The organism is Bradyrhizobium sp. UFLA05-125 (genome assembly GCF_059803515.1).
The window spans coordinates 1-57,671 of sequence record NZ_JBANBJ010000016.1 but is presented as its reverse complement, the minus strand read 5'-3'; the positions used below and the strand labels follow the sequence as shown (position 1 = coordinate 57,671).

The following is a 57,671-nucleotide window of genomic DNA, read 5'->3' as shown; positions in this document are numbered from 1 at the left end:
TGCGTATCAACGCGCCCGTCTCGTTCGGTTTGCTTCATTTGGCGCCGGCCATTACTGACTTCCTTCAACGCTTTCCCGACATTTCCGTGGAGATGCTGGTGAACGACCGCGTGGTCGATCTGCTCGAGGGCGAGTTCGATGTGGGCGTGCGCATCGGACGGCTGCGCGACTCCAGTCTGATTGCGCGACGCATCGCGCCGGTCCGGCTCGCGGTTTGCGCCGCGCCCGACTATCTCGTGCGGCGTGGCGCGCCGAAGACACCCGACGACCTAGCAAGGCACGATTGTCTTGAGTACACCTATTTCGAAAGCCGCGGCGAATGGCGTCTGCTCGCTCCGAACGGTAAGGAAATCGTTGTTCCGGTGTCGGGCCGCTACCTCGCGAACAACGCCGATGTGTTGCGCACGACTGCGATTGCCGGCGGCGGTGTCATCCTGCTTCCAACATTCATTATCGGTGAGGACTTGCGCGCCGGCCGGTTGGTGCGCTTGTTGCCTGACTTTCCGCCGCCGGAGCAGGGACTGCATGCGCTCTATCCGCCCGGCCGGCATCTCTCGGTTAAGGTGCGGAGCTTTGTGGATTTTCTGGTCGATCGCTTCGGCGGCGAGCCGCCATGGGATCACGCTTGAAATTTGCCTCCGGGCCTAGCTCCACAAATATTAAGTGAATGTCAGCTTTTGATGCTGTGGACGGCTCCTCCAGGGGCACGAGAGTGCCAAGGAGTGGGCGCCGTTTGAGGCTCCCACGATTCGGAGGAGCAGCCTATGCAGTCAATTTCGACAATCGGCCTGGCTCGAGCGGGGGCAAGGACAAGCTTGGCAGTATCAGCAAGCAAGGCGGTTGCTATTTGCGCAGCCTGTTTGCAGCTGGCGCACTCCTATCCTCTGGCCGAAACTGCATAAAGAATAATCAAGAATGGTGCTGGTTCCTTTGGTCGCCGGGGATATATGGTCGCGCCATGTCGGAGGTGACCAAATTCCGCTGTCCCACTTGCGATGCGGAGTACCTAGTTGTCCGCGTCGAGGCGCTCCCCACCCATGACGATCCACTGGTTTGTCTTGGCTGCGGTGGCCTCTACAAAACCGAGATGGCAAGTTTGTGCTCAAGTATTTCCGCAAGTCAGGCTCAAATTCCATAAATGGCCGCAAGCCGAGACTGCGCTAAGGCCGTCTCAGTTGGCGGCCTCTTTCATTTCAAATGTCGCCTGTTGGCCCATCGCGTCATTTGCTGCTTCTGCACAAATGCGGGCGCTATCGGGACCGAAGCGGACATCGATTGGTAGCGAGCACTGCCCGGCTCAAAACGCGAATGACCCTGAGCGGACCTCGCGCCATTGCGTCATGTGACGCATCTGACGGCAAGCCGTGCTTGGATAAGCTACTTTAATCCGATCACCATCGAATCCGCACCGACAAGCGGTTCGACCCGCGTTCTTGAAAAGCCGGCCTCGCGCATCCAAGCCTGACAGTCTTCTCCTGTATAGTCGAACCCACCGGCAGTCTCGATCAGCATATTCAGGCTCATCATGAGACCGAAAGCGTTTTCGCGGCGATCGTCATCGATGATGGCATCGTAAACAATGATCACGCCGCCCTTCGGTAGAGCATCAAATGCCTTGCCGAGAAGCACCTTTTTCTGGGCAAGGTCCCAATCATGGAGGATGTGCCCCATGACGATGACATCAACTTTCGGCAAAGGGTCCTCGAAGAAACTTCCACCCTGAAACCGCACTCGGTCCTTCACTCCGCGGCGAGCAATAAATTCCTCGAAGACCGGTTTGACCGGGGGAAGGTCGAAGCCGATTCCGGTGAGGTGGGGGTGGGCATGGGCGAGAGTGGCAGGTACCATGCCCTGAGCTGAACCAAGATCCATGAAGGTCTTGTAGTCTCTCCAAGGGAAGTTGGCGGCGATGGCCTGGGCCGAACCCGCGCTCACTCCACTCATCGCGTTCAGAAACCCCCTCAACTTTTCCGGATCGGCATAAAGCGCCGCAAAGATGTCCTGTCCTCCGCCCTTGCTCTCGTTCTGCAATTCGCCGGTGTGCAGGGCCTCCGTGAGCGATCCCCAGAAGCCATAGAGCCGCGCATTCGCCATCTCCAGAACACCGCCAATATAGGATGGCTTGGCTCGATCGAGAAACAGGTCGGTGTCTGAGGCGTTGCTGTAGATACCGTTCTCGCGCTTCAGCAGCTTGAGTGCCACCAGCGCATCGAGGAAGTCGCGGGCAGATCGCTGATGCAACGCAAGCTTTTTTTGAAGCGTCGGCAGGTCGGCGGGGGCATTGGCCAACGTGCTGAACACGCCCAGTTCGACGGCGCTCAAGAGCGTCTTGGATGCCCAAAAGCCCATGCCGACCTGCATGATATGTTCCGGTGTTGCTGTGCTCATGACCTGACCCTCGAATTGGTTGTCACTTGGAACGGCAGGATAGTTGCGAAGTCTCGTGACGGCGTCATTTCAATAACGGCCAAACAATTGCGGTCGTAACATCCGGCTCGCTAGATGCTATCGGCGCAGATTGATGGTCTTCAGGTCGGCTCCTGGCCCGAATGCGAAGAGGCGCAAGAGATGGCACAGGTCTGCTGTGAGGGTAGACCTGTCGCAAGGCCGCCTCGACCGCCGCTTGTGACCCGTTACAGACTCGGTTAGCTTGCGAAAATTGTTACGGATCATGAGCCGCCACTCGGGGTCTCCGCCGGCACCGCCGGAGCGCTCACCGGCGGGCCGCGGCAGGGCGTTCCACCAGCTCGGGTTCACGTTCAAAGTGAAGGAGTTCATGACCGAAAGTCACCCAGGGATGCCGTGTCGTCTCCCACACGGATACCGGGGGCCAGGGCATCGACGGATCTGCGAATGCGCCAAGGGCAATGCCGATAAGGTCCGGGAAATGTTCCGAGTACCAGAACACCGTGGAACCGCACTCGGGGCAGAAATGCTGTTCGATCTTTCGCCCCGAGTTGCTGCCGCGCACGTAGACCTTGCTCGGCCCCTCGGCGCGCACCTGCTCTCTCGGGAAATAGGTGCCGACGCCAAAGGCCGAGCCAGTACGGCGTTGGCACTCCGCGCAATGACACACTCCCAGAAGCGCCGGCTCGCCGGTCACCTCCGTGCGCAGCGACCCGCAGCTGCAGTGTGCGATCCTTGTCATAGCTAATCTCCCAGAGAGAGGTTCGCGTTGGCGCCAATCTGCGGCCGCCAAACTACGGTTCAATTGCAGCTCACGGGAGATGAGTTTCAAACGTAACTGAACAGGTTTGGCAAACTGGGCGAGACTGGCGTTTAGGTGATAGGGTGTCGAAGGCCCAAGGCACTTCCGCTCATGGCCCTTCGCGTCATTTCGCGGCGACGCAGTATTTTGGTCGCTTTCGGCGCGAAGCGGACACTGACGGCCGTGCGGCCTTAACGAGCACCGACGCGATTGACCCAACGCGGACATTAGTTGGACGGTTGACTGCCCCGTAGGGCTCGACGTGCTTTTCTTGGCGCGACGGAAGCTGCCGCGCCAAGTCATTTTTATAGCGAAGCTGCAAAGCGGAGGCTGATGAAGATCAGATAGGCGGACAGCGCGATCTCCATCTGGCGCTTCTGCATGTGATGGGCGAGGTTGACGCCATAGTGCACCGTGATCAGGCTGAGCGGCGTCAACAACGCAAAGCCGATCATCGAGACATAGCCGAGCGAAAGCGGCGGCAAATCCGGATGATTCCAGCCAGCTATGACATAACCGAGCGCGCCGGGGATCGAGACGAACAGTCCCACGCCCGAAGCGGTTGCGATCGCCGCATGGATGGGAAAGCGGTGGAGGCTAAGCGCGACGTTGGCGACCAACCCGCCGCCGATGCCCATCAGCGAAGCGGAGGTGCCGATCAGAACGCCATAGCAGCTCATCCTACCCGTACCAGGCAAACCGTTACCGAGCCGCCATTTGTCCTTGCCAGCGAGCAGCCTGACGGCCAGTAACAGGCAGACAATGATGAAGACAGCCTTGAACAGCATGGGCTTTGCCACCGACGCGGCAAAAATGCCGCCGAGGACGCCGACCGCAATTGGGAGCGCCCACGCCTTCAGCACGCTGATGTCCACTGCGCCCTTGCGGTAGTGGCCGATGAAAGAGGAGATTGACGTCGGTACGATGACCGCGAGCGAGGTCCCCACGCATAAGGGCATCAGAACATCGTCGGGCACGCCATAAAGCTTGAAGACCTCGTAGAGGACGGGAACGATAACGGTGCCGCCGCCGACGCCAAACAGTCCCGCCAGTATTCCCGTGCAAGCGCCCGCTGCCGCGAGCGCGGCTGCGAGCCATGCGGTTTGACTAAGCGCAAGCGCACCCATCTGCAATCTCCTCGGTCATGAAAATACTTTGGAGGGAAGAACCGAACCCCACGATGTCGCTTGCTGATAGGCATGCGCGAGTTGGAGACAGGCGAAATCGCGATTGCCGGGTGCCATGATTTGCAGCCCCATCGGCAGGCCTTGTGCCGAAAATCCAGCCGGCACGTTGACGACCGGGCAGCCGGCCAGCGTTGCGTAGATCGTCACCTCCATCCAGCGATGGTAGGTGTCCATGTGGCGTCCGCCGATCTCGTTTGGCCAGTTCACGCCTGCGTCGAACGGGAAGCATTGTGCCGTCGGCAGCGCTAGGAAGTCGCAGGTTTTGAACAGCCGCTCCAACGCCCGGCACCAATCGGCACGCCGTCCCGAGGCTTCCAGCACATCGATCGCCGACAGGCGCATGGCCCGCTCGACCTCCCAGCACGCCTCTTGCTTCATCAGCGCGCGCTTGGCCGAATCGGCGTAGCGGCCGGCTAGCGGGCCGCCGGTCAACCAGGCACGCAGGGTGATCCAGTCCTCCCACAATTGCTCGAGCGGATAGTCGATGCGAACTGGCTCGACTTCGCAGCCGATGTTCGCAAATGCGCTCAATGCCTTCTCGCAGAGATCGATCACGCCCGTCTCGAAGGGCAGATGGCCACCGAGATCGCCGAGCCAGCCGATACGAGTGCCGCGCATGTCCCCAGTCAGCCGTTCGCGGAAGCAGGTCGAGGTCTGCCCTTCGGCCGGTTGCGACCACGCCGTTTCGTTCGTTTGCACGGCAAACAACATGGCGAGGTCTTCGACCGAGCGCGCCATCGCTCCGACGGTGGCGAGCGAGGGCAGATGCGGATCGCGTCCTTCGGGCGGCATCCGCCCCGGTGTCGGCCGCAGCGAAAACTGGTTGTTGTAGGCGGCCGGATTGCGGATCGAGCCGGCGCTGTCGCTGCCATCGGCGACCGGTAGCATACGCGTAGCAAGCGCAACCGCTGCGCCGCCGCTGCTGCCCCCTGAGGTGCGCTTGCGGTCATACGCATTCAGTGTGGTGCCGAAAACCGGATTATAGGTCTGCGATCCCAGCCCGAACTCGGCCGTGTTCGTCTTGCCGAGAAGAATTGCTCCGGACTGCTTCATCCGCTGCACGAACACGGCGTCGCGTGTCGGAATCGAATCCTTGTGCAGCGGCGAGCCGAGCGTCGTGCGCAATCCCTTGGTCGGCGCCAGATCCTTGATCGCCTGCGGAATGCCATGCAGCCAACCCTGGCGCTGGCGGCGCGCCGACAGCGTGTCCTTCTCGCATGCTTCGGCCAGAAGTTCCGGACGGCCGCGCAGTGACACGATCGCGTTGTAGAAGGGGTTCGTCCGCTCGATGTGATCGAGATAGATTGTCGCAACCTCCACGCAGGAGATTTCGCGCGCTGCAATCAAATCCGACAGCGCACAGGCGCCGAGATCGAGAATGTCGGCGCTCGGGTTCGGCGCAAGAGTGGCGCCGACGAATTCGGGGTTCACCGCCGCGGTCGAACGGACGTTGTGGTGATCGTGGAACATGTCATGCCCCCAGATACTGGCGGGCATTGCTGGTGGGCTGGCCGTCATCGAGGGCGGCTCCGCCGAACAGCCGGCGCCAGGCGTTCCGAAGAATTGCGCTCAAAAAGACGCTGCGCGAGATCTGCGCGGCCATCCAGACATCGCTGAAATGTGTGCCGGATTTTGTGGAGTTATCTGCCTGCATGGCATGAACACCTTATGATGAGTGAATCAAGAGTCCTTCTGTTGAGTCCTTCTGTTGCCGAAAGCGGAGGCGACCAAGCGGATTGCGCGTGTCGGGTTGTGCGCTGGACTCGTGCTGGCCGCGAACGATTTGCCGCGCCCCACGAGCGCGAAAAAACCGGGCACAGCTTGGAGATACCAGCGAGAAATGTCGTGAAACGTTGCTTAAAAAGTTGCAAAATGTTGCCGAGTTGAGGCGTGGTACGACATGGATAGCGTCTACAAGCTCGGCCCGTTTCGCCTTGATATTTCGTCAGAAATCCTCTTCCGGGGTGCCGAACCCGTACCGGTCGGGCGGCGAGCTGTTGGCGTGCTGCGGGCCTTGGTCGAGCATCCGGGGATTCCGGTCTCGAAGAATGCCCTGATGCAGGCCGCGTGGCCAGGTTTGGCAGTTGAGGAGGGCAACCTCACCGTTCAAATCGCGGCCCTACGCCGCGCCCTTGGCGAGGAGCCGGGTGGAGGCCGCTGGATCGAGACACTACCTCGCCACGGCTACCGGTTTGTCGGTCCAATTTCCAAACCGGACGAGCCGCTCGTTTCACCGACGATAGGGCGAAGACCGCCACTTGCCGACAAGCCATCGATTGCCGTTTTACCCTTTCAGAATCTGAGCGGTGATGCAGATCAGGATTATTTTGCGGACGGAATGGTTGAGGAGATCATCACCGCGCTTGGCCGGATCAAACGGCTCTTTGTCATCGCTCGCAATTCGAGCTTTACCTACAAAGGTCGGGCCGTCGATGTGAAGCAGATCGGGCGCGAGCTGGGCGTCAGATATGTTCTGGAAGGGTCGGTTCGCAAATCGGGCGGTCGGGTACGTATTACCGGACAGCTTATCGACGCTATTAGTGGCACTCATCTGTGGGCCGATCATTTCGACGGCTCTCTTGAATCCGTTTTCGAGCTTCAGGACAGAGTTGCCATCAGTGTTGCCGGCGTCATTGAACCCGCGCTGGAGGCCGCTGAAATACGTCGCTCCGCCCGTCAGCCAACCACTGATCTCACCGCCTATGACCTCTATCTCCGGGCGAAAGCGAGCGCCATGGCCTGGGACAAGGAACAGGTGTTGCAGGCCCTCGATCTGTATGAGCAAGCGGTCGCACGCGATCCCGAATATGCGTCGGCACTGTCAGAAGCCGCCTATTGCCGGACCGTTCTCGACGTGAATGGTTGGACGAATGATCTCTCGCGAAATCGTAAAGAGAGCCTCAATCTCGCTGGCCGTGCTCTCCGGGCCAGCGGCGATGATGCCTTTGTCCTTGGTAACGTCTCCCATGTCCTTGGTTATTTCGAGTGCGACATCGACCCAGCTTTGTCCCTAATGGATCGAGCGTTGGAGTTAGATCCGAGTTTTGCTTTAGGCTGGTTGCGAAGCGGGTGGCTCCGCCTCTGGGCCGGTCAAGCTGATGTCGCTGTCGAGCACTTCGAAAGGTCCTTGTGCCTGAATCCCTTGCGCCGGGCACCAGCCACGTTCGGGATTGCCGTCGCTCACTTTTTCTGCCGGCGATTGGAGATGGCCGCCAGCATGCTGCAACTCTCTCTAAAGGAGTATCCGAGCTGGCCCCCGTGCCACCGCTTCCTTGCGGCGTGCTACGCCCAGTTGGGGCGGCTCGAAGACGCGCGCAATGTTGTCAATAAACTCAAGGAAATCACGCCGGTTCTTATTCCAAACGTCGCGCATTGGAGGATACCCGAGCAGCAAGAGTTCTACCTCATGGGATTACGTCGAGCGATCAGCGAAACCGAATAACTCTCTAGCAATCGTCATTTTCGTTATGAGCCTGGCGCGCAAATGTTGGACACTTCCGCTTCTGGCCCTTCAGAAACCTGCCAACAGCCCGGTCGCAACGTCTGCTGCTCGGAGTAGACCGGAAGTGGCGGCTTGATCGCTAAAACGGCACTCATGACCCCGAGCCGACTTCGGCTGATCGAAATCGGCGATACAGCGGGCTCTTGCAGCGTCTTCAGCTGGTTTGTGAACCCCGCAGCTCAATTTGGAACTCCATCGAAAGGAAGGCCCCCATTAGGTTGAGCGCGGCCAATTCACGGGCTCGCGAACAGAACGCTGGCAGTTCGTATGGCGCATCGGAGGGTTTATCCTTCCGTAAGTATATTGTTCTAAAGTCGGTCGTTAGTTGCGTGGAGTATGCATATGACTAATTTCGAAGAGCTGCGCGAGCTCGCAAACCAAACCCGCAGCTTCATCCAGCTGTCCCATGATAAGGCGCGTGCGCTGAGAGTGGTTATTGCCAAACACGACGTGGTCTTGGTTATTTTCCCGTCGGACGACAAAGGAATAGGTTTTCACGTCATTAAAGGTGGAGAACTTCTTCGCCAAATCGCGAATACGAAATGGACGGGCAATTACACCCATACGGCTATCGCCGTTCATAATCGAGAACAGGCGATTGTCCTTCAGCACGCGATGGCCGCCTAATTGAGATGGCTCGATCGCCATTTCAGAGGCTACGTCCGATCCCGCTATCGCTGGGTACTTGTTGAGGCGACCGCCAATCTCAAGAATAATCGGCGAGTTGCCCCGCTGCGCCGGATACTCCCAAAGCGCCCGATAGAGAAAGAATAGGTCTGCCTTCTCTCCAAGATGTCCGGATGTGGCCCTTCGCGTCATTTCGCGGCGACGCAGTATTTTGGTCGCTTTCGGCGCGAAGCGGACACTGACGGCCGTGCGGCCTTATCGAGCAGCGACGCGATTGACCCAAGGCGGTCATAGTACGTTTTGCCATTGGTGGGGTGAAATGGCCAGCCTAGTGAAAGCCGCAACGCCGTGTTAGCTTCCGACTGTCGCCATGGAACTCGACTGAATGATGCCGCATGACCAAAGGGGACACCCCTGCGCCAGATGCTCTCTCCCGCTCGGAGCTGCAGGAGCGGGTAACTGAACTCCAGGAGCAGATAACTGAACTCGCCGCACAGCGGGCAGCTATCTCGGAGGTGCTGCGCGCCATTGCCTCCTCACCAAACGACTTGCAGCCCATCTTCGACGCGGTCCTCGACAACGCCAAACGCCTCTGCCGGGCAGATGCGGGCAACGTCCGCCTGGCAGAGGAAGCAGGCCTTCGTCTCGTTGCTCGCTTACCGAGCCCCGCCGCGTATTCATCGCCAAAACTCATGGGACCCGGCAGCTTTTACGATCCCCTCATCACAAGCAAGTCGCCGGTCCACATCCCCAACTTGGCCGCACATGAACTCTATCGTGCAGGAGAGGCTCTCTGGGTGGCTTTGGTTGAAGGGGGCTTTCGGACGGCCCTCATCGTGCCAATGCTGAGAAACGACGAGCTAATCGGAACGATTGCTCTGGGACGGCGGCGCCCAGAGCCCTTTTCGGAGAAAGAGATCGAACTGGTCACAGATTTCGCTGCGCAGGCGACCATTGCCTTGGAGATTACCCGTCGCGAGCGCCAGTATCGTGAGGTGCAGACCGAACTGGCGCACGCAAACCGTGTCGCTGTCATCGGGCAACTCACTGCCTCGATTGCCCACGAACTCAGACAGCCGCTCACTACCGTCAAGGGCAACGGAGACGCCGGTCTGCGGTGGCTTGCGATGCAGCCGCCTGATCTTGAGGAGGCGAAGCTTTCTCTACGACGGGTCATTAACGATGCTCGCCGAGGCAGCGATATCATCACCGGCTTGATGGATCTTACTAAGAAGCAGCCTCCGAGGAAGGAGCCGGTGGATATCAATGAGGCCATCCAGGAGGTGACCGCATTGACCCACGGCGAGGCCTTGAAACACGGGGTGTCGCTGCGAGCGCAACTGGCACCTGAGTTGCGGCATGTCGAAGCGGACCGTATTCAAATTCAACAAGTCGTGTTGAACCTGACCATGAATGCCATTCAGGCAATGAGTGCCGTGGATGGTGGACCACGCGAGTTGCTGATCAGTACCGAGGGCATCGTGGGCGAGGGCGTCCGCGTTGGCGTCCAGGATACCGGTCCGGGGCTGAGCCCAGAGAACCTTCCACGTCTCTTTGACCCATTTTACACGACGAAGGCTGGCGGCGTCGGTATGGGGTTAGCAATCTGCCGCTCAATTATCGAAGCGCATGGCGGACGGCTGTGGGCGACTGCGTGCGAGCCAAGGGGGGCTCTCTTCCAGTTTGAGGTTCCTGCCGGTCAAGGCGCAGTCTCGTGATCAGGTGATGTCGCCTATTGGCCCTTCGGGTCATTTCGCGGCGACGCAGTATTTTGGTCGCTTTCGGCGCGAAGCGGACACTGACGGCCGTGCGGCCTTAACGAGCACCGACGCGTCGACCCACAACAGACGTGCGCCTCGGTCCGGATCTCGCGTAGGCCCCCGACGTTCGCTAATATCCGCGACGATTTCGAAAGTTACGGGTGCTGTGATGTATCGCTCTGTGCTGTTCGCCGGTCTATTTGTCTGGGCAACCGTCGTGTCGCAAGCCGTCATCGCGGCCGAGGTCAAGGTGCTTAGCGCGAACGTTTTCACCGGGGTGCTCGACAGCGTGTTCAGCAATTTTGAACGCTCATCCGGACACAAAGTCCTGTTCGAATACGTGACGGCGGGGAAAGTCAGAGATCGCGCGCAAGCCGACGAGTTTGACGATGTCGCTATGGCAACTCGCACGATCACAAACGACGTGCAACACCCTCGCTTTTTCCTTTAGAATCCCCGCCCATGCGTGCGCATATTGTCATCATCGGTGCCGGCATTTCCGGCCTGACCGCTGCCATCACCATTGGGGAAGGCGTCGACAAGCTCATCGCGGCTGGCGCGACCATCGCGCGGCCCGAGATGACGCTCCTTGACGCCGCGGACTGGATCGGCGGGCGCGCGCGCACTGATGAGCTGTCTACCGGTGTGTCAGTGGATGCCGGAGCGCACTGGTTCCATGGCGGCGCCAGGAACCCATTCTACAAATGGGCCTGCGATCGGCATTACGATCTGGGGCCGGTCGGCATCGATACCGCCGCGCGGCGCTTCAATGTCGCGGTGGAAGGCGCAGTGGCGCCCGAGCAGCGCGAATGGGCGATGAACCGGCTTTACGAGATGTATGCGATCTGGAAGGCGCAGCATCGGGATGAAGACGTGTCGCTCCGGCAATTGGCCGACATGTCGAAATCGCGCGTGATCGTCACGGTGGCCGAGGAACGGGCAAACAACTGGATGGCGGTCGATAGCGCGGCCAAGGTCTCAAGCGATGAATTCTGGGGCGACGATGCGGGTTCCGGCGGCATGCAATTGCAGGACGGGATCGAAAAGCTCATCGCCGCCATGACCAACGAAGCCCGGTATTACAAGGCCGATATCCAGCTCCGCCGCCTCGTGCAAACGGTCAGAAAGGCCGGAAAGCACTTTGTGGTCGTGACCGACAAGGACACGGTCGAAGCCGACTATGTGCTCAGCACGCTCTCGGTTGGCGCGCTGAAATCGCACGGCGTCAGATTCGACAAGAGCGCGCGCTCGCAGCTGGATCCGGTCCTGGCGGGTATGACGGCGGCGAAAATGACCAAGATTTTCGTGCCGCTGCGACCAGAATTCTTTGCCGAACGCAAAATCGCACCGGACACGTTCGTCACCATTTACGAACAGCGTCACGCCTGGCTCCTGCACCTGCGCACCGACGGCAAGCCGCTCGTCACCATCTTTGCTTCAGGCGCGATGTCGGATCTGGTGGAGAAAGCGCACTACACCGACATCGAAAACCAGATGCTCGATCTGCTCGATCGCGTCGGCGAACCCAATTTGAGCGGTGCACGCAACAACCTGGAAGGCCGCTTCCATATGACCGACTGGACGACCAATCCGAATTTCCTGGCCGCCTATTCGGCCATGCTGCCCGGCGTCAAACGCCGCAATCCACTGGTGATCGGCAACCTGGTGTTCGCCGGCGAGGCGTTTGTGCAGGACCTGAAGAAAAGCCCCAGTCAAATGACTGGCGCCTGGGAGTCGGGACGCATCGCGGGGAAGAAGATTTTGACAAAGCTGGCGCTGCAAGCTCGCAGGGCGGGCGAAGTGGGATCGGGGCCGCAGTCGAGTTGAGTGTGCTCGCTCGGCTCCACGCTGGCCGTGGTGCCCTTCCCCAGACCCTCACTGAGCCCGTGATGGTACGCCAGGATCATGGTCGCATCGCGGCGGCCCCAGCGATTGTTCCAGGCGGTCGCCATCGGCGCTCGATCTCGGCGTCGGTCAGGTGTTCCCTCGACCTTAATTCAGCGTTCGGCCGACGCCGTGGCATCTTAACTGTTCGCTTTACGATGGCTAGCGGGGGGCTTGGCGGGCAATTTCATCATGACTTTCAGTGGCGCGGTCTAATGACTGTTCGCAACTTTTCACGAACAGTTTTAACATGTTCCATGCGATAAATTGCGGCCCGCACGATGAGCGTCCACCACCATGACGATCGCATGGCCGCTGTCGATAATGCGTGCCTGGGGACGATGCCGTGATAGGCCGACGGTATGCTCGGGGCAAAGCCGGTCGATGTCTGTGCGCCTGGTACGCGACCAGCGAGTAGCGTCTTGGCCCGCGGTCTCTAGCGTTCATCGCGCCGTTCTGCCGGCGAAGTCGTGCACAGGTCAGCACGTTCACCGAGATTTGCCGGGGGTGTTAGAGCGCGTTTGATGTCGGCTAATGGCCGATTCCGTTGAAAAAGACGGGCCGTAACTCATTGCAATGGCGCCGTCGCGATCTCACGGCTTCACGAACTTGAGGACGAATTCGTCCTTCGGCTGCGGCGGAGCCGGGGTATTCTTGTCTCTGGGATCGTTCGGGTTGCGCAGGAAATTGCCTTCGTCAACCAGCTTAAAGCCTGCCGCTTCGACTTCCTTCCGAAGAAACGACTCTTCGACGCGATGCAAGGTACCGGATTCGGAGATGCCAGTACCTGGTCGCCCCGAATGATCGGCAATAATGTAGAAACCTCCCGACTTGAGCGCGCCAAAGACCGCTTTGTTCATCGTCGCGCGATCGACACCGAGGTGTCCGAGGTCGTGATAGTTGAACATCATGGTCACAAGATCGATGCCGCCCGCGAGCTCGGAGGGAATGGGATCTTCGAACGGTCGAGAGAGCGCCACGATCGGGGCGGCCTGAACGCCATTGCTTCGGAGACTGCTTTCGCGTTCGGCGAGGGCAACCGCTGACGGTCGTGGCGCGCCTGCGGGCGCTGCTGACGCTGCGCTCGGGGTTGTGGCTGAGTTACTGTTGCCCTCGGGCGTAACCGGGGTTGGGGATGCTGCTCGGTTGGGATCGCGCGGCCGGCTCTGACCATAAACCTTGCCCGAGGGCCCGATCGCACGGGCTAACAATTCCGTGGTGTAGCCGCCGGCCGCGCTGAGATCGACCGCGACGACACCCGGACGAATGCCGATGAAGCCCAGCATCTGCTCAGGCTTGCGGCGCTCATCGTTGGTACGATCTGCCGCAGTGCGATCGGAGCTCCTCACGATCTGTGCAATTTGCTCAGACGAAAGCGGCGGCAAACTCTGCTCCGCTGTTGCTGGTTGGGCCTTGAGAAACAGGGCGACACTGACGCCGACCGCGACCAGAAGGCCTTTCGTTACGCTTTTCATGATCTTGCCCGTTGTGATCTGATCTCCCATTCGGGGACGGTCGACGCGACGGCCTTAGATGGTCTCTCTTCTGCGGCAAACGAGGGCGCAATCTACCACAATCCGGGGGGTCGGAGCATCATCGCAGAAATGCTCTCGAATGAACGGTTCACCCAAATGCCTCGACGGCAGCCTCATCGATCAGGCGTTTCGAAGGATTGCTCTCCAGCTGATCTATTGCCGCCAATTTGCGACTTCTGCCCATTTTGAACAGCTTTTCGTACAGAGGTTTGCGGCGTTATGGCCGGATTTCCGGATAAAGCGGCCTAACGCGCGCGCGGGCAGTACCCGGCATCGAAGGATAAAAGCCCGACATTCGCGACGGGCTCATGAAGCGACAATCAAGACGCATTTAAAGCCCATGGCGATTCCCGGACATGCTGTCTGTCGCAGTTCACACGAGCAGTTCTCGCCTTCGAAGGGCGAAGGGCCTCAATCGACGAACTCGGCACCGAATTCGCAGCCGTGCGCCAAGCGTAGGGAAGGCGCAGGGTGTGGCTACCGGCAAGTGAGCCGGTGCGCTTCTACGGCGTGTCGGCGTGTAATCTAGAACGGCGGTTGCTCGTTCCCTATCATCGGCGGCTGTCGTGAACAAGACTCCGCGCCTTAACGAGCGCCCCCGACCCTTATCGGTCTCTCAAGGGACGCGGAGTGTCATCCTGGTTCGTTCGGGCGCCACCGTCGCGAGCTGAAGTTGGAGGACCTCTCGGGAAGAGTTCGGTGCCAACGTCGCGGGGGCTTAACCGGGGGTCGTCGGTATGTGCCGTGGATTTCTTGAGTCAAATCAATCGAGGTAGGCGGCTAAAGCGACCGCCTTCCGCCTCGACCCCAAAACGAACCACCGTCGGCGCCGGTCTCGATGCGTTAACGCGCGAAGATACCTTGTTTGCGCACGTATTTCGCCGGCATCAAGCGAAGGTCGTGGCCTAGCATTTGGAGCTTGCGACTGAGGTGATGCGCGCCAACGCAAGCCTCCATACCGATCAAGCACGGCGGCAAGTTGGCGAGCCGTGTTTCCACCTGGCTGCGTGACCACTTCTGACGCAGCACGATGGCACCGTGGTGATCATGACCCACGAGGTGGAACGAGTTCTTGCCGATATCGATGCCGATCACGGCGATTCGCTGTGTTGAGGTTCTGAGACATGGCGTGCTCCTTGACTTGAGCGCCCCTTGCCAGCTTCTCGCACTGGCGGGGCTGGAGCACGGCCGGACCATCCCACTAGCCGACATTCTCGTGCTACTTGCTGTCTTCCTCGTCGCGAACATGAACTTGAGACACAACCAGATTAGGCTGTGGACCCTCCGACGTTTCCCGATATTGAAACAAAACTTCGGCAGCGAAATTTGTGGCCCGGTCTCTGCGGATGCCTCTGACAATGTGGCGGCTTGCGAAGCTTGCCGCAAATATATCCGCCTCTGTCATCCCGAGATCTGCCATGAGACGGGTAGCAGAAAAAGCCTCGGTGGGAGATTTTTCTTTTTGTGCCTTGAGATAGCTTTCAAGCCGAGTGCGTCTAGATCGCTTATGCACCCAGTAGACACTCGAGGCAGCCGCGGCGATTACCGCTGTCAAAATTGAGGCGATGCTTGCGCCTATACGAAGCCATTCTTCCATTTCCGCCTCCCGCTGCGTCTTTGCACGGTGGTCGTGGCTGCCTCTCTTGGCGAGGGCTTAAGCATCTAATTCTGCCAGTACCGGCGGTCGGACGGAAGGTTCCTTGGAAGGTCGCCGCTTGGCCCCTCGCGTCGTTAGTCCGACGGCATGTCCGAAGCTGGGGTAAGACCGGAAGCGGCGGCCGGTGGGCCAAACCGACGCTCATGACCCCGAGCGGACATTCCGACCAGACGATGGATTGCTGCTGACTACAACGGTCTTATCCCCGCACCAGCACGATATCAAAGTTCAAAATGCGCCTCGGCGGTTGCTCCAGCGTGGCCTCGGCTGCGACCAGCAGTTCCGGGTGCAGCGCAGCCGCCAGCAATCTGTCGCGCTCGTTGAGCGGTTCGCCCGGGAAATACATCTGGGTCACTAGCCGTTCGAACCGTCCCTGCACCTCGAAGTGGATGTGCGGCGGACGCGTCCAATCCGGGCCCGCCGGATAGGCGCCGGGTTTGATCGTTCGGATCGCGTAGCTGCCGTCATCATTCGATCTGAGGCCGGTACAGCCGGCAAAGTTCGGATCGAGCGGTGCTACATTGCGATCGTTGGTATGCCGATATCGGCCAAAGCTATTGGCCTGCCAGATCGTGAGCCTTGCCCCGCGGACCGGTTGACCATCGAGATTGAGGATGCGCCCCGTGACCTCGATGACCTCACCTAGCGCGCGCCCGTTGCCGCCTTCGACCATGGTCAGGTCTGCGCTGGCAACGGCCCAGCTTCGCATTGGAAAGAATGGGCCGAGGTTTTGATCCGGCGTTCGATGCCGGTTCTCGCTAGCATGCATCCACTTAATCCTCCGCCAAAAAGCCGGAGGTTTGGACGATTGGCCACCATCGGTCGAAATCTGATCTGATCAATTGCGCGAACTGTTCCGGTGAATCGGCCGCTGGCACAAGGGCGAGCTTGGCCACGCCGGTGGCGAAGCGATCGCTGCTCACGGCCGCACGGATTGCCGTGTTGAGGTGCTTGACAGCTTCGGCCGGCGTCTTCGCCGAAACAACGACGCCGAACCACTCCTCGACTTCCAGGGCAGGAAATCCGGCTTCGCGGACGGTCGTCACCTCCGGAAGCTGCCTGCTCCGTTCGGCGCTGGTGATGGCCAGTGCGCGGACGCTTCCGGACCGCACGTAAGGCAGCGCGGTGCCGACCGGGTAGATCGTTGCCGCGATCCGGCCGCCGATAAGATCTTGTATGCCGTTTGGCCCCCCATAGGGCACATGTGCGAACTCAAATCGGCCTTCCTTGGCCAGGATCGAGCCGGTGAAATGCAGCATCGATCCTGCTGCGGCCGTGCCGTAAGTCGCCTGCTTCGGATTCGCAATGCACCATTTCACGAAATCGGCGAGCGTCGTGACATTGAGTGGCACCATTGGGCCGACCGTGATCAGGAACGGAAATGAGCAAACCCGCGTGACCGGGGCGAAATCGCGGAAAGCGTCGTAGCCGAGCGACTTGTAGACATGCGGGAACACGACCAGGTTCGATGCGGGCGTCAGCGCCATCGCCGATCCATCGGCCACACCGTTCTTCAGCGCGCCGAGCACCAGCCGGCCGCCCGCACCGGGCCGGTTCTCAACGACGAAGGAGGAATGGCCCTTCATCTCCTCGGCCAGCATTCGCGCAACGACATCGATGGCGCCGCCCGGACCAAAGCCGACCATCAGGTGCGTGGTGGCCTGTCCCAATTGCGCCCGTGCGCTGTTCGGCATGATCGACCCGAGTCCGCCTGCGCAGGCCAGCGACAGCAATTTCCGTTTGGTGATCATGTGAGCCTCCGATGTCTCGTGCACACCCGCTTCTGTTCGAAACGCCCTCACTCTGGTCGGAACGTCCATTATCTGGTAGATCGAAAATCGTGGCATCCCCCTAACCTCTGGGTTAAGGCTCATGGATGGATCAGAGCGCCTTGGCCGCCGTATCAATCTGCGCGATCTGCGCGTCCTGATGGCGGTTGCCGATACCGGCAGCATGGCCAAGGCGGCGGTCAGGCTAAGGATCTCTCATCCCGCCGTTTCGAAGACGATCTCCGAGCTGGAGGGCGCTCTCGGCGCGCGCTTGCTCGATCGTTCGCCGCAGGGCGCCGAACTGACACCCTCGGGCGAAGTGCTCCTCCGCTGCGGGATCAACATCTTCGACGAACTGCGGCAGGGTTATCGTTCGCTCGAAAATCTCTCCGATCCGAACTCGGGAGAGGTCAGGCTGGGCTGCACGGACATCATCCTTCATAGTCTGGCCTCCACCGTCCTGCGGAAATTTTCAGCGAAATATCCTGGCGTTCAGGTGGATGTGAAGCTCGTCAATCCGGGTGAACATCAGCTCCGCGAATTAAGGGAGCGGAGATTCGATCTCCTGATCACGCGCGCGACAGGCCAGTCGACCACCGAAGATCTGCATTCCGAGGTGCTGTTCGACGAGCCCTTTGTCTTCGTCGTCGGCGCAGAAAGCGAGTTTGCACGCAGGCGCCGAGTGGCGCTGGGCGACATCATCGACCGCAAATGGATCTTGCCGGCGCCCGACAGCGCGCCTGGCGCGCTTATCGACGGCGTCTTTAGGGCGGCCGGCTTTCAGCCGCCCAAGGCCGTCGTCAAGACGCTGTCGATCGAGCTGACGACGTCGTTGGTGGCGAGCGGCGAATTTGTCGGCATTCTTCCGATATCCGTCGCGAGGCTTAAAGCCGGTCGGGCCTCCTTGCGGGTCCTGCCCATCAAATCGGTGGGCCCGCGGATCTCCGCCGCGATCGTCTTTGTGAAAAACCGCACGCTCAATCCATCCGTCGTGTCTTTCATCGATTGCGTGCGGTACGTCGCCAAGGCTTCCCACCTCGAGTGAAAATACAATTGACCAAATCATCATCCTTTGAAGTTGCAGAGACTTCGTTGGTGCCACCACGCCAAATCGGCACTTCTGCTATTGGCCCGGCGCGGACCTTGTGAAACGTCGGCTCTTATGTCGGCTGTTTGGGGTAAAGCGGACTCGTTATGCTCAGCGGGAGTTATTCCGAGTCTGACCCATAGCGGTCATTAAAGAGTACGTGGTTACGCCTCGACATGTCCATGTCCGCAGGTGATCATGTACGACGCGGGGGCGAATTTGGACGGCGTCATGGACCTTCGAGGGACCAGACTCCGCGACGGGAAGGTGATCGATGAAATCCGCCGATGAAGCCGAAACGGCGGGTCTGACCCGTTTCCAATTGCAGGGCGATGCTGCCGAACGCTGCGAGCGGTGGGCCGTACCGTTCATCCTCGGACCGTGGGTGCCGGGGCTGCTTGACCTTGTGGAGTTGCGACCGAGGGAGCGGGTGCTCGACGTTGCCACCGGGACCGGCGTCGTCGCGCGGCTTGCAGCGCGCTGCGTCGCCCCAGGAGGCAGCGTGAGTGGTCTTGACCTCAACGAGGGCATGCTCAATGTCGCCCGCCCGCCGACTGCAGTTGCCGCAGGGCCTCGCCGTCGACTGGCGACAGGGAAGCGCCTTGGCATTACCCTTTCCGGACAGAACTTTTGATGTCGTGCTGTGTCAGCAGGGACTGGACGGGTCCCGAAAAATCGTAGCCCACCATAGCTCTTCTCAGGGCATAGGCCGGCTCTTTTTTTTTCACCAAGTTGCAGATCGCTGTCGTCTGTAAGTGATACTTCAAGCAGAAAATTGCAGTTTTTGGAATTCCGCACGGCAGGCCTCACTAAAGTTGCGAAGTGGGTCGATCAACCCACTATCTGCCATCTCCCGAAGTTGGGGCAGACTTTTGTTCGGCTCCTCGTACTTGCCAATGATCTCCCTGACGATTTGGTCGGCGCTTTCGACAACACCGGTTGTTGAAAGGACGCGCATTCTGCTCACTTCCGCATAGAGAGCCATTAAGGCCAAGACGTCTGCCTTGTCTTTGTCGTTCTGGAGCTTCCCGAGGGCGCCACGATATAGTCGAAGCCGGAGAAGTTGCGCACAAACAGCGCCTCGGTGTCGGCGCATTCGGCATTGAACCCGCTATTGGCCATCGGCTGGCCACAACAGGTCTGGTCACGCGGATAAACCACGTCGTGACCGAACCGCTCCAACAGCTCGAGAGTGGCGATCCCGACCTCCGGAAAGAAGGCATCGATGTAACAAGTCAGTTTATGCCTGGTATTATTGGGTTCTTTGCTTGGCCGGACGATTTTAGACCCTTGTTGTTTGCGCAGTATTGTCAAGCTTGCGGCTTGCTTGCAATTGTGTGGGTGGCCTTTGGCCAATATCCGCTCCAGGCCCTTCTACGAAGTGTCCGCACGCCTCGTCTAGGTCCGGTCACTGGGGCGAAGCGGAATAGATCTGCTCACTTTGAGTTCGTCGCATTTTGATCAAGGCAGACATCGGCCCTGATTTGACCATCGCCATGATGAAAGCGGCCTGCTAATCTTCCCGACGTGTGTAGCCTATAGCGGCTGTAACCATCAGCGCTGGTACAACTATGATTCCTAACAGGTCGATTCTTGCCGCGATTGCGGTTCTTGTAGCTTCAACGATCTCTGTATCCGCATTGGAATCAACCGTGACGGCGAGGTCGTCGCTGTCGCTGGAAGCGCTCTGGCAAACAGTTGGCGATTTCTGCGCGACGGCCCTATGGAATCCCGTCGTTGAGGACTGCGTCCTCAGTACAGATGGGAAGATGCGTACCCTTTCGCTATTTGAGGGTCGCAAGGTCGAACAGGTGCTGGAGAATTGGGACGGCGCTAACCACAGTTATGCATTTTCAGGCGCGCTAGGGCTTTCCGAAGTGAATGTTCATTCTAAAGTCAGTGTGATTGCAGTGGGGAAGGGATCGGCGCTGCAATTAACCGTCACCTATGAGGCCAAGGGCGTTTCCGATGCCGATGCCAAGAGGGCCGTCGACGGGTTGATTTTTCGGGCTCTGTGCGTCAGTGGTCCACTTCGATGCTCCAATGATCAACAACGGGTCTCGGCCGAGATCGTAGCGATCCCGGATAGCCAATGGTCACCCCTAGTTCTGCAGGGATACCTTAGACGATCCAATAGCCCAGCCCCTGCGCCTGCGGTTATTTTGGTGCATGGGTGCGCCGGCTTCGCAGACATGATCGACCAAAACTGGGGCCAAAAAATCAACTCGTGGGGCTATGTCACGTTGACAATTGATAGCTTCGGTCGGCGTGGAGTCAAAAACACCTGCCGAAGTGGCCCTCTTTTCGATAACGATCAAGATCCCTATCGCGGGTTGAATTACCTCATTCAGCAAAAGCTGATCGATCCCACGCGTGTTGCACTTGTGGGCTTTGATGGCTCGCCTGCTCTCTCTAGCGTCACCCGCGGCCCTGTTGAGAATGCGTTTAAGGGAAAGTTTCGTGGGGTGGCCGCGCTCTATCCAAATTGTGCTGCCATCAAAGGGCCTATGACGGTCCCCACGCTAATCCTGACGGGCGAGCTTGATGATTCGGCTCCGCCCGAAGTCTGTCGCAGATTGGCAAATGGCGCTGACGATATTGGTATCTCCCGGCAGAAGGCTGACGGTGCAGGAGTCCGGCTCATTGTTTATCCCGGCGCGTATGCTGGATTTGACCTTTCATTTCTCCGAGCGCCCGTTCTCTACATGGGACACCGCGTCGAATTCAATAAGTCGGCCATGGAGCAGGCGAGTGACGCTCTCCGCGAGTTTCTCGCCTCAATAACAAAACTCTAGGCCGTTTCTGGCGGGACTTTATCTATGTCTGGCGAAGAGATTACTCTCACGAGCCGACAAGGCGATCGAATACGACGCAATTGCTGCAACGCACGAGTCTGTTGTTGGCCCTTCGCGACAGTTTGCGCGGCGCAGAGACATGTCTGCAGTTAGGGGTAGACCGGAAGTCTCGGACTGAGGGGGCAAACCGGCGCGATTGACCCAACGCGGACATTTCTCGTCGGAAATGATAAGCTGGGAGGCGCGCCACAAGGGGGTTTTAAATGGGGCGGGTTGCGTTCGTTTGTGCGGTGCTGGCGGTGCTTTCGCCAAGATGCGCAGAAGCTGCGGAACACGTCTGGCGACTAGGCGTGCTCTCGCTCCCCGACCGTGGCGCTATCCGATCTGTCGCGCTGCCCTACTTGGCGGCCCGCGGCTTCGTCGAAGGCCGCAATCTAGTTGTTGATTTTCGCGTAGGCACCGAGGAGCAAATGCCAGCGCTGGCGCAGGCCCTGGTTGGCGACAAACCCGATGTCATTATTGCCTCTTCCGATTGGTCGCTCGACGCTGCGCGCGCGGCAACGAGCACAATTCCGATTGTCGCCGCACCAATGGGCGCAGACCCAGTCCGCGCCGGTGTTGCCGAGAGTTGGGCGCATCCGGGCGGCAACGTCACGGGTGTTTGCCTGATCGCCCCGGAACTCGAGGTCAAGCGGCTGTCCCTGCTTCATGAGGCCTTGCCGTCAGTGCATCGAATTGCAGTGATCTCCGCTCATCGCAAGATCGTGGAAGCCGGCTTCGCGCCCTTGCGCAAGGCTGCTGCCCAAGCCGGACTGGAACTGGTCGAAATCTGGGTCGAGGGACCGAACGAGTATGCAGCCGCGTTTGATGCGATGCGCAGTTCTGACGTGGAAGCCCTCGTGATCGTGCCTACTCCGGAAATGCATCGCGACCTTGAAAAGCTCGGCGCGCTTGCGGTGAAAGCGGGATTGCCGACCATTGGAAGCTCCCGCGAGGCCGCTCAAGGAGGGCTTCTGATCGGCTATGGCCCCAGCATTGAAGAACTTGACCAACAGGCGGCAAGCTATGTGGAGCGCCTGTTCAATGGCGCGCAAGCAGCCGACTTACCGTTTCAAGGTCCCACCCATCTCGACTTCGCCGTCAACATGAGGACAGCCAAGAAGCTTGGGCTCACCATCCCGCCGTCTTTTCTCGTGGGCGTCGATGAGGTGATCGAATGAAGTCTACTGTTGGCCCCTCGCGTCATGTGCTGCTTCTGCACAAATTCGGGCGCTATCGGGACCGAAGCGGACATCGATTGGTAGCGAGCACTGCCCGGATCAATCGCAAATGACCCCAACCGGACATCAGCGGTCTCGGATGTCCACGATCTCTAGATCGGGAGGTCATTGCGCGTCTGATCGTCGGTCGCTGAGTACTGTGTGATTAGCCATGCCCTCAAGGAAGAGGCGCCGGTGACAGCCGACGCCCTTGAAGGTGAGCATATTCCAGATGCGCGGACCCGAAGGCGACCTTAAACTCGTAACCAGCGAGAGGCTGATCGCAGCTTACCAGGTCCTTGGTGGGACTTAGCACAAGCGGCACGCCCCCCAAGATGCGCAGCAACCCGCGCAACCACCGAACCCCCAGCCACCATACCCCCAGCCATTGAAGCCGATGTCGTCATCGAACCAGATGTCGAACCCGCAGCCGCCGCAACCGCAACCACGGAAGCCACGGCAACCACGGAAGCCACCGCAACCTCGGATGCCAACGAACCCGCCACCACCGCAACCTCGGATGCCAACACACCCACCACCACCGCAACCTCGGCCGCCAACAAACCCGCCACCACCGCAACCTCGGCCGACGCCGCACCCCCCGCCACCATGGCCGCACCCGCAGCCACCGCACCCGCGCGCTAGCTGCGCGCCGCTGCCAAAGTTTTCTCTATCGAAGAAATGGAACGTGGCCAGACTGACGTCGGCCATTTCCTCTTCGCCAAGAAAGAAGCGTTGATTTGGCGAGGTATTGTAAGATTGCGGGATACCGGCAGCGGGCATCGTGGATGCGGATGCACTACCCGCCAGCGAAAGACCCAGTCCGGCGGCACCTAGCACCTTCACGGTGGCGGCTTTGGTTGTGCGTTTCTGCTTCGAAGCTTGCTTGACCCGTGGCATGGTCGCACCCTCCGTAAGTTCTTGTGAAAACGCTCTGCAAGAGTGCGCTCGGCGAAACCGGCGCGCAAGGGTTACCTGTGCCATAAAATGCGAAACATCTCATCGAGTCTCCATTCATCTTCATGAACCGAGATCGACACATAACCGATTTTGGTTGAGCAGAATCACACCATCTGCGCACACGCAGCAGCTCGGACCTGTATGTCCGATTCTGAGCCTTAGCGACTAGGCGCTTGTCTGCAGGTCAGGTGTCGGAGGTAGACCGGACGTAGCTGAGGTGCACCCAAATCGACGCGACCCTTAGCCGACGTGCGCGGCTATCCGCGTGTTATCATGCTGGCATGGACCATGAGGCGTGCCCAAGGGATCAAGGCGAAAAGATGAGGAGTTTGGCAATGCGTGATGGTTGGAGAATTAGTGGCGGAGCCTTTGTTATTTTTGTAGCGGGAGCTGTCGCGTCGCTGCCGGCTCTTTCCCAAGCCAAGCCCATATCCGCAGAAGTGGCGAGGAAGTGCAAAATCCTTCGGGCGAAGCAATTCCCTCCGCGTCAGATCGGCAATCCGGCTGCTGGTAGCGCCTATGGTTCGGGGCAAGACAAAAGAGAGTTTTTTAGGAGATGCGTCGAGAATGGTGGCAACATAGCTGTCGCTCCTCCTCTCCGATAGAATACAGCGAGCGCATTCGCATCAAACGTCGGCGCTGCTGGCCCATCGCGACATATTGCACCGCTACGCATCCTCGGTCGCTAACGGAGCATAGCGGAAATAGAAAGGCCGGCGTCTATTGCAGAGGGCGACGCTCGTGACCCACTGCGGACTTCAGCGGCCGGTGTGCGGCGGTGCGAAGCACAGCCCGCGCCAAGTAATATGTTATGCTGCGTGAAGTCGATGCAGCGGTCGGATATCCAACTATGAACACGCAGCAGCAGCCAACAGCCTCGATCTACGCCATCATCCTCAAGCTCTCGCCTGAGTTTACCGCGCAAATTGCGCGTCCCGGCGTAGGAGGTGCTGTGGCAAAGGCGGTCGGCGCAGGTCGTGTCCCGACAGTTCAGGAGCTTGTAAGCTTAGGGCAAACAGAAGATTTCGCGAGATTGTTTTCCGAAAGGCTCGGATACCTAGTGAGGTTGCGCCAAGCTGGAGTCTTGCGTGCTGCCGGACCATTCGAGGGCCTGAAGGAAGGCATGTATCTCTGTAACGCGACGGACGAGCGCGAGGCTCGGCGCGTTTTAGAGGAAGACCCCTTATTCAAAGCGGGGTTCATTGAGAATGATTTCGCGATATACCGGTGGCTAGTTGCCATCTAACCAAGGAAATGTCGCTTATTGGCCCCTCGCGTCATTTGTTGCGTCTGCTCAATGCGATCGCTATCGGGACCGAAGCGGACATCGATCGGTAGCAAGCACTGCCTGGCTCAGTCGCGAATGACCCGGAGCGGTCATTAATTGCCCGTGGCTCCATCGCTGCCATGCATTTTGGGGAGCCGTCGCGCCAAGCTTGGCCCGACGCTTCGGTCCCGTTGATTTGCATCAAAATTGCCCTTCGCAGACTGTGATATTCATAAGGTCTCTCATAGAGGAGTCCACTCACATGAATCGCAAGAGCTTTCTTGTTGGTCTCCTGACCGCTGGTTGCTTCGTCGCAACGTCCACGCTCATGACGAGTCCCGGGAACGCGCAAACGGACCCAAAAGTCGCGAAGGCCATGACGATATTGAAGGCCGAGACGGCGAAATTGGGCGCGCCCAAGGCCGAGGGAACCGATAAGACAGCCGACAAGACGACCCCGGGCCTGTATTTTGGCTCAACCAAGGTGAACAACGACTTCACGATTGTCGACAAGGTCAAGGCTGAGGCCGGCGGCACGGCTACGCTTTTCGTAAAGTCTGGTGATGATTATGTCCGCGTATCCACCAACGTGCCCGGTAGCGTACAGGGCCGCGCGCTTGGGACCATCCTGGACCCTAAGGGAAAAGCGATAGTGAATGTCAACAAAGGTGAGGCTTTCTACGGCGAAGTCGACATCCTCGGCAAACCGTACGTGACCGGTTATGACCCGATCAAGGACGCATCGGGCAAGGTAATCGGCATCTGGTACGTCGGCTACGAAAAATAGGAATCGAATTCTCGACCCGCGTCGGCACGGTGGCCTTCATCGACTTCGGCGGCGCGCCGGCGACCTAATCGACAAGATTTTTTGTGGGGGCGAAGCCCGCCGATCTTCCGGTCGAGCAGCCGACGAAGTTCGACCTCCTGGGTAAATCGTGGCGAAGGCGCTCGGTCTCACCGTGCCGCCCTCGTTACTCGTCCGCGCCAGCGAGGCGATCGAATAGAGATGCGGTTTGCTGCGGCGCATGAGTCCGTATCTGGCCCATCACGTCATTTGGTTGCCACGCGGTGAGTGGGTCGCTTTCGAGGAAAAGCAGACATCGAGCGCCAAACGCTGCTGCTGGGGGCATGACCAATTCTCCAAAGAGACTGCGCAAGCCCGGCTGTGCGATTTCATCCATGGGCCACGAGGAATTCGCTTCAGCCCATTTCGACTAAGCTTGAAGCAAGGCCCCCACGCGGACTGTGTGCCCGAAAAGAACTGAAACTCGCGCTCTCGTCGTCGCTGCGGTCGGAACAGACGCAGCCTTCGGCGGAGTTTCTTTGAAGACGAAGCGGCGCCGGGCTTCGTGATATGAGGGATTGGCTCCGAAGAAATTGACCGTCATGCGCTCCAACTCTTCTGCACGATAGTTCGCCAGCGGCTTGATACTTTCGTCTTCCATACGTCCCTCATGCTTTTTTCGGAGGAGAGCGCGAAATTCCGGGTTTGCGGCAAGCAGCCTGGCGCGGTCTCTTATCTCTGCTTCAAAGCTTCGCGCGTCTTCGCCGAATACCTCGTCGAGGAAACCGATATCGCGCGCCGCCCGCGCTCCGATTGGTTCACAAGCTTGCGTCAGCTTCAGAGCCCGCGCTTGCCCCACTCTCTTTGGCAGCAGGTATGTCCAATATTCCGATCCATAAAGCTCGCCCATACCTCGGTAATGCGGGTTGAGGACGACTCCCGAGGCCGAATAGATGCGATCCGCCGCTAGCGCCAGCATAGCGCCACCAGCACCAGCATTGCCGCGCAATCCGGCGATGACGAGATGGGACATGGTATTGAGAATCTCGAGGACCAGATCGTCGATCGCGTTTATGTTGCGCCAGGATTCCTTGGCCGGGTCATTGCTCGCCTCAATGACGTTGAGATGGATGCCGTTCGACCAGAAATCGGCGCCGCCGAGCAATACGATGACTTTCGTCGGCCGCGAACGCGCGAAGAGAAACGCGTCGCGTAATCTATAGCACTGGGCAGTGCTCATCGCGCCATTGTAGAAGTCAAAGGAGAGGTAGCCCACATTACACTCTTCTTCATACACGATCTCGCGGAATGTGTGGTGGTCGGTGGGCAGGTTGATCGCAAGTGGAGCTTCGGGCACCCCACGCAACAGCGAGCCCAACACCTGCGTCGCTGGCAACTTAATCCCAGATAAGGAGCAAAGAGGCGAATTACATGATCGACGCTCGAAATTCGAATGTACAGCACGGCACTCTGCCTTCTGGGGCGCGTCTTCACCCTTCGCTTTGAGATGTGAAATCCATACGGCGCCGTCGATCGTGCCGATGCAGATTGCTCCGTCGCGTCGCGCGATAATCTTGCCCGTCGGACCTTTGAGACGATCTTCAACATGAGCGCCATAAAGAAAGCACGTTTTTCCAAGCAGCGTATCGAGCACCCCGGGGGTGCTGTCCGCGGCGCTTATTTTTACGACGATCTCCATCGTCGAATTCCGGCTCCAGTCAATCGCGCGATCACTTTGGCGCATTGTCGGCCGCCAGCAACCGATTACATCTGCGCTACTATAGTCAAGCGGTTCGGGCCTGAACTGTCGCAACTGGAATTTTTCAACAGCCTCCAGGACTGCCCGCACGGCCGCTTTGGTGACCTGCCGGCGGTACACGCTGCTTTTGGCAATCGAGGAGCCGGAGAGCGCAAAGTTGCGCGAAGCCCAAATCGCGCCTGCATCCATTTCCGCCGTCGCCTGCAGGACTGTCACGCCCCACATCGTCTGTCCCGTCATGATTGCCCAATCCAGTGAGGACGCGCCGCGGTCGCCTTTCACGCCAGGATGCACGATCAAACAGACGTGTTTGGACCAAATGGCCTCGGGAATCTTTCGTTTCAGCATAGGCGCGATGATGAGGTCCGGCGCGTGTTGCCCGACGGCGTCAAGCATCGCCGATTCGCTGATGGCGAGTGCGACATCGACAATATGTCCGAGCTCAGTCAATTCGATAGATAGTCTCTGGCTGAGACTGTTATGCGCTGTGGTGAGAAAAAGTATTTTCATCGGTCCAGCTTAGGCGTCGAGCCGTCTCCTGTTCGCCAATTAATTAGTGCCGAAAGCGACCCGGCCCTCTTGGTTACTTCACAACAAATGCTTCGAGCGCAATGTGAGGAAGTTCACGGTCCCGAATGTTCCAGCTCGATCAGCCGTGGGGAAACCGCTGCGCAGCCTCGGACGCATCCGGTCGGGCGCCTCCGAGTGGCGGCCGATCAACGGCCCATAGCCACCGCCCAATGTGAGTCCTGCCATGGCGCCCGCGCTGCTGTCACGGCCGCCAGACCAAGCGGATCAGTCGGCGCCAGGATGTCCGAGGCCACGAGCCCCTCCTGAGATTCGTGCGCTGCGCCGGTCTGGGCTGACGACCACTTTTCCTCAAGCCGCCGAGATCGAGCACTAGCCCGTCGCACAGGGCGCGACCGGCCCAATCGTGCCCACCCGCCACGTACCGTCAGCGAAAGGTCTGCAGAACGAGCGGCTGCGATTGCCAATCGAATGTCCTGCAATGTACGGCAATGAACCACAGCGCGCGGCATGCAGCCGACCGGCTTCGCCGTTGCAACCGCGTATCGAGCATCGCCCGGCCCTGGAACGCGCCCCGCAAAGCTGTCCGGTGAGTTCTCGCAATGCGCTTTCGATCAGTTCATTGGCAGCGGTACCCCGTGCCCGGCTTCATCGCCGGCAGGGTCAAACAAGAAACTCAAGTTGAATCTTGTTTTCGCCAGTGTGATTCCCTTTTCCAACGGCGTGCACCGCGGTCTGCGAAGCGTTTCATTAGGGCCCTTGCCGTCGCGATCGCCGACCGTGAGCTATTCACGATATTTGCACGTTTAGTTGATTGCTCTCAGGCCCATCTAAAGGAAAACTCATTCCTATCTAAAAGCCTTGGAGGCGTGCCGGTTGCAGGATGCGAGCGGAGAAAAGGGGGACCTAACCTCTTCGAGTGATGGGTCACCATGAGCATGCTAAGCAATACTACCGATCTATCCGCGACCCCGTATATGGTTCGGAGGTCAATAAGACTTCTCACGCGCGGCATTTTTCGGATCGTCAATAACTTTGTCGCTGCCATTATCGCGCAGCGCGAACGCCAAACAGCCCGGACCATTCTGCGGAGTCTTTCGGACCGAGAGCTGAGGGATATGGGGCTCTCTCGCTCTCAGATCGCCGGTGGTTTGGCCGATGCCGCAAAGGATCGAGCGCGGCTTCAAAAGCTAGCTAGGCGGACATGACTCGGAACCGGCTTTGAGTCGGCACAGGATGACCCCGGCGCCCTCAGAGACGGCGGTGGTTTTCAGGCCGCGAGCTTTTGTGCGGATCCTGAACATCGCTGCTCTTTGTGTTTCCCCGCGGAACTCCCATTACCGCAGTCAATAGCGATGCTCGCTGCTGAGGTTTATGGGCCCGGTCTCTTAGGCACGCCGGGCCCGCTGTTTCAAGGTCGCCTCAGTTGGCGGCCTCTATCCTGCCATGTTGAGCATATCGTACGAAAGCGGCGCTGCAGCGCCTTTCGCCTCATCCCACGGCGCGCGCGTCCAGACATCTTGAGCGACTACTCAGGGAATCTTCTAGTGAAGTAGCTGTTCCGAGATTTGCGTTGCTCGAGCCAAAGGCTGTGACGCTCATCTGGTAACGCTGGCTACCGCTGGGCGGAGCCGGCGGCTGATATGTCTGCAAGCCTTGCACGGGACGCTCTTCTGACCCGTATAAGGTACGACCCCGCCGCCATGCTTGCCGCTCGAATAGTCGAGATCATCCATATGGAATTGAAGCGATGTCGTTCCCTTTGGTACGCCTGAAAGCGCGATGACAGGTGAAGGACCGGCGCCGCACCAGCGGAAGCTCATCGAAAAAAGCAGATGCATCGGCTGTACCAAACGCAAAATACGCAGCTGCAAAAAAGGTAAAGCGAAAACGCATGTTCACCTCGATGTAGATATTCTGACCGATTTGCACTAGCCGGCGATACGTTTAAAGCCGAGTTACTTGCCCATGCAAATGCAGGCCTGCGCGCAGCGGAGCATGCCGAGCGCATCAGCATCATCTCTGCTTCGGTATTACGGATCACCGGAGCTGGATAGTCAACGAAGACGCCGGGCAAGGGCTGCAAGGTTGCCGGTGTAGCGGTTGACCCACCGGGAAGAGGCCCAGCGTTGCACGCCAGTAACACCAGCCGATCGAGCATCCGCTGCCTACTGGTCGCGCAAGGTGCGAACGTAATAGCCGTCTCTCTGAACGGCTGACTTGATCTCGTCGCTAACCCTGAAAACTCTTCTTCTGCTCTTGCGCCACTTAATCCGAGAACTGATCATGGGGATCGCAGAGCCTTTGCTTACAACGAGCAGGTCGCATTTGTGATTGCGATAGACATCGTACATGTTTTAGCCCCCCGATCATTTTGAAGTAAAATAAGAAATATGTTTCGGTCGTTTCGATCGACCCCAGCTTAGTATCTGGAATGGCTGTATGGGTTGTAAATGTGCAACGCGGGCGACTTTCTGCTTCAACGCGTTCACGCGTCCTGGTCTCGTGCGCACGTCACGGGCGGCTGCGCGAGTGCAGCGCGTGAAAATCTGAGATGCCATCGACGCCGAACACGATAGCTTACTAGATTTGCTCACACTGAGTTATTCGCGGGGGAGAACGACCGACTACTGCCAATTGGACTAATAGGGTAGCTGGGCTTGCACGAGACCGTCCGTAAACCGAGCCCAGTCCCGCTCTCTAAGAAATGGCCAGCGTCTTAGATTGCGCATACGGAAATCAGGGCAGGCTTGCATAAGACGGTCCGCTTCACGGGCTGCTTCCGCGACGGCTCCTGCGTGGGTACAACAGGTAATCAGCAGCAACAGACACCTTGGAATGTCACCGTGGATCTGATCGGAACGACGAGCCCATTCGACGGCAGCTAGATAGTCCTCGCGAAGGAAATTCCCGATCGACATGTTGTCCATGAACCAATTGTTCGCCGGGAACCGAGGATTGGCTTCCAAGGCGCGCTTACATTCGCGCAGTCCGGCCTCCGCATCGCCCGCATACATCTTCGTCATGCCGAGAAGATCGATCGCCAACGCGTAGTTGGGGTTCAGCTCGAGACAGCGCTTTGCCTGGCGAGCCGCCGCCTCGAGATCGCGCTTGAGATAGAGAAGGTTCAAACCATAGACAAGATGCGCAAAATCGCTACGTCCGTTGAGGTCGGTCGCGTTGCGCGCGAACTGTAGCGCAATCGTCTCGTCGGCTGGCGAGACCTCCCGATACCCACAAACCACCTCAACCATGGCTCCCCAAGCCCGGATTGCGAGCGCCATGAAGTTGTTCGGATCTCTTTTCACCACAAGATCGATAAGTGTGACAGATCGCTCGTAATCAACCCGTCTCGAATTCAACAATATATGTCCCGCCTGACCCATCAACTCCTCATTGGTCTGCTCCTCAAGCGAGCGCAGGCGTGAGCGTTCTGTCTCTCTTTCATAGATCTCGTAGCGCAGCGCTGAGCAGATACGAAAAGCCAAATCATCCAAGGCGTCGAATGTGGTCGCTACATCTCCATCAAAATGCTCCGACCAAAATTGTTTTTTCCACCGATGATCGAGAAGTTTCATGGTGACTCGAAAACGAGAGCCAGAGGTCTGAACGCTGCCAATGGCGTGATAGTCGGTTTCATTGATCCCGGTAACCAGCGATATGCCGGTAAGATTCGCAAGCGATGACGCCACTGCTTCGTTCAGACCTCCCGCTAGCGGAAGAGCTTGCGTGTCACCGCCCAACACTTCAAACGGGGAGAGGGCCAGTGAAGGTTTCGCTCCGGCTGTTGCTGGCGCAGTGTCCCGAATCCCTTGCACGCCAGCCTTTGTGGTTACCAACGGCGGCGCTCCCTCCGGACGCCAATGGAAAACCGTGGTTGCTCGCGAAATGTTTTTCAGTCGCTGTACCCCGCCATTCTCGAACTGAATGTTGACCTTGCCATCGACTTCAGTTCTCACTTTGTCTGAGACGCAGACGCCGTTGGGCGGAGCGAGTTGTTCGAGGCGTGCAGTCAGATTGATTGTATCGCCGTGCCGATCGCCATCCTCAACAATCACGTCACCAAGATTAATCCCGATGCGCACATCGATGCGGCGCTCATCCGAAAGGCCGCTGTTACGCTTGAGCATGGATCGCTGCAGCTCAACCGCGCAACTTACGGCATCTACGACGCTGCCGAACTCAGCGAGGAGTCCATCGCCCATTAACTTGAAAATGCGCCCGTGGTGTCTTGCGATTTCTGGCTCAAACAATTCCTTGCGATGCGCTCGAATCCTTTCGAATGTGCCGAGCTCATCCGCGCTCATCAAACGACTATAGCCCACGACATCGGCCGCCAGGATAGCCGCTAGCCGCCGTTCCACGCGTTCGCTGGTCACGAAGTTCCCCCGACAGCAACCTGCAACGGCCTATCAAAGCACAAGGTTCGAATTTCTACCAGTTGCTTGGATGGACGTCCGGGGAGCAAGCGTTAACGGCCGGTATGTCGATAGCGGATGAGAACGCGGACCTGGCAATATCGATGCGAACGACCCTGATCTGACCCTCGCCCAACAGAAACACCCTGTGCTTTGATACAGGGGACGGCATCTCGCGATCTTGGGGGGCCGTTGTGACCGACAATCGCGTGGAGCGGCGGCCCCCATTGGAATACCCAGTCCGGCCGCTTAGCCTTACTGGTTTGCGGACAAGGCGATCGGCGGCAGCGGACAACCATTGGCGCCACCCATCAGTCCGGTTTCGGCCCGCGTAGTGACCGCGGTGAAGTCCCGCGTGTCCTTCCAGCAGACCAAGACTCCTGCTCACCGTTATGGGATCCTGCCGAAGTTAGCCTTACTTTGCCGGCGCTGCTGCATATGCCTGAGCCTCCGCCCTCGCGGGTTGTCGTTCCAAACTTTAAATTGGTCCGGCATGTACAATTTCGTTTTGCAATCTCGGTAAGTGCAATAGGACCACTGCGAGTAATAGTACGACGTCGGGATCGAGCTTGAAGGATGGATCGATCTCGGTGATCGGCTCGACGAAGCCGCCGAAATACATCTCCGCGACCCAGCCGCTGTTCATGATCAGGAGATCGTACTGGCCGTTCGCCGCACGGACGGAGTTGCGCTGCTTCTCCAGCGATCCCGCGAAGGGGTTGACGTCGAGCTCGACCTGGTTGCCGGTCTCCTTCTCGTACAACTCGACCATCTTGCGGAAGCTGTCGAACCAGGGCGACTGGTTGATCACGATGGTCATCGGCGCGACCTTAGCTGCCGCCGCGTATCGCCACGAGGCGGTGAGCCCGAGCGCGACCGCGCCACCTGCACCAACGATTTGACGGCGCGTCAAGCCGCGCCTCCCGTTTTTTCCCAGCATCTCATCCTCCCGCCCGCTCGGCCGTTTCCGGCTCTTTCGAACCCCAAGCAAAACAGGATTCTGGTATTCTTACAAAGAGATTGTTGTACCGCAGACATAGCCAAAAGCTATGCCTTGGCTTTGGCCTCTCGGCTTGCGGTCTCCGCTGCGCAAATCGCCTTCAGCGCGTTGATGATCCCCGCGGCCGCCGGCGACACCCAAGCGTCCTTGCGTGTGATCACCCCGGCGTCGCGCGTCAGCGCAAGCTCGGGAACATTGAGCATGACGAGGCCGTCGCCCTCCGGGGTCTGGAGCGTTTTGGACACTGTGGTGGCGAGCGCGTCGGACTGCCGGAGGACGTTGAGTTGAAGCGCGACCGATCCGCTCTCGAGCATACTTTTCGGCGGCGGCAGATCATTGGCGATGAACAGCGAGTCGAGCCGCCGATGGGCGCGCGTCGCATGCGGTGGCTTGATCCAGGGATATTGCAACAGATCGCTCATTTTGACCCGCCGGCGTTGGGTCAGCGGATGACCGCGGCGGCAACAGACGCCGAGCCGATCGGATGTCAGCGTCAGGGTTTCGAATTCCCGCCGGTCCTCGGGCGAGGGAATTTCGGCGACGACGAAGTCGAGTTCGGCTTGCCTCAGCGCACGGAGCAGCGACTCGTCGAAACCGGCCTCGACGCGGACGCGGATCGACGGATGGGCCGAGATCGTGCGCGCGAGCGCCGCCGGAAGATATCGTCGAAGCCACGTCGGGCCGGCACCGATCACGACGGTCCCGATGGCGCCGGAACGCTGCGCGGCAATCTCGTGACCGGCATCCTTCATCTGGACATGCACAGCCTCGGCGTGGCGCAGCAGCGTGGTCCCGAACGACGTTAGTGCCACGCCGCGTGGCAAGCGCTCGAACAATTTGACGCCGAGCTGCTCCTCGAGCAACTTGATGCTCTTGGTTAGAGTGGGCTGTGCAATATTGAGATCGGCTGCGGCAAGCGAGATGTTCTTGCGTTGCGCGACTCGGAGAAAATATTCGAGCTGTCGGAGGTCCATTGCTGCTCACGCTGAGGGAGATCTTGTCGTAGCTAACAACCAGGTGGCATGCGCTCGCTAAGTTCGCTCTCGCTTGCTTACACCAGTGGGGATCTAGCTTCTGCACCAAGGCGGCAGGCGTTATAGCCGATGCACGGCAGGACCCCATAGAAGGGTAGTTATTGGCGTAAAGCAGACGCCGATTGATCAGCCTCGATCTTCTTGGCTGGAGCTAGCTCAAACTTCCTTTAATGGCTGAGAGCGAGAGTTAAATTGTTTCAAATAGTTAGGTGGGGTGTGTACACCGGAAGATCAAGAAATTCTGTATCCGCTATTGCAAGCGAGCTCCGGAAATGGGGAGCGGGTGGTAGCCCCCCCTCGCTGATCGCGGCGGCTCGCGGGCGAGTTCATGAAGCCGATGCGGCGCCCGGTTGCGTTGATAATCTACTGCCTTGGATTAAGTACACTATTCAGGCCATCACCGATCAGGTTGAAGCCGATTACAAGAGCGATGATTGCGAGACCAGGCCAGAATGCCATCCATGGCGCCTCGCTGAGGAACTGCCTGGCTACATCGAGCATGGCGCCCCAAGAGGGAGCCGGAGGCAACTGACCAAGACCAAGAAAGGCGAGGCTCGCCTCGGCCAAGACTGCAATCGCCATCGTGAGGGTCGCCTGGACGATTGTCGGTGCGAGCACATTCGGCAGTACCTGCCCGGTCAGGATAGCGAAATTATCAAGCCCTTGAGCGCGAGCTGCCGCGATGTAGTCCTCGGTGCGGACAACCAGTGTCTCGGCGCGTGCAACGCGGACGAAAACTGGAATCGCGGAAACGCCGATTGCGATCATCGCATTCTGGAGGCTAGGACCCAGGAATGCGGCCAGCGCAATCGCGAGCACGAGAAACGGGCACGCGAGGAGAGCATCTGCAATGCGCGAGATCACCATATCGGCGACACCACCGAAATAGCCAGCAATGAGACCGAACGGAAGGCCGATCAGCACCGCAACAGTCACGGAAACCATGCCTGCGGCGAGCGATGCCTGTGTTCCGAAAATCACCCGAGACAGCACATCGCGGCCGAGGTCATCCGTGCCAAACCAATGCTGTGCATTCGGGGCAGCACGAATCGCCATCCAGTCCGGCGAATTCGGGTCATAGGGCGAGATCCATGTTGCGAACACCGCCAGCACGACGAAGAACAGGATGATCGCGCCCCCGATCATGGCGGACGGCTCGCGCAGCAAGCGACGAATTTCCGAGCGCTTGCCTGCGCGCATCTGAGCGGAGACCGGCGCTGTCTCAATCGTGCTCACGATCTGAGCCTCGGATTAAGCAGCACATAGGCCACATCGGCAATCAGGCTCATCAGGAGAAATATTGCCGCCGTACAGAGAACGACGGCCTGAACCACAGCATAATCGCGGCTGAACACCCCATCGACGACCATTTTGCCGAAACCGGGGATCGAAAAGACCTGCTCGGTCAACACCGCGCCGGCCAGTAACTCGCCAAATTGCAACGTGCCCAGCGTGACCACCGGGATCAGCGCATTCGGCAGTGCATGGTGCAGCACGATGGTGCTTTCGCGGACGCCTTTCGCGCGAGCGGTGCGGACATAGTCCTGCTTCATCGCCTCGATCATCGCGCTGCGCACATGGCGCATCATGATCGCCGCTGTGCCCGTGCCGAGCACCAAAGCAGGCATAAGCATCGAAATCAGGTTGCGGCCGACACTTTCAGAAGGCGGAACAAAACCTCCGGCCGGCAGCCAGCCGAGGTTCACCGAGAATAGAAGGATCAACATGATCCCCAGCCAGAAATGTGGAATGGAAAGTCCAGCGAGTCCGAAAAGACTGGCACCATAGTCGAGTGGCGTCCCGCGTCCCAGCGCTGCGAAGATCCCGATCGGCACCCCGACGAGTAGCGCGACCAGCATCGACAGGATCGCGAGCTCAATGGTCACCGGCAGTTTTTCCACCAGCATGGTGCCGATCGGCAGTCGGGTGCGGACGGAAGTGCCGAAATCGCCGTGCGCCAGGGCTTTTAGCCAGATGGCATATTGCACCGGAATCGGATCATTGAAGCGATACTTCTGCCGAAGATATTCGACGACCTCGGGATTGCGCTCTTCCCCGGCCAGCGCCAGCGCCGGGTCGCCGGGTAGCAGCTTCTGCAAACCGAACACCATCATCGACACGAGCAATAAGGTCGGTAGTAGGACGGCAAGGCGACGCAGAAGCAGGGTCTTCATTGGAGCAGATTGGTCCTCACCTGAGGAAGGCGCGAGACGTTGCGCATCAATTCACTGGCTTGACACCCACCAGGCGCAAGAGCCCGTCCGGTACCATGACGATCCCACCGACCGATTTGCGGGCAGCAAAGAACCAGTTGGGGTGATAGAGGGGAATTGACGAGAGCGCCGTTAGGTAAATGTCAGTCGCTTTCGCATAGAGAGCCTTGCGCTTGGCTTCGTCGGCCTCGCCTCGCGCCTCAGTCAGGATCGCATCGAGATCCTTGTTGCAGTATTTGTTGACGTTCTGAGAGCCTGCGCAACTGAAGAATGCGACCAGTGTTGGGTCCGGGTCAGCACGGCCGCTCCAGTTGCCGATGTAGGCTTCGAAATTGCCGTTCATGTAGCGCTCGATAGCGGTGGTCGTTTCCATAGGCAGCAGTTTCACGTCGAAGCCGGCCTCGGCCGCCATCGACTGCATGATCTGTGCGACCCGGGAGTCGCCGGCCGTATTCTCGTACTGAATTTCGACAGGGACGCGGGTCATTCCGGCTGCGGCAATCAATGCCTTGGCTTTGGCAACGTCGCGAGCCGGCGCCTTGTGGGCTGTATCGTAGAACGGAGATGACGGGGGTATCATCTGATTGTCCGCCAGGAACTCGCCGTTGAAGGCAACGCGATTGATGACATTGCGATCGATCACAAGCTCAAAGGCCTGCCGTAGCGTCGCGTTCTTGCCGAGTGGTGTATCGGCCTTCGCGCCTGCGCCGACATTGAACATCAGATGCGAAACCGCAAGCCCCTTTCCGGAGTGCAGAGTGAGGTTGGGATCGTCGCGCACGGTCTTGAGATCAGTGGGCGCGACGCGTTCCGCGAGCTCAAGATCGCCCGCTCGCACCCGCGACAATCGCACGGTTGAGTCAGGCACGTAGTAGTAGACGACTTCGTCGTAGCCGACCGCTCCAGCGTTCCAGTAGCCAGGATACTTCTTGAGGCGAATGAGGTCACGCGACTTGCGCTCGACAAATTGATACGGACCCGCACAGACCGGCGCGGTTGCAAAATCGCCGGCTTTCTCCGTGGCGGCCTTCGGAGATACCATCATGCCGGCACGATCGCTGAGATTGGCAAGTAGAGGCACGAATGGTTCCGACAGATTGAACTTGACCTTGTCGGCCGCAAGGGCCTCGACGCTCACGATCGGCGCCAGTTCGGCCTTGCGCTTCGAATCCGGCATCGTCTTCATGCGCTCGATGTTGAACTTGACCGCCGCCGCATCAAACGTGGCGCCATCGTGGAACGTGACGTTCTTGCGCAGTGTAAAGGTGATCGACTTGCCATCCGCGGCCCACTCCCACGCCTCTGCCAGCTGTGGCGCGATCTTGAGGTCGGGGGAGATATCGACAAGCTTGTCGCACAGCGCCGCAAACACGAACCGGCCGGAATAAGTGCCGCTGAGTGCCGGGTCGAGCGCATCGGGATCGTCCTGAATGCCGACCCGCAGTGTTGCGGCGCTGGCCGAGACAAGGCCCGATCCGATCATCAGAATTGCCGCCAATGCCGTCCCCATCCGCTTCATACGGAATTCCTTCCTTCCAAGGCTTCTCTATCGAGGCTCTGCTGTCGACGGAGGAGACAAGCACACCAATCTCAATTTGTAAACATGTCGAACGAATTAGCCTTTGGTACGCAATAATGTTGTACGAAATGTCCCGTTGACGACGGCAAGACCGCTCCTATTCCCTCTTGACGTGAGGGGTGCGTGATCGTTAGTTCGAGAAGCTGACGAATTGGATTGAGCTTATATGCAAGACGCCCCCTCGTCGCCCGTCGCGCGACAACAATCCGTGCGCCTAGTCGTCGAGCGCCTGCTGCGTGATCGTGCGGTCTCGCGCGCCGAGCTCTCTCGCAGCACAGGCCTGTCCAAACAGACAATTTCCGAAGTCATGCGCGATCTCGAACGGGACGGCTGGGTGCGCGAGGACGGGCAAATCCAGGGCAGTGTGGGCAGAAGTGCAGTCACCTACGCGCTGCGGCCCGACGCTGCGTTCGTGCTGGGCGTCGACCTTGGCGGCACGAAACTGCACGTCGCGCTTGCCGATCTGCAGGGAGAGATCGTCGCCGAGAGCATCGAACCGACCTCCGGCGACGGTGGCGCTGCCGTGGTCACTCAGATCGGGCGCATGCAAGAGTCTCTTCTCCAGCGTGCATCTGTACCGGCGCAGCGTTTGCGTGGTGGCGTGATGGGGAGTCCGGGCATCATTGACCCGGCCTCGGGCAGCATCGTCATCGCGCCAAACATCCCCGGACTGGATAGCCTGGATGTGCGGGCTGCATTGCGCGAGCGACTCGGCATCGACGTCGCGATCGAGAACGACGTCAATCTTGCCGCGATCGGCGAGCACTGGCGCGGCAACAGCCGCAACGCCCGCAGCTTCGCCTTCATCGCCGTCGGCACCGGTATCGGCATGGGCATCTTTTCGGACGGATATCTTGTGCGCGGCGCGCGTGGCGCGGCGGGCGAGATCGCTTACCTGCCACTTGGAGGCGACCCCTACGATACGCGCGGTCTCCGGTTGGGCACGCTGGAAACCGCAATCGGCAGCGTCGGGATTGTCGAGCGCTATCTCGGACTTGGTGGTGTCCCAGGCGGCACGGCGCGCGATGTCTTCGATCGGCTCGAGACCGACGAGGCGGCACGAATAACAATCGACGAGGTCAGTCGCATCCTTGCGAGTGCGATTCTGGCCGTGCACAGTATCCTCGATTCAGAAATCATCATTATGGGTGGTAGCATCGGCGCGCGGCCCGAGTTGAAGCTGCGGATCGATGAGTATCTCGGACGATGCATGCGCGAGCCTGTTCGTATCGAGCTCAGCGCGCTCGGCAATCGCGCCACGCTGATCGGCGCAGTCGGTAGTGCGATAGACCTCGTGCACCGCTCGCTGTTTGGCATCGGCAGGGACGCGGGCCCGCTAGCACTTCCCGCGGTGGCGGCAAATGTTGCGGCATGACAGAATATCCGCCGAGGATTGAGGTTGTCGGCAATGCGGATGCCGTCGCGGAGCGCGCGGCCGCAATTGTCGTCGCCCAGCTGCTGCGCGCTCGACAGCCGGTTACTCTTGGTCTTGCGACCGGCGCAACAATGACGCCGCTTAATGCCCTTCTTGTCGCCGCGACACGCGCCGGCCTGATCTCATTCCACGCGGCATCGAGCTTCAACCTCGATGAATATGTCGGCGTCGCACCGCAATCGCGGGGAAGTTTCCATGCTTACATGCAGGAGCATTTGTTTCGGCACGTGGATATGCCGGCCGAAAGGGCCAGAATCCCTGACGGCATGGCCAACGACGTCGCCGCCGAGGCGATCACAATGGGGATCGCGACGATCCTGGACGCGCGAAGGATCCCTCTGGTTGCAGCAGGGCCGGAGAAGGCAGCCGCAGTCGCGGCGGCGGTCGAGGGCTCCATTGGGACGGCTTGCCCCGCATCCGCACTTCGGCTGCACAACAACGTCGATGTCCTTTGCGATGAATCGGCGGCCGCCGCGCGTGTGAATCGGCCTCAAACCAACGAACGGAGAAGGGCATGAGCTGGGGACAGCGCGATTTCATGGTGCCGGGACGCTCTCTGGCGGTCGGCGACCGGGGCATGGTCGCGGCCTCTCACCCCGCAGTCACGTTGGCTGCGGTCGAAATCCTGCGTAGCGGCGGCAACGCCGTCGACGCCGCGATTGCTGCGATCGCCCTTCAGGGCGTCATTGATCCGCACATGACCGGCATCGGTGGTGACTGTTTTGCGATTTATGCTCCCGCTTCAGGCAAACCCGTCGCCATCAATGGTTCGGGCAGAGCGCCGGCGAAGGCAGAGCTGGGCTGGTTCCGGCAATTGGAATTGGCGTCGATTCCTGATGACACGCCCCATGCCGTCACAGTTCCCGGGGCGGTCGATGCCTGGTGCCGACTCTCCGCCGATTATGCTTCAAAAGGTCTGGACGAGATTTTGGCACCGGCGATCCGCGCGGCCGAGAAAGGCTTCGTGGTGACTCCGCGCGCTGCACTGGACTGGGCACGCTATGCCAATCGCATCGAACGGCATCAGACCGGTGTGCCTATATATATGCCCGGTGGCGCTGCGCCCGTCGTCGGCGCAAAGCTTAGCCATCCGGCCCTCGGCGCAACGTTGCGTCGGATCGCTCGTGAGGGACGAGCCGCATTTTACGAAGGTGCCATTGCTGAAGAAATCGTCTCAATTTTGAAGGCGCTGGGCGGACTGATGGAGCTCGAGGATCTGGCGAGTGCCCGGTCGGAATACGTGACGCCTATCAGTGCCGACTATCGTGATCACCAAATCTGGCAATGCCCGCCGAACGGGCAAGGCGTGGCAGCGCTGTTGATCGCCCGAATCCTGGCCGGCTTCGACATGGCCGATCCCGCGCTCGGCGACGCGGACCGCATCCATCTTCTTGCCGAGGCGACCAAGGCGGCTTACCGTCAGCGCGATGCGCTCGTCGCGGATCCCTCTTTCCGCCCGTTCGATATCGACGCACTGCTCTCGGAGGGATCGGTCGCGACCTTACGCTCCCGCATCAGGCGCGAGTGTGCGAGCGCACCGACCAACTTCGACATGCCCGTTCATCGTGACACAGCCTACGTTGCCGTCGCCGATCGCGACGGCAACATGGTGTCTCTCATCAATTCGCTGTTCTTTGCTTTCGGAAGCGGCATCTACGCTCCTCGCTCGGGCGTGCTATTGCAGAATCGAGGCTCGGGATTCGCGCTCGTCGATGGGCACCCCAATGCCATTGCGCCACGAAAGCGTCCATTCCACACTATTATTCCTGGTCTATTGGCAAGGCGCGACAAGCCGGTCATGGCTTTTGGCGTAATGGGCGGACAATATCAGGCGACAGGACATATGCAGATCCTGAGCGGCATGCTCGACCGCGGTTGGGACATTCAGCAGTCCTCGGATGCACCGCGCAGCTTTGCATTCGACGGTGCGCTGGCGCTCGAACCCACGGTTCCCGCCTCGGTCGCTGATGATTTAGTCGGTCGCGGCCATCGTGTGATCTGGGCCGACGAACCCTTGGGAGGCTGTCAGGCCGTACACATCGATGTGTCCCGGGGCGTCATGTTCGGGGCGTCGGATCATCGCAAGGATGGCATCGCGTTGGCGGCGTGATCGGGAACGAGGATGGATCGCAATGTTGGATCGGACAAAATGAACGACATGGTCGAACCGATCCTATCTATCGAACAGCTGACACTGGCGCTCCCCGCCGGCGCTGATCGTAGCTTCGCCGTCCAAGACGTCTCCCTTGCCTTGCACGCGCGACAGATACTCTGTGTTGTCGGCGAGTCCGGCTCGGGCAAATCGGTCTGCGCCTCTGCCGCGATGGGCCTGCTGCCGCAAGTCATCCGCCCAGTCGCAGGGGCCATTCGGTTCGAAGGGCGCGATTTGCTGAGGCTGGCGCCCAAAGAATGGCGGACGTTGCGCGGGCGGCGTATTGCGATGGTCTTCCAGGAGCCGATGACTGCGCTCAATCCTGTTATCAAGATCGGTGATCAAATCATGGAAGCGTTCGAGGCGCACGAGCAGCTCACGCCGCGTGAACGGCAGGTGCGCGTGCGCGCACTCCTCGAGGAGGTGGGCTTGCGCGATCTGGACCGAATCATCCGCAGCTATCCGCATCAGTTGTCGGGCGGGCAACGTCAGCGCGCCATGATAGCAATGGCGCTGGCGCTCGAGCCGTCCGTTCTGGTGGCAGACGAGCCGACAACGGCGCTAGACGTCACCACACAAGCGCAAATCCTTCGGCTCATCCGCGACATCCAGCGGCGGCGCGGCATGGCGGTGCTTTTCATCACTCATGATTTCGGCGTCGTCGCCGACATAGCAGACCGCGTCGCGGTCATGGAGAAGGGGCGGGTCGTTGAAGAGGGGCCGGTCGAAAACGTTTTAAGGCGCCCAAAGGATCCCTATACACGTCGGCTGCTCGCGGCCATACCCAGCGGGGTTCCGCCAGTTCGGGCGCAAGTCACGGACGAGCCAATTGCCTGCGCCACGACCGGGCTTGCAAAGACGTACCGAGGTGGCGCGTGGTTCGGGGTGCAGACCGAGGTCGCGGCCGTCAAGGGCGTGAGCTTCGAAATCCGGCGAGGCGAGACGCTTGGCCTGGTCGGAGAATCGGGCTCGGGCAAGAGCACGATCGGACGCTTGGTGATGCGTCTCACCGACGCCGATGCAGGGGTGGTCCGCATCGGCGAACTTGATTTCTCCGAGGCTCGCGGAGCGCGTCTGCGGGCCGCTCGCAAGCACATACAAATGATTTTCCAGGATCCGTTTGCCTCGCTCAATCCGCGCCGCCGCGTCGGACGGACCATCGCCGACGGTCCAATTGCGCACGGGGTTCCGGCAGCACAGGCCTTCGCTCGGGCCGAGGAGCTTTTGGCCCTCGTCGGGCTCGATCCGGCCGCAGCGCGCCGCTTTCCGCATGAATTTTCCGGTGGGCAGCGCCAGCGAATCGGCATCGCGCGCGCGCTGGCGCTCGACCCAGAGGTATTAGTCGCGGACGAACCTGTATCGGCGCTCGACGTCTCGGTCCAGGCGCAGGTGCTCGCCCTGCTCGAGACGCTGAAGGAGAAGCTGCGGCTGGCGGTGCTGTTCATCACCCACGATCTCAATGTCGCGGCCCAGGTCTGTGATCGGATCGCCGTCATGCGCCTTGGCGAAATCGTCGAGATCAGACCGACCGCAGACCTGCTCAATCGGCCGGAGCATCCTTATACGCAGGCATTGCTGGCCGCGATTCCGGGGCGGCAACCCAAAGTGCCGAACTGATCCCATGCCATCATTGAAAGAGGTCTGATATGCAGAAGCTTACCGAACTTCCGATACTGCGTGTCGGGCTCATCGGTAGTGGCTTTATCGCCGCGTTCCATCTGCAGTCCATGCTCGGCGTCCGCAATGTCAGCGTCGGCGGCGTGTACAGCCGCTCTGCTGAGCGTCGTGAGCGTATTGCGGACAAGGCGCGCAGTCTTGGCCTTGGACAGGCGCCTGTGTTCGGCAGCATCGAGGCGATGGCCATGTCCGGCGAGGTCGATGCGCTTTGGCTGCTGACGCCGAACGACACTCGTCTCGACATCATGCGCGAGATTCACCGTGTGACCAAGGCTGGAGCTCCTCTGCGGGCCGTTGCCTGCGAAAAGCCGTTGGCTCGTACCCTCGCTGAAGCGCGGGAAATGCGCAGGCTCGCCGAAGATGCCGGCTTACTCCACGGTTATCTGGAGAACCAGATATTTTCGACTGCGGTGATGCGCGGCAAGGACATCATCTGGCGGCGGGCCGTGCCCGGGAGCGGTCGCCCTTATCTCGCTCGTGCGACAGAGGAGCATTCCGGGCCGCACGAGCCGTGGTTCTGGCAAGGCGAAAAGCAGGGCGGCGGCGTGCTTTCCGACATGATGTGCCATTCGGTCGAAGTCGCGCGCTTCATGTTGACCGCGCCCGGTGCAAAGCGCGGGTCCTTGCGCCTGATCAGCGCAAGTGCCACGACGGCCAATCTCAAATGGACGCGGCCTCGCTATGCCGCCGATCTCAAGACGCGAATGGGCGTCGACTTTGCGAAGCGTCCTGTCGAGGATTTCGCGCGCGGCATCCTCACGATGGAAGATGCCGATGGGCATCAATTGATGATCGAGGCGACGACTTCCTGGGCCTATGTCGGCGCTGGCCTGCGTATCCAGCTCGAGTTGCTCGGCCCCGAGTATTCAATGGAGTTCTCGTCACTTTCGACTGGGCTCAAGGTCTTCCTGTCGCGCACGCTCACCGGGTCGGAAGGCGAGGATCTCGTCGAGAAGCAGAATGCCGAACAAGGCCTGATGCCGGTGGTCGAGGACGAAGCTGGCATCTACGGTTATACGGACGAAAACCGTCATATGGTCGAAGCATTTAGGCTCGGTGCGAGCCCTAGTGAGACCTTCGATGACGGAGTCGGGGTTATGGAAATGCTCATGGGCCTCTATCGCTCTGCGGAGCTCGGTCGGAGCGTGCATTTTCCGGATCCTGAGCTCGAACACTACGTGCCGCTAGTGGCTCGGTGACGGTAGGACACCAGCGTGCTAGCGTCGAATGAGTGAGAGCCGGTGATACAGCTTAACTGACGGGGCCACCGTTCAGCTCAAAGCTGAATTTAGGGCAGCTTTACTGTACGCAAGTAGACGAGCTCAGGAGCCGTTATCCCTAACACTCCACTGGAGATAGAGATCAGCTCCTGAAGGCGCATTCGTATCTTTTGAAAGGCCTCCAGGCTCGAGCGAGCCCCGCGTTTGTGAACTTGCTCAGGAGATCTTCCAAAACGTGGTACGTTACTAGGAGCGTATAGAGCCCGTGCGCCCAGCTCGACTCGGTGCTGCCATAAAAGGTCCGACGAACAAGCAGCTTGCGTGCGAAGTTTACCGCCTCGGCCCTCTTCATCCCCGCCTTGGCAGACATTTCAACCGCGACCTGGAAGAACTCGCTGCGGACGACAAGAACTACCGACGAGATTAGCGAATGATGTCGTTTATTGGCCCATCAGCGAAGTGGCGGCAGTCTCAATGAGGTCCGTTCCGTGGGGAGTAGCGCGCTTGATTTGCTCGCGTGGAGTTCTTCGCATTTTGACGATTGAGACATTGGCGCGGGGCTTCTGTCCCGCGCTTGGGACCACGGCGGCTCTTCGCTTTCCCCGGCTGGCCGTGGTGGATCGTGACGCCGCCCTTTATCGGTGATCCGCCACCCACCGTTCAGGCGCTCAACTAGACCTTGAGAAAAGATATTCAGAACCGGTACACGAGAAGCTAGGCGTTTGGTACGCTCGGTCCAGTCGCTGCCGCTGGTTGGCCAAAATCGCCATGTCGCGCTTGAGATCGGCCATCACGGCGAAACCGCCGGGATGGCTCACCAAAATCTTCAGGACGGTGAGCGCTTATGGAAGCACGGCCTGCCGCGGCAGAGAATACGCTGGGGCCAGTCCCATTCGTCAGGGGTGCCCCTGCAATTCGCGGTCGAGAGGAGCCGGTGTCGCGAACGCCGCGAGCGACGGCGCGCCTCCCGGCAGCGAGTACGGGCGAATGCCTCCTAACGAAACTGGGGCGCCCCTTCAGGTGTGGGGATCTTCGCCGCGTGCAGGTCAACTTTGGATATCTCTGAGGTGAGCCACGGCTGGGCCTCCAGGCCTAAGCGAAATTTCGCCAGGTGAAGCTGTCGGGCCTCTCGCATAGACGACGGGAGGAAGCCGAGGCGCTCTAGCACAAGCCGCACTTCCTCAATGCCATCGAAGCCGAAGGAAAGCTGTTCTTGCGGCGGGGCGCGCAACAATATCGCAACGAATTGGGTGAATGACCGTGAACAAAACGGGACGGAAGGCCACGGTGAGAAAAATCAACAACTTAGAAGACGTTCACTACGTTCGGGGCGAAGGGGCTGCACTCGTCAGATCGCGACTTGAATCGAATGTTGGTATCGGTGGTTGCGCCTCCCCGATTTGAACCTATTGATCGATGACCTTGTAGTCGCAGTTGACCCCCGAAAGTCAGAGTGTGCGCGTGTTCAGTTATCAGGCATCGCAACGACTATGATCGTGCGACGAATGCCCATTTTCGGTCAGATAAGCCCAGTGGTGCGACCAGTAAGTCATTGATTGTTCTGAACCCGTGGCTGTCTCTTAATCAGCGGGTCCCAGGTTCGAGCCCTGGTGCGCCCACCAAGCTTTTCAATAGCTTATGGGTCTTTCGCGGTCGTCATTCCGACGGGCGGTTCGTGGCTATTCCGACAAACCGGCTGCCTTTGTTCTTTGTTCTCGCCGCTTCTTCGTGCCCGAAATTAGCTGTTTCCGTGTGCGTTTCGCATAGGTCGGCAGCTGCCGCGATGACCGGTGGCGGCCTGCGGCTCTGAGCTCAGCGTCCGTTAGATCGCTGTCTGCCCCCTCGGTAAAACCGCCGTGGCGGAACGAGGTGACGTTCTTCCCGCAGACCGGCGGCGCGAACGATCTTTTTCACGACCTCCCGCAGGTAGCGAAGATCCTGCCTGGCTGTGATCCATGGCCGCTCGGTAGGCGACCTCCGGTGCTTATGGTCGCGCCGAAAGACGAGCCCGGTGACGATGGTCTGCCTGATGTCGTCAAGTTCTGCCATCAGCTCGGGAAACAAGGTCTCGCCGGGAGATCAAGAAAGTCCTGCGGGTCAATTCGTCTGCGCGTTTTCCGCGAGGCGTCCCGAGCACCATCGTGTTTCGCGATGGACGATTTCCGCATCGAGCATTCCCACCTTGCGATGCAGGGCCTAGCGTTCCTGGGTGCCAGGGAGCGCATTGAGCGGGGAACCATGACAAAACATTTTACACTTTCGGAGCGCTGTCGGGTGGATCGGCGCTGGCTACTCGGTGTTCTCGCCGGGTTTGTGCTGGCAGGCACTGCTTCCGTTGCGGTTGCCCAAACCGCCAAGGAAACCATCACCGTTTATACCGCGCTGGAGAAGGAGCAGCTCGCTCCGTACAAGGCGGCCTTCGAAAAGGCCCATCCCGACGTCGAGATTTCCTGGCTGCGCGACAGTCCGGGTATCATACTTGCGCGCCTGCTTGCCGAGAAAGATAACCCGCGTGCCGATGCCGTCTGGGGCGTGCCGCTGATGCACCTCGTCAGTCTCGAAAAGCTTGGCATGCTCGAGCCTTATGCGCCAAAGGAGTACGAGAAGCTGAAGCCCCGCTTCCGCGATAGCAAGAACCCGCCGTCCTGGACCGGCATGGACACCTGGATGAGCCTGATCTGCTTCAACACGGTCGAGGCGAAGAAGCGCAACATTCCGGCGCCGGAGACATGGGCTGATCTTGCCAAGCCCGTTTACAAAGGCCAAATCACCATGCCCAACCCGGCTTCGAGCCACACGGGTTACATGGCCATCAATCACTGGAAGCAGTCGATGGGCGACAAGGCATGGTCCTTCATGGACGGACTGCACGAGAACATCGCGCTCTATACCCATTCCGGCTCGAAGCCTTGCAAGATGGCAGCGACCGGTGAGTACGTGATCGGTATCTCGACCGATATCACCTCACCGCAGCTGAAGGCCAAGGGCGCGCCCATCGACATCATTTTGCCCAAGGACAAGACCGGCTGGGACATCGAGGCTACCGCCATCATCAGGGGCACGAAGAAACTCAAGGCTGCGCAGGCGCTCGCCGATTTCTCTGTGAGCAAGGAGGCCAACGACCAGTACAACAAGTTCATGGCGATCGTGGCCTATCCTGGCGAGTTTCCAACGCCTAAGGCCTACCCGTTAGGCGCGGAAGCGGCCATGGCCGATCAGGACTTGACGGCGAGCGCGCTCGACCGCGAGGCGCTGACCGCCGAATGGGTCAAGCGTTACGACGGCAAGTCCGAGCCGAAGAGCAATTAAAACCCTCGACGCGAGGGGCGACGGAGCCGTCACCACCAGTTCTCCTCCTGTTTGCCCGGCGCGCATGAGTTAAAAGCGCGCTGGGCCATCTGATGTCATCCGGATCCCAATGGTTTCTTCTTCGGGCCAAAGCGCGCCGCTGCTCACGATCCGCGGCCTGGGCAAGACCTTCGGCCGCCATGCCGCATTGAAGGCGATCGACCTCGAGATACATGAGGGCGAGTTCGTGAGCTTCCTCGGGCCTTCGGGCTGTGGAAAGTCGACGCTGCTGCGTATCATCACCGGTCTGGAACAGCCGAGCGTCGGCGCGATCATTCATGACGGGCGCAATATGTCGGAGCTCTCGGCAGCCGAGCGCGGCTTCGGCATCCTGTTCCAGTCTTATGCACTCTTTCCGAACCTCACCGTTCGCCAGAACATTGCCTACGGCCTGACGGCGAGAGGGCAGGCTGCCAACGCGCGTGTCGCGGACTTGCTTGATATGGTCGGTCTGCCGGACACCGCCGGCAAGTATCCGTCACAACTTTCAGGGGGACAGCAGCAGCGCGTCGCTCTGGCGCGCGCGCTCGCGCCGAGCCCGAAGCTGCTCCTTCTTGACGAGCCGTTGAGCGCCCTCGACGCCAAGGTCCGCGTCCATCTGCGCGAGCAGATCAAGGACTTGCAGCGACGGCTCGGCATTACCACCATCATGGTTACGCACGATCAGGAGGAAGCGCTCTCCATGGCCGACCGTATCGTGGTGATGAACCACGGCACCGTCGAGCAGGTTGGAACGGCCGCCGAGATCTACAGCCATCCCGCGTCGCTCTTCGTGGCGGGTTTCGTCGGAAAGATGAACGTGTTGTCGGGACGAATATCCGGCATGCGGTTCATGCCGCAAGATGCGTCGGCTACGCTTGAACTTGCGTTAGGTGACCGGGATGGCGCGGCCAAACTCTGTGTTCGGCCCGAAGATGTCCAGCTCTCGGCTCTGGCGCGGACACACGCCATCAACGGCGCATCCGCGTTAGTAATTGCCGTGGAATTTCTCGGTGCTTTCACCCGCCTGCGCCTCGTTGTACCGGCCTGGGGCGGCGTGGAACTCACGGCGGAGGTTGCTGCCCGCCAGATGCGTGAACTCGCGATCGGGCCGGGAGCCGCAGTGTCGGTGGCGCTCGATCCCGTGTGCCTGCAAGTGCTACCGGTCGCCGCCGATGCGTGACACCATCGCGCGAGACCGTCGGCGTCGGCCGCCCCTGCTTTCCGAGTCCGTGCTGCGGCTTATCCTGACAGCTATCTTGCTCTTGGTGTTGGTCGTGTTGGTGCTGTTGCCAGTTGGCGCCATCCTCGGCAAAAGTCTCGGGGATCAGAACGGCGCCTTTGTCGGCCTCGCCAATTTCCGGGACTACCTCGCCAATCCCTCGCTCACGCGCTCGATCGGCAACAGCCTGCTGCTCGGCCTGCTGACGACGGCGATTACGGCGTCGCTGGCTTTTCTCTACGCTTATGCGCTCTCGCGTAGCTGCATGCCCTTGAAGCCGTTGTTTCGCGGTATCGGGCTTCTGCCGATCCTCTCGCCCTCGCTGCTGCCGGCGATCGCGCTCATCTATCTTTTTGGCAACCAGGGCCTTCTCAAGGGTCTCCTCGGCGGCGGCTCGATTTATGGGCTGTCTGGTATCGTCTCGGCGCAGGTATTTTACTGTTTCCCGCACGCGCTGATGATCCTTGTCACAGCGCTCGCTCTCTCGGATGCGCGCCTCTACGAGGCGGCCGAGACGCTCGGCGCATCGCGCTCTCGCATGTTCCGCACGATCACGCTGCCGGGCGCACGTTTCGGGTTGATCAGCACCGTCTTCGTCGTCTTCACCATCGCCGTCACCGATTTCGGCGTGGCAAAGGTGATCGGCGGGCAGTTCAACGTCCTTTCGATCGACATCTACAAGCAGGTCATCGGCCAGCAGAACTTCCGCATGGGCGCCGTTGTCGGCGTGCTGCTGCTATTGCCGGCGGTTCTGTCCTTCGGTGTCGACCTCTACGTCCGCCGCCGGCAAACATCGATGCTGGGGGCACGTGCCGTCGTCCTGGTACCTACGCCTCGCCGTGCCTTCGACCTCGCCATGCTGGCGGCTGCGAGCGTGATCGCGGCGTTCATCCTTTTGCTCGTCGGTACCGCCTCGTTCGCTTCCTTCGTGTCCTTCTGGCCCTACGATCTCAGCCTTACGTTGAAGAACTACGATTTCGCATCCTATGACGCCGCCGGCTGGTCGTCCTATGCCAACAGTCTGAAGATGGCGGCGCTGACTGCGCTGATCGGCACGGTCTGCGCCTTCGGTGGTGCCTATCTGGTCGAGAAGGGTCCGGGGCACGCGCTGCCACGCGCGCTTTACCGCGGCCTTGCGACGCTGCCGCTCGCCGTTCCGGGACTCGTGCTAGGCCTCGGCTACATCTTCTTCTTCAACAGCGCGGCGAACCCGCTGAATGGCGTCTATGGCGGCCTGTCGATCCTCGTGATGGCGTCGGTTGCGCATTATTATACCGTGCCGCATCTGATGGCAGTGACGGCGCTGAAGCAGATCGACAATGAGATCGAGGAGGCGGCGGCGGCCCTCGGCGTTGCCTTCTGGCGAACCTTCGCGCGGGTCACGCTGCCGATCTGCACGCCGACGGTCATCGACATCGCGACCTATTTCTTCCTCAACGCCATGACCACGATCGGCGCGGTCGTCTTCCTCTATGCCCCCGCAACCAAGCTGGCCTCCGTCGCGGTGGTCGAGATGGACGACACAGGCGATACGGCCGCTGCTGCCGCTATGGCTTTGATGATCCTGCTGACGGCAGCGGCGGTAAAGCTCATCCAGTTGTTCCTGACCTCGGTGATCGTCGCTCGGACCCAGGCCTGGCGCCAGCGCGGCGAGGGAGACTTGATCGACGACGTTGGACATGCTTCATCGGTGGCTTGACAGTGCGAACCCCGGGACCCGCGATGCGGCAATACACGGGAGCTCCGGAGCCGATCCGGATCAATGTCAGCTCCCGCATCGACCTTCTGACGCTGAGGCTCTTCGTCGCAATCGTCGAGGAGCGCAGCATTGCGCGCGCTGCAGATCGCGAGGGTATTGCCGCCTCCGCCGTCAGCAAGCGCATCGGGGATCTCGAGCAGGCTCTGCGCACGGAGCTGCTGCTCCGCCATCGCCAGGGCATCGAGCCGACAGCCGCCGGTCAGGCGCTCTTCCAGCATGCGCGGCTCATCATGCGCAATCTGGCGGAGCTGGAGGCCGAGCTCGTTGATTTCTCGGCAGGCACACGCGGGCAGGTTCGGATCTGGGCAAATGAATCGACGCTATTCGGTTTCATCCCAGAGCAACTCGCGGGATTCGCGGAGCGCTATCCGCAGGTGCGTGTCGAACTGCAGTCCAATCTCAGCCCGATGAATATCCAGGCAGTCATGGACAACAGCGCCGACATCGGCATCTTCTCCGGTGATCTGCCCACCGGCGAACTCGTGGTTCATTCCTGTTTCAAGGACAGGCTCGTCGTAGTTGTGCCGGCCGGACACACTCTGGCAAAACGGGATGGTGTTGGTTTCGCCGAGTTACTCGGCTATGACCTGATCGAGCAGGAGCCGCGCAGCTCGATCCAGACCCTCTTGCTGAAGAACGCCGGTGAGCTCGGCAACATCCCGCGTTCGCGCGTCCGGGTTGGTGGCTTTGATGCCGTCTGCCGCATGGTGGAGGCCGGGCTCGGGCTCGGCATCATCCCCGACCGACTGGCGGCCAAGCTCGGTCCCGTAATGGATATCGCGATCGTCGCGTTGGAGGAGGACTGGGCGGTTCGCGAGCACAAGATTTGCGTGCGCAACGATGCCGAGATCCCGGTAGCGACTCGCCTGCTGCTTCGCCATCTGCTCGAGGCCGCTCAAGCATCGTGAGCCACGCCGCTCGCTTGGCGAACGACGACTTCCGCCCGCCGTTCCGGCTTTCTATCCCAAGGGCGAAGCCGCTTCAGGCTTCGCTTGACTGGGAGCGTGCGTCGTGTCCGGGACGATGTTCGAGAAGATCTGGGACCGCCATACGGTCTACGAGCGGCCGGACGGGCAGACGCTCCTCTATATCGATCGGCACTATGTTGGCGACGATCTGCCGCTCGAGGCCTTCGAGACCTTGCGGCGCAAGGGGCTCAAGGTTCGCCGGCCCGATCTGACCTTCGCCATGCCGGATCACTATGTTTCGACCCGCGGCCGCAGCCTTGCCGATACGGTCGATGCCGAGCGCCGCGGACTGATCGAGGAACTCGTCCGCTTCACGGCGGAGAACGGGATCTTTCTTTTTTCACTCGACGATCCCAGGCAGGGCATCGTCCATGTCGTTGGGCCAGAGCAGGGGCTGAGCCAGCCGGGCATGACGATCGTCTGCGGGGATAGCCACACGTCGACCCATGGCGCGCTCGGCGCGCTCGGCTTCGGCATCGGCGCCGCCGAGGTCAGCCATGTCTTCGCCACGCAGACGCTCTGGCAGCGCAAGCCGCGCACCATGCGCGTGACGGTGAGCGGTTCGCCCGGGCCGGGCGTGGTCGCCAAGGATGTCGTCATGGGCATCATCGCCCATATCGGCGTTGCGGGCGCGGCCGGCCATGTCATCGAATATGCCGGCAACACCATTCGCGGCCTCACAATGGAAGGCCGCATGACCCTGTGCAACATGTCGATTGAGGCCGGCGCGCGGGCCGGGATGGTGGCGCCCGACGCTGCGACCTTCGCCTATCTCAAGAGCCGCCCCTTCGTGCCGAAGGGAGCGCAATGGGAGAATATGGTCGCTCGCTGGACAGCGCTGGCAAGCGAGGCGGACGCGGTCTTCGATCACGAGGTCGCGCTCGAGGCCGCCGAGTTCGCGCCGATGGTCTCCTGGGGCACGAGCCCCGAAGATGCGGGGCCGATCACCGGCCGGGTGCCGGATCCTCGCGGTATCGTCGATCCTCAGAAGCGAGCCCGGATCGAGAAGGGCCTCGCTTATATGGGACTAGACGCCGGCACGGCTCTGGAAGGACTGCCAGTCGACCGCGTCTTTATCGGCTCCTGCACCAATGGCCGCATCGAGGACCTGCGCATGGCCGCTTCCGTGCTGCAAGGGCGACGCACGGCAGTGCCGACGCTGGTCGTGCCCGGATCCGGGCAGGTGAAGGCGCAGGCCGAAGCTGAAGGGCTCGACCGCATCTTCCTCGACGCCGGCTGCGAGTGGCGCCATGCTGGCTGCTCGATGTGTCTCGCCATCAACGGCGACATGCTCGCTGAAGGCGAGCGTTGCGCTTCCACCACCAATCGCAACTTTGTCGGACGGCAGGGGCGGGGCTCCCGTACGCATCTCATGAGCCCGCCGATGGCTGCTGCCGCCGCCGTCGCCGGTCGCATCGTCGATGTCCGCGAACTGGGCGGAGCATGAGCATGGAGCCCTTTACCCGCATCACGGCCGTGGCCGCTCCCATTGAGGGAACCGATATCGACACGGACCAGATCCTCCCGGCCCGCTTCATGCACAAACGTCGCGTCGACTACGGACAGTACTGCTTTCACGACCAGCGCTTCGACTCCACTGGAAAGCCGCGCACCGAGTTCGTGCTCAACCAACCCGGCTTCCGGCAACCGGCGATTCTCGTGGGAGACCGCAATTTCGGCTGCGGCTCATCGCGCGAGCAGGCCGTCCACACGCTTGCCGATTTCGGTATCCGCAGCGTCATTGCCGTCAGCTTTGGTGACATCTTCCAGACCAACTGCCTCAAGAACGGCCTTCTGCCCATCACGCTGCCGGAGGAGGCGGCGTGGGCGCTGCGCGCGAGCCTCGCGGCCTCTCCCGGCCGCCCGCTTACGGTCGATCTTGAAGCCGAACTGGTGATCGAGGTCGACGGCACCGCGCACCCATTCTCGGTCGATCCATTCGGCAGGACCTGTCTCCTCGCCGGGCTCGACGAGATCGACTACACGCTGACATTGCTGGGCCGGGTCAGCGATTTCGAGATCGAACGGGAGTGACGGCGCAGTCCGCTCCCGTCCTTTTCACTGGCACATCGGAGATATCCATGAAGGTTGCAGTCCTGCCCGGCGACGGCGTTGGGCCCGAAGTAACGCGTCAAGGCGTCAAGGTCCTGCGAGCCGTCGCGGAACATTATGGCCTCGCTATCGAACTGAAAGAAGCACTGATCGGAGGGTGCGCTTATGAAGCGCACGGTCACCCACTGCCGGCAGACACGCTCACGCTTGCGCGGGAAGCTGATGCCATCCTGTTCGGCGCCGAGGGCGGCTTCCAGTACGAGACGCTGCCGCGCGGCCTGCGTCCTGGCGACGCATTGCTGACGCTGCGCCGCGAACTCGATCTCTTCGCCAATTTCCGACCAGTCGTCACGTGGCCAGAACTCGTCGGCGCCACGACATTCAAACCGGAGGTCGTCGACGGTGTAGATCTGACGATCCTGCGCGAGCTGACTAGTGATCTCTATTTTGGTGAGCCCCGCGGTATCGAGATTTTGCCCGACGGTTCGCGCCGTGGCGTCAACACGATGAGCTATACGGAAGCCGAGATTCGCCGGATCGCTCATGCCGGCTTCCGCGCAGCTCGGGCTCGCCACGGGAAGCTCTGTTCAGTGGACAAGGCCAATGTGCTTGAGACGATGGAGCTCTGGCGGGAAATCGTGACCGATGTTGGCAGCGAGTATCCGGACGTTGAACTGAGCCACCTCTATATTGATGCAGCGGCGATGGCGCTGGTGCGCACGCCCAAGGCGTTCGACGTCATTGTCACCGCCAATCTGTTTGGTGACATTCTCTCCGACGAGGCGTCGATGCTCGTCGGGTCCATCGGTATGCTGCCCTCGGCCTCTCTCAACGCGTCCGGCAAGGGCTTGTTCGAGCCCGTACATGGTTGCGCTCCTGACATCGCTGGTAAGGACATCGCGAACCCGCTGGCGGCCATCCTTTCAGTCGCGATGATGTTGAGGCTGAGCTTTGGCCACGAGAATGCCGCTGCTGCCGTAGAAAGCGCAGTGCGCAAGACCTTGGCAGAGGGCTACCGCACATTCGACATTGCCTCATCCGGCGAAGCCGCAATTGGTACGGAGGAGATGGGTGACAGAGTGCTGCGCGCTTTTTCTGTTGGTTCGTAGCTGACCCGGACCGCGTCTGATTGAAATAGCGGCAGTGGCCGGCGCGGTATCCATCGGCCCGGCTTCCGTCGGACGGCTTGCCCGACCGCAGAATTGAAATACGAGGGAATCTTGCTGCGTTTTTTCTCCGCTGCCGAGGTCGAGGCCGGTCTCGACTATCCGCGACTGATCGATGCACTGTCCGAAACCTTTCGACGCGGCGGCGAGGCCATGCCGGTCCGGCAAAGCCATGAGGTCGGAGCGGCCGGCGCCCCTGGCCATCTGCTTCTGATGCCGGCCTGGCAGCGCGGAAAGGTGCTGGGCGTTAAACTCGTGACGGTCTTTCCCGGGAATGCTTCGCGTGGCCTCGGTGCGGTGTCCTCTCTCTATGTTCTGCTCGATGGAGTAACCGGTCAGCCGTGCGCGATGATAGACGGCGAGACGTTGACCAATCGTCGTACGGCGGCTGCATCCGCGCTCGCATCGCGACATCTCTCTCGCGAAGACGCCGATACGCTGCTGGTTGTTGGGACTGGCCGCGTTGCCGCGTGCCTGCCAGCTGCGCATCGGGTCGTGCGGCCGATCAGGCGGGTGCTTGTCTGGGGTCGAAACCCGGAGCGAGCTTCGACACTTGCAGCAGAATTCTCCCGTCAAGGATTCGAGGCGCAGGGTGTCGCCGATCTGTCGGGGGCGGTAGCCCAGGCGGATATCGTTAGCTGCGCCACGACATCGACCCAGCCACTGGTCATGGGCCAAGATCTGAAGAGCGGAACTCATCTCGACTTCGTCGGTTCATTTACGCCAAAAATGCGCGAGACTGATGATGAGGCCGTCTGCCGTAGCCGCGTTTTTGTCGACACCTGTGGCGGCGCACTGGCCGAGGCTGGTGATCTCCTCCAGCCCATCTCGGCCGGCTGCTGGCAAGCTCATCAGGTCTGTGGCGACCTTCACGAGCTAACTTGTGGGGCCCGGCCTGGCCGTATCGACAAGGAAGAGATCACACTCTTCAAGTCGGTCGGGACTGCGATCGAAGACCTTGCGGCCGCATCGCTCCTTGTTGGTATCCCCCCTGATGATCCGCCGCAGCGCCTCTGGTGCTGATCGAAGCCGAGCTCGCGCGCCTCGCTTCATTCGACCGGCACTTCCAAACTTGTCGGGGACGTTGCGTTCGCCGAAGCCAGCAAACGTGCCAGCCACATAACGCCCGTGCCAGGCGGCGTTGGCCCGATGACCGTCGCCTACTTGCTCGCGAACACGATTGCTGCAGCAGTTTCTCGTCGAGGATTGTCGCTGGCTGTGAACCCCGACGGTTACCAGGACCGGTCCTCGCCGAAGGTCGGCCTCGAGCGCAAGAACCTGCAGGCGGATCTGGAGCGGGCAGTCGAGTGCGATTTGCGCGTCACCGGCGCCTGACGGGTTCTTCGCGCAGCCGCTCAGTGCGTGGTGCTTGGCCGAAGCGCGCACGATAAGTGCGAGAAAAATGACTCGCGCTGGTAAAGCCGCAGGCCATTGCGATCTCAAGTACAGAAAGACTGGTTTGCCGGACCAGATCGCGAGCGCGATCGAGCCTTAAGGCAAGATAGTGCTCGCCTAGCGAGCAACCAAGATGCTGGCGGAAAAGTCGCTCGAGGTGTCGAAGCGATACGTCGGCAAGGCGTGCTAATTCCTGTCGCTGCACCGGATTTTCGATGGTTTGCTCCATCCGGCCGATCACGCGCAGCAGCGGCGCGTGCGCGATGCCAAGGCGTTCTCGCAATGGCATTCGCTGAGGGCCGGTCCCTTCGCGAACATGAGTCTGCAGGAACCATTCGCTAACCGCCACCGCCAATTCACTCCCGTGCTCGTGAGCAATGACTGCATGCATCATATCGAGTGGCGCGGTGCCTCCGCTTGACGTCAAGCGATCACGGTCGATCTCGTAGAGTGAGCGTCGCAGATCGAGTTCTGGATAGTCTTCGACGAACGCGGGTGCATGCTCCCAATGAATGGTGAAGCGGTAGCCGGTCAGTACCTTTGCTCGTGCGAGAATGTAGGGCCCGCCTGATACCCCACCTATCGTGACGCCGCGCCGGGCGAGCTGCCTCAGCCAAGCGAAGGTCGGGGCATGTCGGAACAGAGCTGGGTTGCCGCCAGCGCAGACGAAGACGTGGTCGAAATGCTCGTTCGTCCCGACGCGATATTCCGTGTGGATCCGCACGCCATTCGAGGCTGCCGCCGGTTCACCGTCGATTGAGATATGGCTCCAGCGATAGAGCGGGCGGCCCGACAGGCGATTTGCCGCACGCAGCGGTTCAATGACTGACACATAGGGCAACATGGCGAATTCGGGGATGAGCAGGAAGCCGACATGAGCCGTCGGCTGCTGACGGGTGTCGCTTTCAGGCAATCGTGAGTCGCTGGCGGTCATGCCGCCGAGACTATGTCGTTCAATCTGTATCGGACAAGCGGGACTTCCGCTTGCCGCCACCATTTCGGACCCGCCGATGCGCTATTCCGTCTTCTCTCTCATCGCCCAGACCTTCAAGGGCCATAGCGGCTGGCAGCCGACCTGGCGCGACGCTGCGCCGAAACCCGAATACGACGTGTTGATTGTCGGCGGAGGTGGCCATGGTCTCGCAACTGCGCATTATCTCGCCAGCCGATACGGCATCAGCAATGTAGCGGTGGTCGAGAAGGGATATATTGGCTCGGGCAACGTCGGTCGCAATACGACAATTATCCGCTCGAACTATCTCCTGCCTGGAAACACTCCTTTTTACGAATTGTCGATGAAGCTCTGGGAGGGGCTTGAGCAGGACCTGAACTACAACGCGATGGTCAGCCAGCGCGGCGTTCTCAATCTCTTTCATTCGGACGCTCAGCGTGACGCCTTCGCTCGCCGTGGCAACGCGATGCGCCTCGCTGGGGTCGACGCCGAGCTCCTTGATCGCGCACAGGTGCGCGCAATGGTGCCCTTCCT

The 57,671-nt window shown here is 60.1% G+C and carries 47 protein-coding genes and 4 pseudogenes (1 of these 51 running past the window's edge); 29 read left to right on the top strand and 22 right to left on the bottom strand.

What is annotated here, in order from left to right:
- On the top strand, positions 1-629 hold the 3' portion of the coding sequence (locus SO156_RS16975) for a LysR family transcriptional regulator (RefSeq protein ID WP_498535588.1). It extends 271 nt beyond the left edge of the window; the window shows 629 of its 900 coding nt (coding positions 272-900); its start codon lies off the left edge, out of view; the stop codon is at positions 627-629.
- 748 nt (positions 630-1,377) lie between these two features.
- Here SO156_RS16975 and SO156_RS16970 read toward each other — a convergent pair.
- The 5 genes from SO156_RS16970 to SO156_RS16950 all read right to left on the bottom strand — a co-directional run bounded on the left by SO156_RS16970 (position 1,378) and on the right by SO156_RS16950 (position 6,049).
- The gene (locus tag SO156_RS16970) at positions 1,378-2,388 is read right to left on the bottom strand and encodes a methyltransferase (RefSeq protein WP_458150899.1); all 1,011 of its coding nucleotides are present in this window, start codon (positions 2,386-2,388) and stop codon (positions 1,378-1,380) included.
- A gap of 325 nt (positions 2,389-2,713) precedes the next feature.
- Positions 2,714-3,148, bottom strand: coding sequence for a GFA family protein (locus SO156_RS16965; protein ID WP_498535587.1), 435 nt, complete (start codon positions 3,146-3,148; stop codon positions 2,714-2,716).
- A 365-nt stretch (positions 3,149-3,513) separates the two neighbouring features.
- On the bottom strand, positions 3,514-4,335 hold the full coding sequence (locus tag SO156_RS16960) for a sulfite exporter TauE/SafE family protein (protein ID WP_458150901.1): 822 nt from the start codon (positions 4,333-4,335) through the stop codon (positions 3,514-3,516).
- 15 nt (positions 4,336-4,350) lie between these two features.
- Positions 4,351-5,865 (bottom strand): amidase, encoded by a 1,515-nt coding sequence (locus SO156_RS16955; protein ID WP_498535586.1) that lies wholly within the window; start codon positions 5,863-5,865, stop codon positions 4,351-4,353.
- Position 5,866: 1 nt separating this feature from the next.
- A complete protein-coding gene (locus SO156_RS16950) occupies positions 5,867-6,049 on the bottom strand; it encodes a hypothetical protein (RefSeq protein ID WP_498535585.1) in 183 nt (60 codons plus the stop codon).
- A gap of 246 nt (positions 6,050-6,295) precedes the next feature.
- On the opposite strand from SO156_RS16950, the gene SO156_RS16945 reads away from it, so the two are divergent.
- The 5 genes from SO156_RS16945 (at position 6,296) to SO156_RS16925 (ending at position 12,111) form a co-directional block, all read left to right on the top strand.
- Positions 6,296-7,837, top strand: a complete 1,542-nt coding sequence (locus SO156_RS16945; protein WP_458150904.1) for a winged helix-turn-helix domain-containing tetratricopeptide repeat protein — start codon at positions 6,296-6,298, stop codon at positions 7,835-7,837.
- A 402-nt stretch (positions 7,838-8,239) separates the two neighbouring features.
- Complete coding sequence (locus tag SO156_RS16940; protein ID WP_458150905.1) at positions 8,240-8,524, top strand: hypothetical protein; 285 nt, start codon at positions 8,240-8,242, stop codon at positions 8,522-8,524.
- Between the two features lie 395 nt (positions 8,525-8,919).
- A complete protein-coding gene (locus tag SO156_RS16935; protein ID WP_458150906.1) occupies positions 8,920-10,242 on the top strand; it encodes a sensor histidine kinase in 1,323 nt (440 codons plus the stop codon).
- A gap of 211 nt (positions 10,243-10,453) precedes the next feature.
- Positions 10,454-10,735: a hypothetical protein gene (locus SO156_RS16930; protein WP_458150907.1), complete on the top strand. Its 282-nt coding sequence runs from the start codon at positions 10,454-10,456 to the stop codon at positions 10,733-10,735.
- 11 nt (positions 10,736-10,746) lie between these two features.
- Positions 10,747-12,111 (top strand): flavin monoamine oxidase family protein, encoded by a 1,365-nt coding sequence (locus SO156_RS16925; protein ID WP_458150908.1) that lies wholly within the window; start codon positions 10,747-10,749, stop codon positions 12,109-12,111.
- Between the two features lie 650 nt (positions 12,112-12,761).
- On the opposite strand, the gene SO156_RS16920 is transcribed toward SO156_RS16925, so the two are convergent.
- From SO156_RS16920 to SO156_RS16900, 5 genes and pseudogenes are all read right to left on the bottom strand, one after another.
- Positions 12,762-13,673, bottom strand: a complete 912-nt coding sequence (locus SO156_RS16920) for a class I SAM-dependent methyltransferase (protein ID WP_458150909.1) — start codon at positions 13,671-13,673, stop codon at positions 12,762-12,764.
- Positions 13,674-14,570: 897 nt separating this feature from the next.
- Positions 14,571-14,804: pseudogene (locus SO156_RS16915) on the bottom strand (IS110 family transposase); the annotation flags it as partial.
- Positions 14,805-14,922: 118 nt separating this feature from the next.
- Positions 14,923-15,300, bottom strand: coding sequence for a hypothetical protein (locus SO156_RS16910; RefSeq protein WP_458150910.1), 378 nt, complete (start codon positions 15,298-15,300; stop codon positions 14,923-14,925).
- A gap of 259 nt (positions 15,301-15,559) precedes the next feature.
- Complete coding sequence (locus tag SO156_RS16905) at positions 15,560-16,129, bottom strand: dioxygenase family protein (protein WP_458150911.1); 570 nt, start codon at positions 16,127-16,129, stop codon at positions 15,560-15,562.
- 4 nt (positions 16,130-16,133) lie between these two features.
- On the bottom strand, positions 16,134-17,111 hold the full coding sequence (locus SO156_RS16900; RefSeq protein WP_498535584.1) for a tripartite tricarboxylate transporter substrate-binding protein: 978 nt from the start codon (positions 17,109-17,111) through the stop codon (positions 16,134-16,136).
- A 121-nt stretch (positions 17,112-17,232) separates the two neighbouring features.
- On the opposite strand from SO156_RS16900, the gene SO156_RS16895 reads away from it, so the two are divergent.
- The 3 genes from SO156_RS16895 (at position 17,233) to SO156_RS16885 (ending at position 18,971) form a co-directional block, all read left to right on the top strand.
- A complete protein-coding gene (locus SO156_RS16895; RefSeq protein WP_458150913.1) occupies positions 17,233-18,174 on the top strand; it encodes a LysR family transcriptional regulator in 942 nt (313 codons plus the stop codon).
- A gap of 316 nt (positions 18,175-18,490) precedes the next feature.
- Positions 18,491-18,850: a methyltransferase domain-containing protein gene (locus SO156_RS16890; RefSeq protein ID WP_498535583.1), complete on the top strand. Its 360-nt coding sequence runs from the start codon at positions 18,491-18,493 to the stop codon at positions 18,848-18,850.
- Positions 18,753-18,971 (top strand): class I SAM-dependent methyltransferase, encoded by a 219-nt coding sequence (locus SO156_RS16885; RefSeq protein WP_498535582.1) that lies wholly within the window; start codon positions 18,753-18,755, stop codon positions 18,969-18,971. The genes SO156_RS16890 and SO156_RS16885 overlap by 98 nt, the downstream gene beginning before the upstream one ends.
- Positions 18,972-18,979: 8 nt before the next feature.
- On the opposite strand, the gene SO156_RS16880 is transcribed toward SO156_RS16885, so the two are convergent.
- Together SO156_RS16880 and SO156_RS16875 are read right to left on the bottom strand one after the other, a co-directional pair.
- Positions 18,980-19,174, bottom strand: a complete 195-nt coding sequence (locus SO156_RS16880; protein ID WP_458150915.1) for a hypothetical protein — start codon at positions 19,172-19,174, stop codon at positions 18,980-18,982.
- A gap of 65 nt (positions 19,175-19,239) precedes the next feature.
- Positions 19,240-19,455, bottom strand: a pseudogene (locus SO156_RS16875) (heterodisulfide reductase-related iron-sulfur binding cluster); the annotation flags it as partial.
- A gap of 413 nt (positions 19,456-19,868) precedes the next feature.
- Between SO156_RS16875 and SO156_RS16870 the strand changes: the two are divergent.
- From SO156_RS16870 to SO156_RS16855, 4 genes are all read left to right on the top strand, one after another.
- On the top strand, positions 19,869-21,011 hold the full coding sequence (locus SO156_RS16870) for an SRPBCC family protein (protein WP_498535581.1): 1,143 nt from the start codon (positions 19,869-19,871) through the stop codon (positions 21,009-21,011).
- Between the two features lie 350 nt (positions 21,012-21,361).
- On the top strand, positions 21,362-22,231 hold the full coding sequence (locus SO156_RS16865; protein ID WP_498535580.1) for an ABC transporter substrate-binding protein: 870 nt from the start codon (positions 21,362-21,364) through the stop codon (positions 22,229-22,231).
- Between the two features lie 1,849 nt (positions 22,232-24,080).
- Positions 24,081-24,476, top strand: coding sequence for a YciI family protein (locus SO156_RS16860; protein WP_498535579.1), 396 nt, complete (start codon positions 24,081-24,083; stop codon positions 24,474-24,476).
- 283 nt (positions 24,477-24,759) lie between these two features.
- Positions 24,760-25,284: a Cache 3/Cache 2 fusion domain-containing protein gene (locus SO156_RS16855; RefSeq protein ID WP_498535578.1), complete on the top strand. Its 525-nt coding sequence runs from the start codon at positions 24,760-24,762 to the stop codon at positions 25,282-25,284.
- Positions 25,285-25,711: 427 nt separating this feature from the next.
- Here the strand turns inward: SO156_RS16855 and SO156_RS16850 are convergent, their stop codons facing one another.
- Entirely contained in the window at positions 25,712-27,550 is a 1,839-nt protein-coding gene (locus SO156_RS16850; RefSeq protein WP_458151265.1) for an enoyl-CoA hydratase-related protein, read from the bottom strand.
- Positions 27,551-28,500: 950 nt separating this feature from the next.
- On the opposite strand from SO156_RS16850, the gene SO156_RS16845 reads away from it, so the two are divergent.
- Positions 28,501-28,776 (top strand): YjiS-like domain-containing protein, encoded by a 276-nt coding sequence (locus SO156_RS16845; protein WP_498535577.1) that lies wholly within the window; start codon positions 28,501-28,503, stop codon positions 28,774-28,776.
- Positions 28,777-29,736: 960 nt separating this feature from the next.
- Here SO156_RS16845 and SO156_RS16840 read toward each other — a convergent pair.
- The 7 genes from SO156_RS16840 to SO156_RS16810 all read right to left on the bottom strand — a co-directional run bounded on the left by SO156_RS16840 (position 29,737) and on the right by SO156_RS16810 (position 37,752).
- On the bottom strand, positions 29,737-29,922 hold the full coding sequence (locus SO156_RS16840; protein ID WP_458151266.1) for a hypothetical protein: 186 nt from the start codon (positions 29,920-29,922) through the stop codon (positions 29,737-29,739).
- Positions 29,923-30,210: 288 nt separating this feature from the next.
- Positions 30,211-31,947, bottom strand: coding sequence for an adenylate/guanylate cyclase domain-containing protein (locus tag SO156_RS16835; RefSeq protein ID WP_498535576.1), 1,737 nt, complete (start codon positions 31,945-31,947; stop codon positions 30,211-30,213).
- A gap of 517 nt (positions 31,948-32,464) precedes the next feature.
- On the bottom strand, positions 32,465-32,899 hold the full coding sequence (locus SO156_RS16830) for an extracellular solute-binding protein (RefSeq protein WP_498535575.1): 435 nt from the start codon (positions 32,897-32,899) through the stop codon (positions 32,465-32,467).
- A gap of 134 nt (positions 32,900-33,033) precedes the next feature.
- Entirely contained in the window at positions 33,034-33,960 is a 927-nt protein-coding gene (locus SO156_RS16825) for a LysR family transcriptional regulator (RefSeq protein ID WP_458151269.1), read from the bottom strand.
- A 423-nt stretch (positions 33,961-34,383) separates the two neighbouring features.
- Positions 34,384-35,220 (bottom strand): ABC transporter permease, encoded by an 837-nt coding sequence (locus SO156_RS16820; protein ID WP_498535629.1) that lies wholly within the window; start codon positions 35,218-35,220, stop codon positions 34,384-34,386.
- A 32-nt stretch (positions 35,221-35,252) separates the two neighbouring features.
- Positions 35,253-36,194, bottom strand: coding sequence for an ABC transporter permease (locus tag SO156_RS16815; RefSeq protein WP_498535574.1), 942 nt, complete (start codon positions 36,192-36,194; stop codon positions 35,253-35,255).
- Positions 36,195-36,240: 46 nt separating this feature from the next.
- A complete protein-coding gene (locus SO156_RS16810; protein ID WP_498535573.1) occupies positions 36,241-37,752 on the bottom strand; it encodes an ABC transporter substrate-binding protein in 1,512 nt (503 codons plus the stop codon).
- Between the two features lie 226 nt (positions 37,753-37,978).
- Between SO156_RS16810 and SO156_RS16805 the strand changes: the two genes are divergently transcribed.
- Genes SO156_RS16805 through SO156_RS16785 form a run of 5 tightly spaced genes read left to right on the top strand, consistent with a single transcriptional unit; the run spans position 37,979 to position 44,275 of the window.
- Positions 37,979-39,187 carry an ROK family transcriptional regulator gene (locus SO156_RS16805; RefSeq protein WP_498535572.1) on the top strand — a complete coding sequence of 403 codons (1,209 nt, stop codon included), beginning with the start codon at positions 37,979-37,981 and terminating at the stop codon, positions 39,185-39,187.
- Entirely contained in the window at positions 39,184-39,765 is a 582-nt protein-coding gene (locus tag SO156_RS16800) for a sugar phosphate isomerase family (protein ID WP_498535571.1), read from the top strand. Before SO156_RS16805 ends, SO156_RS16800 begins: the two co-directional genes overlap by 4 nt.
- Positions 39,762-41,357: a gamma-glutamyltransferase gene (gene ggt / locus SO156_RS16795; protein WP_458151274.1), complete on the top strand. Its 1,596-nt coding sequence runs from the start codon at positions 39,762-39,764 to the stop codon at positions 41,355-41,357. Before SO156_RS16800 ends, ggt begins: the two co-directional genes overlap by 4 nt.
- 48 nt (positions 41,358-41,405) lie before the next feature.
- Positions 41,406-43,016, top strand: coding sequence for an ABC transporter ATP-binding protein (locus tag SO156_RS16790; protein WP_458151280.1), 1,611 nt, complete (start codon positions 41,406-41,408; stop codon positions 43,014-43,016).
- A 29-nt stretch (positions 43,017-43,045) separates the two neighbouring features.
- Entirely contained in the window at positions 43,046-44,275 is a 1,230-nt protein-coding gene (locus tag SO156_RS16785) for a Gfo/Idh/MocA family protein (protein ID WP_498535570.1), read from the top strand.
- A 472-nt stretch (positions 44,276-44,747) separates the two neighbouring features.
- Here SO156_RS16785 and SO156_RS16780 read toward each other — a convergent pair.
- Positions 44,748-45,087 (bottom strand): annotated as a pseudogene (locus tag SO156_RS16780) (hypothetical protein).
- A gap of 1,483 nt (positions 45,088-46,570) precedes the next feature.
- Here SO156_RS16780 and SO156_RS16775 point away from each other — a divergent pair.
- The 9 genes and pseudogenes from SO156_RS16775 to SO156_RS16735 all read left to right on the top strand — a co-directional run.
- On the top strand, positions 46,571-47,605 hold the full coding sequence (locus tag SO156_RS16775; protein ID WP_498535569.1) for a putative 2-aminoethylphosphonate ABC transporter substrate-binding protein: 1,035 nt from the start codon (positions 46,571-46,573) through the stop codon (positions 47,603-47,605).
- Between the two features lie 109 nt (positions 47,606-47,714).
- Positions 47,715-48,806, top strand: coding sequence for a putative 2-aminoethylphosphonate ABC transporter ATP-binding protein (locus SO156_RS16770; protein WP_498535568.1), 1,092 nt, complete (start codon positions 47,715-47,717; stop codon positions 48,804-48,806).
- The gene (locus SO156_RS16765; protein ID WP_498535567.1) at positions 48,799-50,544 is read left to right on the top strand and encodes a putative 2-aminoethylphosphonate ABC transporter permease subunit; all 1,746 of its coding nucleotides are present in this window, start codon (positions 48,799-48,801) and stop codon (positions 50,542-50,544) included. Before SO156_RS16770 ends, SO156_RS16765 begins: the two co-directional genes overlap by 8 nt.
- Positions 50,545-50,567: 23 nt before the next feature.
- Entirely contained in the window at positions 50,568-51,512 is a 945-nt protein-coding gene (locus SO156_RS16760) for a LysR family transcriptional regulator (RefSeq protein WP_498535566.1), read from the top strand.
- A 115-nt stretch (positions 51,513-51,627) separates the two neighbouring features.
- Entirely contained in the window at positions 51,628-53,019 is a 1,392-nt protein-coding gene (gene leuC / locus SO156_RS16755) for a 3-isopropylmalate dehydratase large subunit (protein ID WP_498535628.1), read from the top strand.
- Between the two features lie 2 nt (positions 53,020-53,021).
- Positions 53,022-53,606: a 3-isopropylmalate dehydratase small subunit gene (gene leuD, locus SO156_RS16750; protein WP_498535565.1), complete on the top strand. Its 585-nt coding sequence runs from the start codon at positions 53,022-53,024 to the stop codon at positions 53,604-53,606.
- A 47-nt stretch (positions 53,607-53,653) separates the two neighbouring features.
- Positions 53,654-54,733 (top strand): 3-isopropylmalate dehydrogenase, encoded by a 1,080-nt coding sequence (gene leuB / locus SO156_RS16745; protein ID WP_498535564.1) that lies wholly within the window; start codon positions 53,654-53,656, stop codon positions 54,731-54,733.
- 111 nt (positions 54,734-54,844) lie between these two features.
- Positions 54,845-55,813, top strand: a complete 969-nt coding sequence (gene lhpI, locus SO156_RS16740; RefSeq protein WP_498535563.1) for a bifunctional Delta(1)-pyrroline-2-carboxylate/Delta(1)-piperideine-2-carboxylate reductase — start codon at positions 54,845-54,847, stop codon at positions 55,811-55,813.
- A gap of 36 nt (positions 55,814-55,849) precedes the next feature.
- Positions 55,850-56,125, top strand: a pseudogene (locus SO156_RS16735) (hypothetical protein); the annotation flags it as partial.
- Here SO156_RS16735 and SO156_RS16730 read toward each other — a convergent pair.
- On the bottom strand, positions 56,112-57,119 hold the full coding sequence (locus SO156_RS16730) for a GlxA family transcriptional regulator (RefSeq protein WP_498535562.1): 1,008 nt from the start codon (positions 57,117-57,119) through the stop codon (positions 56,112-56,114). The pseudogene SO156_RS16735 and the gene SO156_RS16730 sit on opposite strands and share 14 nt — an antisense overlap.
- A 76-nt stretch (positions 57,120-57,195) precedes the next feature.
- Between SO156_RS16730 and SO156_RS16725 the strand changes: the two genes are divergently transcribed.
- Positions 57,196-57,671, top strand: a 476-nt coding sequence (locus SO156_RS16725; RefSeq protein WP_498535561.1) for an FAD-dependent oxidoreductase, incomplete at its 3' end; no start/stop codon positions are given.

Excerpts from the sequence above, each read along its gene's own strand:
- SO156_RS16970 (WP_458150899.1), bottom strand. The coding sequence starts at position 2,388 with ATGAGCACAGCAACACCGGAACATATCATGCAGGTCGGCATGGGCTTT.
- SO156_RS16965 (WP_498535587.1), bottom strand. The coding sequence starts at position 3,148 with ATGACAAGGATCGCACACTGCAGCTGCGGGTCGCTGCGCACGGAGGTG.
- SO156_RS16960 (WP_458150901.1), bottom strand. The coding sequence starts at position 4,335 with ATGGGTGCGCTTGCGCTTAGTCAAACCGCATGGCTCGCAGCCGCGCTC.
- SO156_RS16955 (WP_498535586.1), bottom strand. The coding sequence starts at position 5,865 with ATGTTCCACGATCACCACAACGTCCGTTCGACCGCGGCGGTGAACCCC.
- SO156_RS16950 (WP_498535585.1), bottom strand. The coding sequence starts at position 6,049 with ATGCAGGCAGATAACTCCACAAAATCCGGCACACATTTCAGCGATGTC.
- SO156_RS16945 (WP_458150904.1), top strand. The coding sequence starts at position 6,296 with ATGGATAGCGTCTACAAGCTCGGCCCGTTTCGCCTTGATATTTCGTCA.
- SO156_RS16940 (WP_458150905.1), top strand. The coding sequence starts at position 8,240 with ATGACTAATTTCGAAGAGCTGCGCGAGCTCGCAAACCAAACCCGCAGC.
- SO156_RS16935 (WP_458150906.1), top strand. The coding sequence starts at position 8,920 with ATGACCAAAGGGGACACCCCTGCGCCAGATGCTCTCTCCCGCTCGGAG.
- SO156_RS16930 (WP_458150907.1), top strand. The coding sequence starts at position 10,454 with ATGTATCGCTCTGTGCTGTTCGCCGGTCTATTTGTCTGGGCAACCGTC.
- SO156_RS16925 (WP_458150908.1), top strand. The coding sequence starts at position 10,747 with ATGCGTGCGCATATTGTCATCATCGGTGCCGGCATTTCCGGCCTGACC.
- SO156_RS16920 (WP_458150909.1), bottom strand. The coding sequence starts at position 13,673 with ATGGGAGATCAGATCACAACGGGCAAGATCATGAAAAGCGTAACGAAA.
- SO156_RS16910 (WP_458150910.1), bottom strand. The coding sequence starts at position 15,300 with ATGGAAGAATGGCTTCGTATAGGCGCAAGCATCGCCTCAATTTTGACA.
- SO156_RS16905 (WP_458150911.1), bottom strand. The coding sequence starts at position 16,129 with ATGCATGCTAGCGAGAACCGGCATCGAACGCCGGATCAAAACCTCGGC.
- SO156_RS16900 (WP_498535584.1), bottom strand. The coding sequence starts at position 17,111 with ATGATCACCAAACGGAAATTGCTGTCGCTGGCCTGCGCAGGCGGACTC.
- SO156_RS16895 (WP_458150913.1), top strand. The coding sequence starts at position 17,233 with ATGGATGGATCAGAGCGCCTTGGCCGCCGTATCAATCTGCGCGATCTG.
- SO156_RS16890 (WP_498535583.1), top strand. The coding sequence starts at position 18,491 with ATGAAATCCGCCGATGAAGCCGAAACGGCGGGTCTGACCCGTTTCCAA.
- SO156_RS16885 (WP_498535582.1), top strand. The coding sequence starts at position 18,753 with ATGTCGCCCGCCCGCCGACTGCAGTTGCCGCAGGGCCTCGCCGTCGAC.
- SO156_RS16880 (WP_458150915.1), bottom strand. The coding sequence starts at position 19,174 with ATGCGCGTCCTTTCAACAACCGGTGTTGTCGAAAGCGCCGACCAAATC.
- SO156_RS16860 (WP_498535579.1), top strand. The coding sequence starts at position 24,081 with ATGAACACGCAGCAGCAGCCAACAGCCTCGATCTACGCCATCATCCTC.
- SO156_RS16855 (WP_498535578.1), top strand. The coding sequence starts at position 24,760 with ATGAATCGCAAGAGCTTTCTTGTTGGTCTCCTGACCGCTGGTTGCTTC.
- SO156_RS16850 (WP_458151265.1), bottom strand. The coding sequence starts at position 27,550 with ATGAAAATACTTTTTCTCACCACAGCGCATAACAGTCTCAGCCAGAGA.
- SO156_RS16845 (WP_498535577.1), top strand. The coding sequence starts at position 28,501 with ATGAGCATGCTAAGCAATACTACCGATCTATCCGCGACCCCGTATATG.
- SO156_RS16840 (WP_458151266.1), bottom strand. The coding sequence starts at position 29,922 with ATGTACGATGTCTATCGCAATCACAAATGCGACCTGCTCGTTGTAAGC.
- SO156_RS16825 (WP_458151269.1), bottom strand. The coding sequence starts at position 33,960 with ATGGACCTCCGACAGCTCGAATATTTTCTCCGAGTCGCGCAACGCAAG.
- SO156_RS16820 (WP_498535629.1), bottom strand. The coding sequence starts at position 35,220 with ATGCGCGCAGGCAAGCGCTCGGAAATTCGTCGCTTGCTGCGCGAGCCG.
- SO156_RS16815 (WP_498535574.1), bottom strand. The coding sequence starts at position 36,194 with ATGAAGACCCTGCTTCTGCGTCGCCTTGCCGTCCTACTACCGACCTTA.
- SO156_RS16810 (WP_498535573.1), bottom strand. The coding sequence starts at position 37,752 with ATGAAGCGGATGGGGACGGCATTGGCGGCAATTCTGATGATCGGATCG.
- SO156_RS16805 (WP_498535572.1), top strand. The coding sequence starts at position 37,979 with ATGCAAGACGCCCCCTCGTCGCCCGTCGCGCGACAACAATCCGTGCGC.
- SO156_RS16800 (WP_498535571.1), top strand. The coding sequence starts at position 39,184 with ATGACAGAATATCCGCCGAGGATTGAGGTTGTCGGCAATGCGGATGCC.
- ggt (WP_458151274.1), top strand. The coding sequence starts at position 39,762 with ATGAGCTGGGGACAGCGCGATTTCATGGTGCCGGGACGCTCTCTGGCG.
- SO156_RS16790 (WP_458151280.1), top strand. The coding sequence starts at position 41,406 with ATGGTCGAACCGATCCTATCTATCGAACAGCTGACACTGGCGCTCCCC.
- SO156_RS16785 (WP_498535570.1), top strand. The coding sequence starts at position 43,046 with ATGCAGAAGCTTACCGAACTTCCGATACTGCGTGTCGGGCTCATCGGT.
- SO156_RS16770 (WP_498535568.1), top strand. The coding sequence starts at position 47,715 with ATGGTTTCTTCTTCGGGCCAAAGCGCGCCGCTGCTCACGATCCGCGGC.
- SO156_RS16765 (WP_498535567.1), top strand. The coding sequence starts at position 48,799 with ATGCGTGACACCATCGCGCGAGACCGTCGGCGTCGGCCGCCCCTGCTT.
- SO156_RS16760 (WP_498535566.1), top strand. The coding sequence starts at position 50,568 with ATGCGGCAATACACGGGAGCTCCGGAGCCGATCCGGATCAATGTCAGC.
- leuC (WP_498535628.1), top strand. The coding sequence starts at position 51,628 with ATGTTCGAGAAGATCTGGGACCGCCATACGGTCTACGAGCGGCCGGAC.
- leuD (WP_498535565.1), top strand. The coding sequence starts at position 53,022 with ATGGAGCCCTTTACCCGCATCACGGCCGTGGCCGCTCCCATTGAGGGA.
- leuB (WP_498535564.1), top strand. The coding sequence starts at position 53,654 with ATGAAGGTTGCAGTCCTGCCCGGCGACGGCGTTGGGCCCGAAGTAACG.
- SO156_RS16730 (WP_498535562.1), bottom strand. The coding sequence starts at position 57,119 with ATGACCGCCAGCGACTCACGATTGCCTGAAAGCGACACCCGTCAGCAG.